This is a genomic window from Acidovorax sp. ACV01, assembly GCF_014851495.1.
Lineage (GTDB): Bacteria > Pseudomonadota > Gammaproteobacteria > Burkholderiales > Burkholderiaceae_C > Acidovorax > Acidovorax radicis.
The window spans coordinates 56,813-112,546 of record NZ_JACUZT010000006.1 but is presented as its reverse complement, the minus strand read 5'-3'; the positions used below and the strand labels follow the sequence as shown (position 1 = coordinate 112,546).

Sequence of the window (55,734 nt, the reverse complement as noted above, 5' to 3'; positions counted from 1 at the left end):
CACACGCTGGCGGCTTTTGCCGGCGTGGGGCGCCTGCTGGGCACCCTGGTCGCGGTGGCCCCTGGCGACCGGTTTCTGGATGCACATGCGCACCCAGCGTTTTTTGTGGTGGAGTGTGGTGGTCCGACACGTGCTGACACAGTGCTGGGCGGTCTGCGGGCCCTGCTGGAGCGGGGTGCGCTGCGTGATGACTGGGTGCTGGTGCACGATGCGGCGCGCTGCCTGGTGACCGCCGACCAGATCGACCACCTCATTGACCAGTGTGCTGGCGACAGCGTGGGGGGGCTGTTGGCCCACAAGCTGGCCGACACGCTCAAGACCTCCATCGATGGCCCGGGCGGCGTGCGTGTGGCTTCCACGGTGGATCGCAGTGACAAATGGCTTGCGCAGACGCCGCAGATGTTCCGCATCGGGCCGCTCATGGATGCCATGGACAAGGTGGGTTCCAACGTGACGGACGAGGCCAGCGCCATGGAGGCGATGGGCCTGCACCCGCGCCTGGTGCAGGGAGGGGCGCAAAACTTCAAGGTCACCTACCCGGACGATTTCGCGCTGGCTGCCGCCGTGCTTGCTGCGCGTGCGCACGGAACGACGCTGGAGCGTTTTGGTGGCGACCGGGGCCAGGTGACCACCGCCCCTGGCAAGAAGAATCTGTTTTAGAACCGTTTCCTCCGGTTCGTCGACCCCGGCCTCACGGCGCAGTCAGGGGCGCAAGGCAACACAACGCCGCAAGGCACCCACAAACAAAGGCAAACGGATGAATTTCAGGATTGGTGAAGGCTGGGATGTGCATGCACTGGTCCCCGGCCGCCGTCTGGTGATTGGTGGCGTGGAGATTGCCCACCCCATGGGTCTGCTCGGCCACTCGGACGCCGACGTGCTGTTGCATGCGATTACCGACGCGCTGCTGGGCGCAGCGGCCCTGGGCGACATTGGCAGCCATTTCCCCGACACCGACGCAGCCTTTCGTGGCGCCGATTCCAGCGTCTTGCTGGCGGAGGCCGCGCGGCGCGTGCGTGCGGCCGGGTACGAAATCGGCAATATCGACAGCACTGTGGTCGCGCAGGCACCGCGTCTGGCCGCGCACATTCCCGGCATGCGGGCTGCCATTGCACGTGCCGTGGGCATCGCCGAGGGGCAGGTCAATGTGAAAGCCAAGACGGCCGAGCGCCTGGGGCCTGTGGGGCAGGGGCTGGCGATGGAGGCACGGGCTGCGGTGCTGATCTACACCGTGTGACCGTGCTCACGCTGCCGTGACTGGCGGCGAAGATCCCACAGAGGGGTTCAGGTGCTCTCGCGCTCAATGATCGAAAAACCGATGTCCACCACAGGCTCTGCCACTGGCTTGCCTTCGGCACGATCGGCAATGAAGCCTGCCGCCGTTTGGCCCATGCGGGTGCCGTCGATGCGCACGGTGGTGAGGCTCGGGATCACGGTCTGGGCGAACTCCAAGTCTCCAAAACCGACGACGGCCAATTGGTCGGGGACTGCCATTGCGCGCGCATGCGCTTCGGTGAGCGCCCCCAGGGCCAGCATGTCGGAGCTGCAGAACACAGCGTCGATATCTGGTTGCACCGCCAGCAATGCGGCCAGGCCTGCACGCCCTTCGGTATGGGATGTGGGAGACTTCTCCAGCTGTAGCGCTGGCTCGCGCAGGCCCAGCCGGTCCGCTTCGGCGTAGAAACCCTTGCGCCGCCGCGCGGCGCGTTCATCGTCTCCGCTGAGCAGCGCCAGCCGGCGCCGTCCCTTGGCATGCAGGTGCTTGCACACGGCGGCGCCCAGTTGTTCGTGCGACAGCCCGACCAGCATGTCGATGGGGGTGGGGGTGAAGTCCCAGGTTTCCACCACGGGGATGCCGGAGGCCTGCAGCAGGCGCCGCCCCTCTGGGGAATGCATGATGCCGGTGAGCACAATGCCATCGGGCCTGCGGCCCACGATGGCGCGCAGCAGTTCGTCTTCACGCGAATGTGCATAGCCCACCTGGCCCAGCATCACCTGGTAGCCACGCAGCTCCAGGGCATCGGTGAGCGATTGGACCATCTCGCCGAACAGCTGCCCCGTGGTGGTGGGCACGAGGGCCGTGACCAGATGGCTGCGTGCTGAACGCAGGCCCCCTGCAATGAGATTGGGCACATATCCCAGGCTGGAGACCGCTGCCTGCACCCGGGTGCGCGTAGGCTCCGACACCTGGTTCGGCGTATTGATCGCGCGGGACACGGTGATCATCGACACCCCCGCCTGTTCTGCCACCTCGCGCAGCGTCACTACGGGCCGGTCGCGGGTGGCTGACGATGCGGACGCGCGGGGGCTGGAGGGGTTAAGCGGCATGCGTCGAGTCTATATAAGGCAAAGGCCTTCAAGACCGCACCCCCAATCGGTGACCGAGGTCGCCGTAAAAAGCCTCCAGACCGCCACCAGGGTGTTTCGGAAAACGCCCCCTTGCGTTGTGGAGCTACCTGGCTTCGTGCAGATAGGCCTCGAACAATTGTTGGTGCAAGGCGGTCGGGGTGGGCGTGACCTGCGGATTGCCAAGGTCATAGGGGTAAGTGGGCAGGGCGGTCAGGCCCAGACGCAGGAACCACTGGCGGGTCTCGTCGAATGTCCCGCCGTAGCAGCACTGGGTCAGGATGGCGCCAGCGATGTTTGAAGTTCCGCACAACGAGAACTGCCCTTCGCTGTCCAGTTGCACCACCACGCTTTCAGCAATGGGCTTCAACGACGGCCCACGCCAGTAGCCAAAATAGTTGCCTTCATCATCGGCCACCACAAAGGCAACGTGGCGGCAGACCTCGGCAATGGCCCGGATGTTTGCCGCAATCTCGGGGTCAGTCCGCTCGGCTTCAGTCAGGTAGCTGGTGTCTAGCCATGGCGCCCACTGGGGTTCTGCGCTCATGCGGACGCCCGTACGGCGCTGCAGTTCCTCCTGATGCAGGACAAGGACCGCAAGGTCCTGCGGCAGAGGTTCGCCTTGCAATCTGAGAAGGGAGAACTGCGTGTGGATGCTCATGGGCTGGGGTGTGCTGATTCAAGCCGAGCGTAACGCAGACCGCAGGCCCGATCACGCGAAAGCTCCATGAACGAGCCACCGGCATGGCTTTAGTTATCGCATGACATAGGGTTATCCACTATGTATGATTGATTTGTTAACGTTAACATTTGACATATCTGCTGTTGCTAACAGGTTTTGAAATGAGGTTCAGAGGCTGTTTACGTGCCCAGGCTCCTGGGATAAGCGGCTTGTATGACCTCTTGATTTTCGCGGAATCGGTTCTATTGCGTTGGTTCCCGTTCGTTTGTGACCCCTGACCTGTTGATCTGACTGAATGACCATGAACCCGCAAGAACTCAAATCCATCATGGGCTCCGGCCTGCTGTCCTTCCCCATCACGGACTTCGACGAGCAGGGTGAATTCCGCCCCAAGACCTACATCGAGCGCCTGGAGTGGCTGGCCCCCTACGGCGCCAGCGCCCTGTTCGCCGCCGGCGGCACGGGCGAGTACTTCTCGCTGTCCGGCCCCGAGTACGGTCAGGTCATCAAGACCGCCGTGGATACCTGCCGCGGCAAGGTGCCCATCATTGCCGGTGCCGGTGGCCCCACGCGCACCGCCATCGCCCATGCCCAGGAGGCCGAGCGCCTGGGCGCCCACGGCATCCTGCTGTTGCCCCACTACCTGACCGAAGCGGGCCAAGAGGGTTTGATCGAGCATGTGGCTGCGGTCTGCAAGAGCGTGAAGTTTGGTGTGATCGTCTACAACCGCGACCGCACCAAGCTGACGGCCGATTCCCTGGCCATCCTGGCCGATCGCTGCCCGAACCTGGTGGGCTTCAAGGATGGCGTGGGCAATATCGAGACCATGTCTTCCATCTTCATGAAGATGGGCGACCGCTTCTCCTACCTGGGCGGCCTGCCCACGGCCGAGGTGTATGCAGCGGCCTACAAGGCGCTGGGCACGCCGGTGTACTCGTCGGCGGTGTTCAATTTCATCCCCAAGACGGCGATGGAGTTCTACAAGGCCGTGGCCAGCGACGACATCGCCACGCAGCACAAGTTGCTCAAGGAGTTCTTCATGCCTTACCTGGCGATTCGCAACCGGGTGGAAGGCTATGGCGTGAGCATCATCAAGGCGGGCGCCAAGATTGTGGGCCACGACGGTGGCCCGGTGCGGGCTCCGCTGACGGACTTGAAGCCCGGCGAGATGGAAGAGCTTGCCGCGTTGATCAAGAAGCTTGGGCCGCAGTAAGGACTACTCCCTCTCTGTCTGCCCCGCGTATCTCTTTGAACAAGGCCCCACAAGAGGGCCATCGAACACCCCCATCACCTCCGGAGACATCCGCCATGTTCCTCAAGAAACAACTGCTGCTGGTTGCCAGCGCCTGCACCCTGGCCTTTGCCGCAACGGCGCAGACCATCCCCTGGCCCGAGAAGCCCGTGACCATCGTCGTGCCGTTCCCGGCCGGTGGCTCCACCGACATGGTGGCCCGGGCCATGGCGCAGCACATGGGGGACAAGCTGGGCCAGAACTTCGTGGTGGACAACCGCCCCGGTGCCACGGGCACGCTGGGTGCCGGTGCGGTGAAGCGCGCCGCGCCCGATGGCTACACGCTGCTGGTGTCTTCGCTGGGTGCCTTTGTCGTTGCGCCGCACCTGCTCAAGAGCGTGCCGTATGACGCGCTCAAGGATTTCGACTACATCACCGTGCCCGTGCAGGCGCCCAACGTGCTGGTGGCCGCACCCAACCAGAAGGCGCGCAGCGTCAAGGAAGTGATCGCCCAGCTCAAGGCCAACCCCGGCAAGGTGAGCTTCGCCAGCTCGGGCAACGGCTCGTCGGACCACCTCTCGGCCGAAGTGTTCTGGCAGCAGAGCGGCACCGAAGGCCTGCACATCCCCTACAAGGGCGGCGCACCGGCCATCAACGACCTGTTGGGCGGGCAGGTGGAGTTCTCGTTCCAGAACGTGAACGCGGTGCTCGCGCACATCCGGGCCGGCAAGCTGCATGCGATTGCCGTCACCGGCGACAAGCGCAGCCCCGTGCTGCCCGATGTTCCCACTCTGGCCGAGGCCGGCGTGGCCGGTGCCGAGGTCTACTCGTGGCAGGGCATGGCCGCGCCCAAGGGCCTGCCGCCAGCGCTCAAGAAGAAGCTGTCGGACGCCGCCGTCGCCGCCATGAACGACCCTGCGGTGAAGAAGCGCATGCTCGACCAGGGCCTGGAGATCGTGGCCAGCACGCCCGAAGCCTTCACCGCCTACCAGGCACGCGAATTCGCGCGCTGGAAGACGGTCATCGAAACCCGCAAGATCACTGCCGACTGATTTCTCCATGAGGCGCCTTCGCCTTCCAACCTGATTCTCGACACCATGAACGCCTCTTCTACCCCGTTGGTCACCAGCACCCCTGTCGTCACCGAGCTGCGCGTGGTGCCCGTTGCGGGCCACGACAGCATGCTCATGAATCTGAGCGGCGCGCACGGCCCGTTCTTCACGCGCAACCTGCTCATCCTGCGCGACAGCGCGGGCAACACCGGGGTGGGCGAGGTGCCCGGCGGCGAGAAGATTCGCCAGACCATCGAGGACGCGCGCCCCCTCATCGTGGGTCGGCCCATCGGCCACCACAACGCCGTGCTCAACGCCATGCGCGCCCAGTTCGCCGACCGCGATGCGGGCGGGCGCGGCCTGCAGACCTTCGACCTGCGCATCACCATTCACGCCGTGACGGCGGTGGAGTCGGCCTTCCTCGATCTGCTAGGTCAGCACCTGAACGTGCCCGTGGCTGCGCTGCTGGGCGACGGCGTGCAGCGCGATGCGGTGCAGATGCTGGGCTACCTGTTCTACGTGGGTGACCGCGCCAAGACCGACCTGACCTACCGCACCGAGCCCGGCGCCGACAACGACTGGTTCCGCCTGCGCAACGAGAAGGCCATGTCGGCCGATGGCATCGTGCGCTTGGCCGAGGCAGCTTATGAGCGCTACGGTTTTGCCGACTTCAAGCTCAAGGGCGGCGTGCTGCGCGGCGAGGAAGAAGTGGAGGCCATCCGCGCGCTGCACGAGCGCTTCCCGGAAGCGCGGGTGACGCTGGACCCCAACGGCGGCTGGCTGCTGAAAGACGCCATCCGCATCACGCGCGACCTGCGTGGCGTGATGGCCTATGCCGAAGACCCCTGCGGCGCCGAAGGCGTGTTCTCAGGCCGCGAGGTGATGGCCGAGTTTCGCCGCGCTACGGGCCTGCCCACCGCCACCAACATGGTCGCTACCGACTGGCGCGAGATGGCCCACAGCCTGGCCCTGCAGTCGGTGGACATCCCGCTGGCCGACCCGCATTTCTGGACCATGGCCGGATCGGTGCGCGTGGCGCAGATGTGCCAGGCCTTCGGCCTGACCTGGGGTTCGCATTCGAACAACCACTTCGACGTCTCGCTGGCCATGTTCACCCACGTCGGCGCCGCCGCCCCCGGCCGCGTGACGGCGATCGACACACACTGGATCTGGCAGGACGGCGAGCGGCTGACGAAGGAGCCGTTTCAGATCAAGGACGGCTTCATCCAGTTGCCCAAGAAGCCCGGCCTGGGCGTGGAGCTCGACATGGACGAGGTCGAGCGGGCGCACCGCCTGTACCTGGAGCACGGCCTGGGCGCGCGCGACGATGCGATCGCCATGCAGTACCTGATCCCGGGCTGGAAGTTCAACAACAAGGCGCCTTGCATGGTGCGTTGAGCGTTGAGCCTGTGCCACGTTGTCATGGCACGGGCCAGACGCTGAGCCAGGCGTGACGAGCCACCCCAGCCCAGGGCTGGTACAAAGCAAAAAGCCCCGAAGTCCGGGGCTTTTTGCTTTGGGGGGAAGAAGGCGGCTCAGGCCGTCCGGTCTTCGGCCCGGCGTCGGGGCAACTGGCGTTTGATGGAGGGCCGTTGCAGTCTCTGCTTGGGGTCCGCGCCATCGGGCAAGTCGGTAGCGCGCTGCAGTTGCAGGTGGGCCACCAGGCCGCCCGTGCTGGAGTTGGCCAGCGCAAAGATGCCGCCCATGCGCTGCACGGTCTTGTCCACGATGGAAAGCCCCAGCCCCGCGCCTGCCGCTGCGGTGCGCGCGGAGTCACCGCGAAAGAAGGGCTTGGTGAGATTCGACAATTGCTCGGGCGGCACGCCGGGGCCATGGTCGCGCAGCTTGATCAGCACCCAGTTCTCGCGGCCTTTGGCGGCAATGTCCACGTTGGTGATACCCGTGTCCTCGGCCTTGCCGTAGCGCCGCGCGTTCTCAAGCAGGTTGGAGATGACGCGGGCCAGTTCCACTTCGTCGGCCAGCACATTGAGGTCTTCGGGCACGGACATCGTGATCTGCAGTTCGCGATGGTCTTGCACGGCATAGACGCAAGACGACACCACGGCATGCAGGTTGACGGGTGTCAGTGTGACGTGGTCGGGCCGTGCGTAGTCGAGGAATTTGTCGATCGTGGCATCAAGCTGAACGATGTCGGCCACCATGTGCTCGCGCGCCACTTCATCGGTCACGCTCATCTCGGTTTCCAGCCGCAGGCGGGCAAGCGGCGTGCGCAGGTCGTGCGAAATGCCAGCCAGCATCACGGCGCGGTCTTGCTCCAGCTTGGCCAGTTTTTGTGCCATGCGGTTGAAGCCGATATTCACTTCTCGGATTTCGCTGGTCACCACTTCTTCGTCGAGGTGACTGGCTGCAAAGTCGCCGTCCTTGACGCGGTTGGCGGCGTAAGAGAGTTGCTTGAGCGGCCGGTTGATCAGCCGCGCAATGGCCGCAGCGCCCGCCAATGACAGCGCCCCCGCCGTGATCAGCCAGATCAGCCAGGTGCGGCCGCCCGCCGGGCTGAAGCGTGAACGGTCCATCAGCAGCCAGTTGGGGTCGCCATTGATGTTGAAGCCGACCCACAGGCCGGTCTCTCCATTCACGTTTTGCGCCACGATGGTGTCGGGCCCCAGGCGCTGCGTGAGTTCGTCGGTCAGGCGGTTGCCCAGGGCCGTGCCCTCCAGCAGCTCGAACTTGTCGCGTGGTTCACGCGGCAGGATGCGCACGCCTTCCTGGTCGGCCATGGTCTTGATGAGCGACACGCGGGCAATGGCGTCGGAATGCACCAGCGCCGCGCGGCTCAGGTTCACCAGCGATGCGATCTGCTGCGCGGTGTGGAGGGTGCGCGGTTCGAACTCCAGCGCCCGCAAAGTTTGCAGCCACGCCAGAATGCTGCCCACCAGCAGCAGTGCCAGCAGAAAGAAAGTGCGCCAGAAGAGATTGAGGCCCACACGCGCCCGCTGCTCCCGAGCCTGTCTCAAGGACTCCAGAGGGGCGGGGCTGGTGGCGTCGGGGGAAGCGGTCACGGACTGCCGGAACGATGATGATCTCGACCTCGGATTGCCGTCGGAATTGTGCATACAGGCAAGGAGAGATCGGTCAGCTGGTTCCGTCCGGCACGAACACGTAGCCCACTCCCCACACGGTCTGGATGTAGCGCGGTGCGGCTGCATCCACTTCCACCAGCTTGCGCAGGCGCGAGACCTGCACGTCCAGGCTGCGGTCAAACGGTTCGAATTCGCGGCCACGGGCCAGCAGGGCCAGCTTTTCGCGCGACAGGGGCTGGCGCGGGTGGCGTACCAGTGCCTTGAGCATGGCAAATTCGCCGGTGGTCAGGGGCAACTCTTCGCCATTGCGCTGCAGTGCGCGGGTGCCCAGGTCGAAGGTAAAGGGACCGAAGGTCACGACCTCGTTGTCGCCCGACGGTGCGCCAGGCGCTTCCTGCGCGGGGCGGCGGCGCAGCACAGCGTGGATGCGTGCGAGCAGTTCGCGGGGGTTGAACGGCTTGCCCAGGTAGTCGTCGGCACCCACTTCCAGGCCCACGATGCGGTCCACGTCCTCGCCCTTGGCGGTGAGCATGATGATGGGCGTCCGGTCATTGGCGGCACGCAGGCGGCGGCAAATGGACAGGCCGTCTTCGCCCGGCATCATCAGGTCGAGCACGATGATGTCCACGGTCTCGCGCAGCAGCAGGCGGTTGAGCGCCTTGCCGTCTTCGGCGACCATGACTTCAAAGCCTTCCTGCGTGAGGTAGCGGCGCAGCAGATCACGGATTCGTGCATCGTCGTCCACCACCAGAACTTTGTCGGTGCGATTGGTTGTTGTGGCCATCTTGATCCCAAGTCCAATTTGTAACAGAGCCGATTCTGACCACTTGGAACGCCGAAGTTCGGGTTTTGGGGGCAGGTTTGACCAACTGTTACAAGTTTTGCCCAGCTTCGCACGCGCGGTGGAGGGGCTTCATCGCAGTGGGCGGGCAGTGCGGTTAAGGTGGTGCCCCGCATGGCCCGGCCCCGGATCGTGCACCGATATCAAGGACACCTTTGTGATGAAAATTACTACTAAATTGATAGCTTTCAGCGCATTGATTGCATGCGCTGGAGCCTCTTTTGCACAAAATTCACCAACCACCGAACTGCGCAACATCGTTCAGTTGTCGGCCACGGGCACGGTGGAAGTGCAGCAGGATCTGCTGGTGCTCAATCTGGCTACCAGCAAGGAAGCCGCCGACGCTGCCACGGTGCAGGCACAACTCAAGCAGGCGCTGGACGCCGCCCTGGCCGAAGCCAAGCGCAACGCTCAGCCGGGCCAGCTGGATGTGCGTACCGGCCCGTTCGGGCTGTACCCGCGCTATGGCAAGGATGGGAAGATCAACGGCTGGCAGGGCCGTGCCGAGCTGGTGCTGGAAGGCCGCGACTTCGCGCGCATCACGGCCACGGCCGGAAAGATCCAGACCCTGGCCATCAGCAATGTCGCTTTCGGCCTGTCGCGCGAGGCCCGGGCCAAGGTGGAGGGCGAGGCCCAGACCCAGGCCATCGAGCAGTTCAAGGCCCGCGCTGCCGAGCTGGCCAAGGGTTTTGGTTTCAGCAACTACAGCCTGCGCGAGGTGGCGGTGAACAGCAACGAGATGGTGCCTGGCCCCCGTCCGCGCATGATGGCCATGGAGGCCAAGGCGGGCTCGTTCTCCGATTCCGCCGTGCCGGTCGAGGCGGGCAAGGCCCAGGTTATCGTGAACGTGTCGGGTTCCGTACAGATGCGCTGATTTTTAGAAAAATTGGCCTCCAGCGCTTATTCGACAAGCGCTGGTAGCTATCAATTTTATAGTTTCCTGCAGCGCCTGAACTGGCACGGCCCCGCCCAGCAGGTGCCGTGCAAGGGCCGCCAAGCCGCGTATGCGGCGCAGCCGCTCAGGGGGTTGTTGCCTTCACTGCGCTGCCCAGCCGCCGTCCATGTTCCATGCCACGCCACGCACATTGTTGGCGGCGGGGGAGCAGAAGAACACGGCCAGTTCGCCCAGTTCTTCGGGCGTGGTGAACTGCATGGAGGGCTCCTTTTCGCCCAGCAGCAGTTTTTTGGCGTCTTCGTTCGACAGGCCGTGTTCGGCCGCCTTGGCATCCACCTGCTTTTGTACCAGGGGTGTCAGCACCCAGCCGGGGCAGATGGCGTTGCAGGTCACGCCGCTGGTGGCGTTCTCCAACGCGGTGACCTTGGTCAGACCCACGATGCCATGTTTGGCCGCCACGTACGCGGCCTTCTGTGCCGAGCCCACCAGGCCGTGCACCGAAGCCAGGTTGATGATGCGGCCCCAGTCGGCGCTTTTCATGGCCGGCAGCGCCAGGCGCGAGGTGTGAAAGGCACTTGTGAGGTTGATCGCGATCACCGAGTCCCAGCGTTCCACGGGGAAGTCCTCCACATTGGCCACGTGCTGGATGCCTGCGTTGTTCACCAGAATGTCCACGCGCCCAAACTGCGTGGCGCTGTACTTCATCATGTCTTCGATGTCGGACACGCGGCTCATGTCCGCACCGTGGTAGGCCACTTTGGCACCAGCAGCTTCGCCAGCCGCCAACACCTCGGCGCGGGGGCCATCCACATCACCAAAGCCATTGAGCACGATGTTGGCACCCTGGCGGGCCAGCGCCTTGGCGATGCCAAGGCCAATGCCGCTGGTGGAGCCGGTGACGAGTGCAGTTTTGCCTTTCAGCATGAGAGTCTCTCCGAATGAATTACGATGCAACGCAAGGAAAAGTCGGCTTGCATGGCCTGGCAATGCGAGCCGACTTTCACTTGCATTATCAAGCGCTGCCCCCCGGATTTCGCACCCATGATTGAACCTACGCTGAACTACGTACTGTGCCCTGGCCCCGGGGCGCCTGTGGTGTCTTCCGGTAACTCTTCCACATCCGAGGCTACACACCACCGCATGGCGTATTGGGAGTGGAATGCCACGGGCAACCCGGCGCATCCCCATGTGGTGGTCTGTGTGCATGGCCTCTCGCGCCAGGGGCGCGACTTCGACAGCCTGGCGCGTGCGTTGAGCCAGCATGCCCGTGTGATCTGCCCCGACGTGGTCGGGCGCGGTCAGAGCGATTGGCTTGCCGACCCGATGGGTTACCAGATTCCCCAGTACGCCGCCGACATGCTGGCCCTGCTGGCCCAACTGCACCAGCAAGCGCCTATCACCACCCTCGACTGGGTGGGTACCAGCATGGGCGGGCTGATCGGCTTGGCCATCGTGGGGCAGCCAGGTTTGCCCTTGCCGGTGCCCGTGCGCAGGCTGGTGCTCAACGACGTGGGTCCCGTCATCCAGTGGGAGGCCCTGCAGCGCATCGGCTTGTACCTGGGGCAACTGGCGCGGTTTGAATCGCTGCAGCAAGCGGCTGATGCCATGTGGGCTATCTCCAGCAGTTTTGGCCCCCACACGCCCGAGCAGTGGCTGGATTTGTCGCGCGCCATGGTGCGCGCGGTGCCGGAAGCTGCCGGTGGCGGCATCACGCTGCACTACGACCCCGCCATCGCTGTACCGTTCAAGACATTGACGCAAGAGTCTGCTGTGGCGGGCGAGGCCATGCTGTGGCAGCTGTATGACCACATCACGGCGCGCACCCTGTTGCTGCGCGGTGCGCAGTCGGACCTGCTGTCGCGTGAAACCGCTTTGGCCATGGCGCAGCGTGGGCCCGGCGCGCAAGTGGTCGAATTTGAAGGTGTAGGGCATGCGCCCACGCTGGTGGCGGTCGATCAGGTGGCTGCGGTCACGGGCTTCCTGCTGACGGCGGAAGGTGCTGTGGCCGGATGAAAACCTACCCTCCCGCACAGGCGTCCCACACCCCTCAGGCCGACGCCGTCCCCCAGCTCATTGCCGCCACCGCGCACACGCTGCCCGAGCAGGTGAACGCGCTGTCGCGTGCGCGAGCCTTTGCTGAACCCCTGATGGCCGGCGAAACGCTGGATTCCGGCGAAAACACGCTGGCCCACGCCGATGCCGTGGCTGCCATCCTCAAGGGCATTGGCGGCTCGGAGGCCATGCAGGCCGCCAGCTATCTGGTGCATGCATGCATCCACCTGAACAAGCCCGAAGAGGTGATTGCCAAGGCCTTCGGCGCAAATTTTGCAGCACTGGCGGTAGAGACCACCAAGCTCATGCGCGTGCAGCAGCAGGCCCGCACCGCCGAGCACTTGGAAGACCCTGCTGTGCAGACCGAGAACGTGCGCAAGATGCTGCTCGCTTTCTCGCGCGACCTGCGTGTGGTGATGCTGCGCCTGGCCTCGCGCCTGCAGACGCTGCGCTTTCATGCGGCGAGCAAACGCCCGGTATCGCCCAGCCTGGCGCGCGAGTCGCTGCAGGTGTTTGCGCCGCTGGCCAACCGCTTAGGCATCTGGCAGGTCAAGTGGGAGCTGGAGGACCTGTCGTTCCGCTTCCTGGAGCCCGACACCTACAAGGAAGTGGCTCGCCTGCTGGATGAAAAGCGCGGCGAGCGCGAGGTGTACATGGAGCAGCTGCGCGCCCGGCTCGAAGCTGACCTGCGCGCGCGCAGCATCAGCGCCAGCGTGCAGGGGCGCCCCAAACACATCTACAGCATTGTCAAGAAGATGCGCGGCAAGTCGCTCAACTTTGACCAGGTGTTCGACATCCGTGCGCTGCGCGTGGTGGTGCCCACAGTGAAGGACTGCTATGCCGCCCTGAGCTGGGTGCACGAGCAGTTCAAGCCCATCGTGGAAGAGTTTGACGACTACATCGCCAAGCCCAAGCCCAACGGCTACCAGTCGCTGCACACCATCGTGCGCGACGACCACGGCAAACCCATCGAGATCCAGATCCGCACCCAGGCCATGCACGACCATGCCGAACATGGCGTTGCGGCGCACTGGGCCTACAAGGAGGCGGGCAGCAAGGGCTATGCAGGGGTTTCGGCCACGGGCGAATACGACGCCAAGATTGCGGTGCTGCGCCAGTTGCTGGCCTGGGAGCGCGATCTCTCGGGCGCCTTGCCCAACCGGGGCCTGTTTGAAGACCGTATCTATGTGCTGACCCCAGACGCCGCCGTGGTGGAGCTGCCCCAGGGCGCTACACCGGTGGACTTTGCCTATGCCGTGCACACCAGTGTGGGGCACCGCTGCCGGGGCGCCCGAGTGGATGGCGCGATGGTGCCGCTCAACACACCGCTGCAAAACGGGCAGACGGTGGAGATTTCCACCGTCAAGGAGGGCCGCCCTTCGCGCGACTGGCTCAATGCCGAGCTGGGCTACCTCACCAGCAACCGCGCCAAGGCCAAGGTGCGCGCCTGGTTCAACGCCCAGGCCACCCATGAAACCGTGGCCCGTGGCCGCGAGGCGGTCGAAAAGCTGTTGCAGCGCGAGGGCAAGACCTCCGTCAAACTGGATGACCTGGCGGTGCAGCTGGGCTTCAAGTCCGCCGATGCTTTGTTTGAGGTGGTGGGCAAGGACGAGTTCTCGCTGCGCAACATCGAAACGGTGCTGCGCCCGCCCGAGCCGGTCCTGCAGCCCGACGACTACCTGCTGCTCAAGAAGACACGCACCAACGATGCCGCCCCCAAGGGCGGTGTGCTGGTGGTGGGCATCGATTCGCTAATGACCCAGCTTGCCAAGTGCTGCAAACCCGCTCCCCCTGATCTGATCCGTGGGTTTGTCACGCGTGGCAAGGGCGTGAGCGTGCACCGGGCCGACTGCAGCAACTTTCGGGAAATGGCGGCACGCAGCGGCGAACGCGTCATCGAGGTGGAGTGGGGCGCCTCCAAGTCGGCGGCGGTTGCGGCCGTGTACCCCGTGGACGTCGCTGTGGAAGCCGCCGACCGCCAGGGCCTGCTGCGCGACATCTCCGAAGTGTTTGCGCGCGAGAAGACCAATGTGATCGGCGTGCAGACCCAGTCGGTGAAAGGCACGGCGTGGATGACCTTCACGGTGGAAGTGGCTGACTCGGGCCGCCTGAACAAGGTGCTGGGCATTGTGGCTGGCGTGTCTGGAGTGCGCTCCGCGCGCAGGCGCTGAATTTCTGCTTCAGGGGGATGGGCAGCGCGCCGCAGGCAGTCTTTGCCATGTAGTGTTCTATTTTGAATGGAGCCTCGATTTTTATGGCTATAATCGAAAGCTAAACAACGACAGGCGCGTAGCTCAGCTGGTTAGAGCACCACCTTGACATGGTGGGGGTCGTTGGTTCGAGTCCAATCGCGCCTACCAAACATCGCAAGCTAAACCAGGGCTTGTAGCAGAAGCGCCCGCTAACAAGCGGGCGTTTTTGTTTGTGCGTACGGAAAAAGTACGGAAACAAAAATAGCCCTTGCCGGGCGTATTGGGGCACCTTTGCGCCCGCATGCTCTGCTTTGCTGCCCATCTCTCCGAGACTCCGGGCTGCGTTGTCGCCGTATCAAGCTTTCTTGTCTCGGGGGTGTTTCAGTGCCACTGAGCTCTCAGCGGAGTTGTGCCAGCGCACGTATCTCTTTGAGGGAGTGCTGCTCATCGGTCTTTGGGTTCCCAAATCGCCGGCGCACTTCGCGTTCTAGCTCGTGCGCCATACCGCGTGCTTCCTTTTCTCCGCGTAGCGCCCGCAGCCGCCACTCACGGGCCTGGGCCATCAGTTCATCGTCATGCAATTCTTGGATTTCCATGGCAGGTGTCATTGTGCCCAAGTGAGCGATGTTCTACTTTCCCCGGGGCTATGGCGTTCTCCTTTGAGGGGGATTCAGGTCTGTGCGTCTCCGGCCCGTGGTCACGGTCGGCCGCGCTGTCGTGCTTGCGCATCAAGCCAGCCCTTGGCGTCTCGCCTCGTCGGGCTTCCATCGTTCCCTCGCTTTGCTCGGCTTACGCCTTTGGCTCGCCTCGTTGAGCCAGGCCTGCGCGCTGCGCTTGCCTCCAGGGGATCGGCTGGTCAGCCCATCCCCGCCGCACTGCGCTTGGCGCCCCTTTAGATACTGCCTAACCAGCCGTGCCGGATCGGCCTTCGCGCCTGCGTCGCTGCGCGCTTTCGCTTGCGTGGAGTCGGCGTGCATGGCGGGCCTGTGCCTGTTCAGCCGTCTTTCCTTCCCTCATCACCTTCTTCGCGACCGTAGCGAGCGCCGGGGTGCCGTCAAGGCGCGCCAGGCCGTGTCCTCGCCTTCGGCTGCGGGCCGCACCACTCCTGGCGCTTCTTCCTTGACGGCACCCCGGCGCGCGCTCCTTTGGCTGCGGGCGATGAACTCAGGAAAGACGGTGGCAACGAGGCCAACCGGGTTCCTCGTGCCGACCCCACCGGAAGCCCGAACAGGGCTCTGAATCTAGGAATCCGGTGAGGCTTTTCTTCAACAGCCAACTTCGTCAGGAGAAATCACCATGCAACTCGCATCCCGCTTATCCCGCTTTGCACCGCAATCCCCGGTGCTGCGTTCCGAACAGCCCTTGTCGGACGACCAGATCAGGGCAGTAGCCCCGTCCATCTTCGCGCAGTCTCCTCACGGCAGCCGTTCCGAGCGCTACAGCTACATCCCCACTGCCACTGTGCTGCAGGAGCTGAGAGGGGAGGGCTTCCAGCCCTTCATGGTCTGCCAGACCCGTGTGCGTCAGCAAGGGCGACGCGACTTCACCAAGCACATGCTGCGGCTGCGCCATGCCAGCCAGATCAATGGCCGCGAGGCCAATGAAATCATCCTGCTCAATTCCCATGACGGCACCAGCAGCTACCAGATGCTGGCGGGCATGTTCCGCTTCGTGTTCCACAACGGGCTGGTGTGCGGAGACACCGTGGCCGATGTGCGCGTGCCCCACAAGGGCGACGTGGCGGGGCAGGTCATCGAGGGAGCCTATTCCGTGCTGCAGGGCTTTGTGCAGGCCCAGGCATCACGTGAATCCATGCAGGCCGTCACGCTCGATTCCGGGGAATCAGATGTGTTCGCCCGCGCAGCCTTGTCCCTCAAGTACGACGACCCAGTCAAGCCCGCGCCCATCACGGAGTCGCAAATCCTGATGCCCCGCCGCACGGACGACGACCGGCGCGACCTGTGGAGCGTGTTTAACCGCACCCAAGAAAACCTCATCAAGGGTGGTCTGCGTGCACGCGCTGCCAATGGCCGCAAACAGCAGACGCGGCCCGTGCAGGGCATCGACCAGAACCTGCGCCTGAACCGCGCCCTGTGGCTGCTGGCGGATGGTATGCGCCAGCTCAAGGCCTGAACGCAGCGGAGGGGCGCAGCCCCTCCCTCAATCCACTTCTTTTCATTTCCTGTTTTACGCCTTTGTGCTTTCCAACTTTCCGATTGGAGCCAGATCATGAACAACACGACCTTTTCTGAAACCACCGCCATCGTTGCAGCCGATGCCATCGCCACAGGCAGCGACACCCCCCAGCGCCTGCTGTTGATCCCGCTGTCCAAGCTGCGGCCCTCCAGCCGCAACGTACGCAAAAGCGGCGGTACTTCGATCCCCGAACTCGCAGCCAGCATCGCCCGCGTGGGACTTCTGCAAAACCTCACCGTGGTGGCCGCGCCTGATGGCGAGCATTTCGAAGTGGTGGCCGGGCGCCGCCGTCTGGCCGCGCTCAAGCTGCTGGTCAAGCGCCGCAAGCTGGCGAAAGACCATGAGGTGCACTGCCTGCTGGTGCAGGACGATGCGGCTCGCACCGTGAGTCTGACCGAGAACGTGCAGCGAGAGGCCATGTCTCCCATCGAGGAACTGTTCGCATGGAAAGACCTTGTGGCCGAGGGGCGTCCAGTGGAGGATATTGCCGCTGACTTCGGTGTGACACCCCTGGTGGTGCAGCGGCGCTTAAAGCTTGCCAACGTCTCGCCGCGCCTGCTGGCGGACTTCGGGAATCAGGCGGTAACGCTGGAGCAGTTGATGGCGCTGGCCATCACCGACGACCATGCGGCGCAGGAAGCCGCGTTCTATGAATCCCCGCAATGGCAGCGTAGCCCCGAGGCGCTGCGCGACCACCTGACGAGCGAGGAAATCGACGCCAGCCGCGATGCGGTGGTGCGCTTTGTAGGGGTTGAGGCGTACGAGCAGGCGGGCGGCGGTGTGCGCCGCGACCTGTTTTCGGACGAGCAGAACGGCGTGTTCCTTGCCGATAGCGCTTTGGTGGATGCGTTGGCGCGTGACAAGCTTGCACCGACCGTCGAGCAGGTGCGGGCCGAGGGATGGGCCTGGGTGGATGCCGCGCCCCGCGCCACGTCTTCCGATCTGTACCAGTTCCAGCGGGCTCGCTGCACGCGCCGCGAACCCAACAAGACCGAGGCCAAGCGCATTGCCAAGCTGGAGGAACAGCAAGCGAAGCTGCAGGAGCAACTGGACGACGAGAACGAAGAAATGACTGACGAGCAGGCCCAGGCCCTGCAGGACGAGATGGACGCCCTCGGCAACGAACTGGACGCCATCGAGCAGAAGCTGGTCGAGTACCCATCCACAGTAATTGCGATGGCTGGGGCCGTGGTGACGGTCGATCACATGGGCGGTGTTGTGGTGCATCGCGGACTGCTGCGCGAGGATCAGGCCAAGGCATTGCGAGAGCAGGCGCGGCAGGAAGGGGGCGGGGCGGGGGGCAACCCGGATGCCGACAGCGACGAACCGGCCAAGCCCGGTATCTCGGAGAAGCTTGCGAAGCGCCTGAGCGCGCACCGCACGGCTGCCCTGCAGGCCGAGGTGGCGCGGCATCCGCAGGTTGCGCTGGTGGCCCTGGTGCACCGCCTTGCGCTACGCGTGATCGTGGACAGCTACGGCACGGGTGGATCACCTGTCGGGGTCAGCGCCACGCCGCAGGATGGCCTGGGGTTGCATGCGCCGGACATGGACGAGGCTCCGGCTGCAGTGGGCATGCTCAAGGTGCGGCAGGCGTGGGCCGACCGCCTGCCCGAGGACCCAGATTCCCTGTTCGCTGAGTTGCTGGCCTTCCCGCAGCAGGAACTGCTGTCGCTGTTGGCGGTGTGCGTGGCCTCCACAGTCAGCGTGCTGGCCTCGCAGGAGGAAGAAGTGCCCGCCGCCGCGCTCGCGCAGGCTGTGAACCTCGACATGCACGACTGGTGGACACCGACCGCTGCGGGCTACTTCGTGCATGTCTCCAAAGCCAAGACGCTGGAGGCGGTGCAGGTGTTCGCGCCCGACCAGGTGAACCGGCTGGGCAAGCTCAAGAAGGCGGAGATTGCGAGCGAGGCAGAGCGGCTGGTGGTGGGAACGGGTTGGTTGCCCTTGATGTTCCGGATGCCGGAAACAGTCGCTGAAACGCAGGCCATTCCGGAGGGCGATGGTTGTGCCGACGCGGAAGTCCAGGAGGATGAGCACGCAACCGCGTAAGCATGAAGCCCCTACCTTCGGGTCGGGGCTTTTTGGGGAATCGGCGCAACGCGCGCGGCAGGTCTGCCGCGCGCGTTTGAACTTCCGGGATTCGCACCACTTCGGTGTCCTGGATGTGGCGATACGCCTCTGTTCGCTGCGGCGGGTTGGGAGTACCCATGGGAGACGAGAGCATCGAGCGGCACCGATCACCCGCCATCCTGCGCGTTGATCTGACTGCGACAACGCACCCGGACACCCATCCCCATGAACCACCAAGGCGTCAGCGAAATATTCTTCGAAGAGTCCTACACCGTGCCCGCCGATCAGACGGCAAAGTCGCTCTTTGCCCGGCTTCCTCACGGAAGCGGGTACGCAGAGCGGCTGATCGAATGTCTGGCCACCGGATACTTGGTGGCTGTCATTGAATCCATCTGCATCCGTGAAATGCAGTTGCATGTCGATGCTGCAGAAGTGGTGGTCGGCCGAACAATCCGCATTGATCATCGGGCGCCCATCCCGCCCGGCTCACCACTGCGATTGCGCGGATGGGTTGAACGACTGGGCGAGCGGAGCGCTACGTTCCGTGTCGAGGCCCACGACGCGCACGAGCTTGTATGTGAGGCAACCGTGACCCTCGTGGCGGCGGAAAGGGCGGCCATGGAGTCGCGCATTGCGGCCAAGGTCGCTGCGCTACGGCAGGAGCCCCCAGCGGCAGATTTGCCGCAGTAGCGTTCAGAGCGTGGGGGCGTGACCATGCGTCCGTACTACCAGGACGACGACGTCACCCTGTATCACGGCCGTGCGGAGGCGTTGCTACCGCTCCTGCCGCAGGCAGATGCCATCGTGACCGATCCGCCCTATGCAGAGACCAGCCTGGTGTGGGATCGATGGCCGCAGGGATGGCCGACCCTGGCGATGGCTGTCGCGAAGCAGATGTGGTGCTTTGGCTCGACGCGCATGTTCATGGATCGCGCGGCGGACTTCCAAGGCTGGCATCTCTCGCAGGACATCGTGTGGGAGAAGCACAACGGCTCGAACGCTTTCGCGGACCGGTTTCGCCGGATTCATGAGTTGGCGCTGCATTTCTACCAGGGCAACTGGCGAGACATCCACAAAGAGCCTCAAGTGACCCTGGACGCCACGGCCCGTGTCCTGCGCCGCAAGAGCCGCCCCACGCAATGGGGCGGCATGGGAGACATGCGTCTATGTCAGCGAAGACGGCGGGCCGAAGCTCATGGAGAGCATCATCTTTGCGCGCAGCTGTCACGGCTACGCCGTCAACGAGACCCAGAAGCCCGAAGCCATCGTCGTCCCGCTGATCCAGTACAGCGTGCCGCCCGGTGGACTGGTCGTGGATTGCTTCGCGGGCAGCGGGACCACACTGGCCGTGGCCAGGAAGACGGGCCGCCGTTCCGTCGGCATTGAACTCCGCGAGGAGCAGTGCCAGCGCATCGTGGAGCGGCTGTCGCAACGCGAGTTGCCTGGTGCCTGACGGTCGATGACGGCTGGCGTGGATCGGTTCGGGAACCGTGCCAGAGATCCTGCAGCGGCGCGGTGACCGGGTGCTGGGGCCATGCATCCTTTCGACACAGGATCACCCCCACAGCGGCCTTGTATGGGTCGTGAATCCTGGCGCGGGCACGGCGGCGCGGCACTGCGTTGGCACCGCCTCGGGCTTGTTCGCCGCAACCGTGCGGAACGAGAAATTTCCCCTCCGCTGCGCGGATTCCTCGCGAGGCAAATTTCTCGTTCCTTCCGGTCCTTCGCTGTGCTGCGGCCCCGCTTCGCTGGGGGTGCGGCGCGCCCGACCCTCTCCGATCGGATCACGCCAAGGCCGCGATGGGCGCGACCTGGACAACCTCGAAAGGACTTCATCATGGCCAACATCGGCACCTTCACCGTACAAAACAACAGCTTCACCGGCACGGTGCGCACCCTGACGCTCAACGTCAAGGTCCGCCTCGTGCCCAGCGACAAGGCAAGCGAGAACGCCCCCGACTACCGCGTCGTCGCCGGCAATGGCCTGGAGATCGGCGCCGCCTGGAAGAAAGTCAGCAAGGCGGAGCGTCCCTACTTGTCCGTAACCCTGGATGACCCGTCATTCCCCGCTACCCTCTATGCCCGAATGGTCGAGGGCGAGGACGGAGCGCACAACCTGATCTGGACGCGCAGCAAGGGCGACTGACGTCGCCCGGCGCCCCGCTGCGGCGGGGCGCTTTGTGGTTCATTGCTTGGGGCATATTGGAAGATCGCAGACGGGCGGGCCTGGCCTGCGGCTGTCTGGGTCTGCGTCAAAGCGGGAATCCGTTTTGGCGGATGGTCGTATGTCCGGATCTGTGGATTTGCTGCTGTGCGTGTTTCTGTAGATCTGTCGTGTGGGGTTTGCAGGACTGTGGCCTTCTGTAGAAGCGTTTCTGTGGTTCTGCTGAGATGTGCGTCTCCGGCTATGCCGGACTGCGCTGGCGTGCTGCGCACCGAGTCGACGGGGCGTCTCGTCCCTGTGGGCTTTCATCGCTGACGCCTTCGCCCCGGTTGGGCTGCGCGCTGCGCTTGCCTCCAGGGGATCGACCTGCGGCCCATCCCCGCCGCGCTGCGCTTGCCTCCAGGGGATCGACCTGCGGCCCATCCCCGCCGCGCTGCGCTTGGCGCCCCTTCAACACCGCCGAACCGGCTGTGCCGGATCGGCATGGGGTTCGCGCCTTCAATGGAGGGCGTGCCTGGTGGTTGTGGTTGGCTTGCTGTTCCCTTCACCGTAGCACGCCGTTCTCGCCGTCAAGGTCTGCGCGTGCGTCGCACGCTGGCGTCCTACCGGCCGTCTTCGAACCCTGACAGCTGCGCTGCGCCGTGCTGCATCCGGTCTCGGGCAATTCCGCCCGGAATCCTTTCAAGGAGAAAGACCATGACGAAGCTCATTACCGACCAACAGCGTGTGCAACTGCTGGCCAATGGCTGCCGATCCACTGAAACCGATGGATTCGATCCGCCCCCTGTTGTCAAGCTGTTCACGCCCGATGCGGGCGGCACCTGGCTGCTTTCAGAAATCGCCCCCGACGACGAGGATCGCGCTTTCGGGCTCTGCGACCTGGGGCTTGGCTGTCCGGAGTTGGGCTATGTGAGCCTGGAGGAACTGGCGGGCTTGCGGGGCCGTTTGGGACTGCCCGTAGAGCAGGACCTGCACTTCCAGGGTGACAAGCGTCTCAGCGCCTATGCGCGCGAAGCGCGATTGGCAGGGCGCATCGTGGCGTAGTCGCCACAGGCATCAACTGCCGGCTTGCCCGGCTGGCGGCTGATGCCATTCGCTGGGAAGCCGGGCTTCCGTTTCCAACATCAACTCGCCCGCGCTGCGGTTGAGCGCCCGGGCGATCTTTAGGATCAGGGCCAGTGTGGGCATGTGCTCGCCGCGCTCAATCTTGCCCATGTGGGACCGCTCGATACCGGCCAGGTGCGCCAGCGATTCTTGGGCAACGCCATCCCCGGTGCGCAGCGCGCGCACGGCCGCGCCAAACGCCAGTGCCGGCGCGACCTCGAAGGTCGTCGCACCGGCAGGCCGTCCGCGCTGAATGGGGCGCTTCTCCATGCTCGGAAGCGTCCGATTTCAGTACAACTAAAACCACGTTATATTTAACTCTTTCGCTGTCCCGTTTGCGACTTTCGGAGGGTTTCGAGGCCTTAGTCTTCACAAAAGCGCATCACTGCGGCTGTAGCATTTCAATTCCCTCTGCAGAGGAACCATGACCTTCCTCACCGAACCCCAACGCTCTCAGATGCTGGCCTATAGCGCTGCCCGCGCAAGCGGCCAGGCCGTCGACCCGTTTCCGGTCGTCAAGCTGTACACGCTGGACGGGCCGGCCTGCTGGCTGCTCACGGAACTGGATGCCGATGGTGATCGCGCATATGGGCTCACGGATGTGGGAACCGGTTTCCCCGAGTTGGGATACGTAAGCCTGTCGGCACTGGAGGCAGTGCGCGGCCCCAGAGGCCTTCGCATCGTGGCCGATCCGCATTTCAAGGCGCGCCAGACCTTGTCTGCTTGCTTGGCCGACGCGCAGCGCGACGGATCGATCACCGACTGAGCCCTGCCGCCACTGCGGCGTGCAGCATCGTCGCTGATCGCGCGACGGCGCATCGCCGCAAAAGCGACCCAACTGGCTTGTGCCTGTGGCAGCTTCCTTCAGAAGAAGGGAGTTTCCGGATGTCCCAATCCCATGCTAAAGACTTGCCAGGCGCAGCCTGGGCTGTCTCGGCTGCTTACCTCTACACCCTGGACCTTGACGGCCCGGCGCTCGCCTGGGAGTACCTGCGGCGCAACCCCGCGTACCAGTCGGATTGGCGTTTGCAACGTTCTCTGGTGCCATGGGGTGTCCACCGTGGTGAAGACCCCGCCCGCGATGCGCGTGAAGCCCAGCTACTCTGGATCACGGCGCCTGATGCGCTGTTGCACGTTCGCGGGTCGACCGTGCGCCGTTCCGCTGCTTCCCCGCGCTTCGACTTGTGGCGTGTGCCGGGCCGCAAGCGCCTGGTGCTGAGTGATGCCGGCCTGACCCTGCTGGCCGAGGTCTCTTCGCATCGCCTGCAAGTATCACTGGCCGGTGACCTTGGAGACGGTGAGCCGTACGCGGTGACCGTTCCGCTCGGCCCCCGCCTGCGCGGTCAACTCGACGCATTCAACATGCAGGCCCTGGCTCTTCGGGGAGAGACGCCTTTTGCAATGTCCGTGCGGGCGTCATCGCGTGCGGCCCTTCTGCATCTGCGCGCCCTGCAGGCGCTCGATGGCCTGCAGGCGGGAGCCTCCCACCGCGATATTGCCCAGGTCCTCTTTGGCGCTGAGACCGTAGCAAAGCGCTGGCAGGCCGACGGCGAGCTGCGGGCCCAGGTCCGGCATCTGTTGCGCCGTGCCGAAGCGTACATGCAGGACGGATATCGGGTTCTGGCGGGTGTAGTGGGCACTGCGGCGCAGCACCCCGGAGACGAGCCGGTGCGCTGAATATCTCCCTGCCCAGAAACCGCCTTACTCCCGAGGCTGCCCCCATCGGCCGCGAATGGTTCGCGGCCCATCCACAGCGATGGAGGTCGTCATGGCAATTGCCAGTTCTCTGCATCCCACCCGCGCACCTGGGCATTCGCCACAGGCGCGCCCAGCACCCGACGCGGCTGAAAGCCCAGCGTTCCTGACCACCGAGGAGGCTGGCGCGTTTCTGCGGCTGTCCCCACGCACGTTGGAAAAACAACGTGTCCTGGGTGGCGGCCCGCGCTTTCGCAAGTTTGGTGCCCGCGTGGTCTACGCTGCCGCAGATCTGCGCGCCTGGGCTGACAGCCGCGCCTATGGCATGACTTCCGATCCCGGCTACGTGCAACGCGACTCCGTCCGTTGATCTGCGCAGGATGGGGGAGAGCTACGTGTCAAAGCGCCCGAGCGAACGCGAACAGCTGTCGCTGTTCCGTGCGTTGCCGGGCGACATGGCCCTGCGCGATGCGCAGGACTTGATGGCCTACCCGTTCTTCTCCCTGGCCAAGTCACCCCGCACCGTGCCGATCCGCTTCGAGGCCGGCGGCGTGTCGCTCACTGTGGAAGGAGTCCCTGAGCATGGCATCGCCACCATCTGGGATGCCGACGTGCTCATTTGGGCTGCGAGCCAGATCGTGCAGGCCAAGAGGGAAGGCATTGCGCCTTCGCGCCTCATGGTGGCTACGCCCTACGAGATCCTGCGCTTTGCGGAACGCGGCACCGGCCGAAGCGACTACCTGGCACTGCGCGCTGCGCTCGACCGCCTGCAGTCCACCACCGTGGCCACGACCTTGCGCCAACGCGAGCGCCCGAACGGGGCCAGGCGTACCCACCGCTTCTCCTGGATCAACGAGTGGAAGGAATACATCCGCCCTGATGGCCGCTCCGACGGCATCGAGCTGATCCTGGCGGACTGGTTCTTTTCGGGCGTGATGGACGAGGCTTTGGTGCTCACCTTGGACGCGACGTACTTCCGGCTTTCCGGTGGGATCGAGCGCTGGCTTTACAGAGTGGTGCGCAAGCACGGTGGCCGACAACCTGGTGGCTGGCGCTTTGACATGCGCCATCTGCACCTGAAGTCAGGGAGCCTGCAGCGCCCCTCCGACTTCGCGATCCAGGTACGCCAGCTGGCACGGCGCCAGGCCCTACCCGGCTACTGGCTCTCAGTGGAGCGCAGTGGCGGCATCGAGTGGCTGGCCTTCCGGCCCAGCCCTGCTGATCCCTGCCAGGGCGACTTATCCACACCTTCTGTTGATGAAGTTGTGGATGGCGTGTGGACGGGCTCGGTGGATCGCCCGCACGACCCTCGGTGGATCACCCGCAGAACTATCGGTGGAACGCCCGCACCGATCGACCGCAAAGCCAAGCCCAGCAACGGTTTGGGGACTCCCTAAACATCTAAAGGGATACATAAATGGAAGTCACGCGCGCGCGAGCAGAAGCTGCTCAAAATTTGGGCAATGGTTCGGCGACTGCAAATCAGGCAGGCCCGACATCCGAAAACCGTCCACAACGAAATCCGGACAACCGCCCTGGCAAAGTAATCGCCCTGCTCAACCAGAAGGGCGGGGCAGGCAAGACCACGCTCGCCACGCACCTGGCGGGCGAACTGGCCCTGCAGGGCAGCCGGGTTACGCTGCTCGATGCCGATCCGCAAGGCTCGGCCCTCGACTGGGCGCAACGGCGGCTCCAGAGCGACCAGGAGCGGCTGTACGGCGTCTTCGGGCTGGCGAGGGACTCGCTGCACCAGGAGGCGCCGCAGATCGCCTTGCAGGCGGATTTTGTGGTGATCGACGGGCCACCCCGTGTGGCAGCCCTTGCGCGCTCCGCGCTGCTGGCCGCTGACCTGGTGCTGATCCCGGTGCAACCGAGCGCCTATGACGTCTGGGCCAGCCATGAGATGGTGCAGCTCATTGCCGAGGCGAGAGTGTTCCGGCCGCAGCTGCGCGCGGCCTTCGTGATCAACCGGCGCGTGGTTGGCACGGTGATCGGGCGCGAGGCACGCGCCGCGCTCGCGGACCAGCCGTTCGCAGCCCTGGCTACCGAGGTCGCACAGCGCATCGTGTTCGCAGATAGCGTGGCCGCCGGGCGGCTGGCGTGCGAAGTGGTGCCAGGGTGCGCAGCCGCGCGCGAGATCACGGCGCTGGCGCAGGCCGCGCGGGAGATGCTGGGATGACCAAGCCAGCGCAGCCGACAACAAAGCAAGGCCGCGCTGCCATTGGGCGCCGGCCCGGTGCCGATCCGGCATCCACCTGGGTGCGGCAGGCGGATGCATCCGAGGCGCCCGCCAGGGCATCGATCTACACCGCAAGGCTCACCATCGATGTGACACCAGCACTGCGCGGGCGCATCAAGGTGATTGCATTCCGGGGTGGCCTCACTGCAGCGGACATGCTGCGTGAACTGCTGGAGCGCGAGTACCCGGAGGACGGGATATGACGGCACCAAACACACCTTTGGCGTCGCTCGCCTCCCATCCTTCGGTGCAGGCCATGGTTCCGCAGCGACCCACCCGCATGCGTGTTTCGCTCGCTTTTGTGAAAGACCGTGTGAACGTCTGGCTGAGGTTTGGGGAGCCCACCACTGAGATCGTGCTGGACCGCTGGCGGCGGGTGGCGATGTTCACGCCGGGCGCCATCTGCTGCCGCGTGAAGTGGATCGGCAATGACTATGGCACGGCGCTGTGGCAACTCATGGTGCTGCAAGCGCCGACGCCGTTCGAGGATGCGCAGCGCATCGCGGGTGTGCTGCCTGGGGCGCGTATCCTGCTGCGCGCCAGTGGCGAATCACAGGTCAAGGAGATGCTTGCGGCGATTGAAGCCATTGAGGCATTGGGGATCAATCCATGCGCCACCGCTGCAACCTATTGGCGCACGGTTGGCAACCGGCTGGCTGCGTGGCAGCCGCTGCCTGCGTACACCGCCGAGCGGCATGCGGCGCACAGGGCGCGCGAGGGACTGCAATGACGCGCCGCATGCTCCTTGTCTGCATGGCAATCAGCCTTGCGGCGCTAGGCGCACCGGCTGTGGTGCAGATGCAGGCACGCTTGGTCTACAACCCGACCGACAGCGTGGCGCGCGGCTGGTACCTCATCGGGCCGCCAGTCGCGCTGCACGTTGGCAGCATCGTGCTAGTACGGCTTTCACCAGTTGTGGCGGCGTTCGCGGCGCAGCGCGGCTACCTGCCCAAAGGGTTGCCGATCCTCAAGCGCATCGGTGCCGTGGCGCCGCAGTCGGTGTGCGTTCGGGAGCAGACAGTGCGCATCGACGGCGTCGCCGTAGCCACTACGCTCGCGCACGACGGAAAGCACCGGACATTGCGGCCGTGGGCGCAATGCCGTGTGCTGACGCAAGGTGAACTGTTCTTGCTCAGCGATGCGCATCCGGCCTCGTTCGACAGCCGCTACTTCGGTCTCATCGATACGTCCGCCGTGCTTGGCACCGCACAGCCGATCTGGACAGGGAGTGCGCAATGAGGGGGCGTGCCTTCTTGCCCCCTGACCTGCCTGACTGTTGCGCAGCGCCGGTGTCCAGGCTGTCGCTGGCCATACGTTCACGCATGCTCCGACCTTGCCTTTTTCGGGTGCCGATGTTGTGTCCAACCGCACGTGATTCATGCTACCAAGCTGCGGCCGATGTCTTGCTTCGGCTGCAGTCCGACGTGCAGACGGCTTGGCGCCAGCGTGCAGCACCTGCTGCACCGTCGCTGCCTCGCGGGCAGCGCTGCGCACCCCGTGCGCTGCTGGCGGTGGGTTGGAGCCGGGAGCGGATGCGGGAGGCGGAGACGGAGGGCAAGATAAAAGGGGCGGCACGCCTCGGCCTGATCAGCCAGTCTGCACGTGGGTTGCGGGCGGCACCGCGCTGGCAGCGCTGGGTGCTGCGAAGGCACGTGATCCCGCATGGCTTCATTGTCTGCCGCGTGCCGCTTTGCATCTGCTGCGCCATGCCACGCTGGAGCTTGTGCCATGGCTTCGCGTAAGGGAGCGCAAGACGGAGAGCGATTTAGGGTACGGCCGGGGGCACCAAAGGCGCGTTCCGGCCTCAGCTCGCAGCGCTTTGTCTCACAGGTGCTGAAGGCGGTTTCGAAGTCCGGTGCGAAGGCATCAGGTGCAAAGGGTGCACGGCCTGCACCGACGTTTGGACGGGGACGGGTTGCTGCAGGTATGGCCGGGAGCAAGCTGGGCGCGAATGCCCGGCGCGTGGTCATCAAGTCGCGCTTCGTGGTGCTCAAGAAGGCCGGTGCCCAGTCGGTGGCCACGCATTTGCGCTACATCGAGCGCGACGGTACGACCCGCGATGGGCAACGCGGGCAGGCCTATGGGGCAGACACAGATACCGCAGACCTGAAGGAGTTCGAGGAGCGTGGGCGAGGTGATCGGCACCAGTTCCGCTTCATCGTCTCGGTGGAGGATGCTGCGGAGCTCGAAGATCTGCGTGGGTACTCCCGTGAATTGATGGCGCGCATGGAAGCCGACCTGGAGACCCGTCTGGATTGGGTGGCTGTCGATCACTGGGACACGGACAACCCGCACACCCATATCGTGTTGAGGGGGCGGGTGGGGCAGGGAAGGAGCGAGAAAGATCTGGTGATTGCCCCGGACTACATGGCCCATGGCATGCGCCAACGGGCGAGTGGACTGGCCACCGAGTGGCTGGGGCCGCGCACCGAACAGGAGATACTTCGGAGCGTGCAGCGTGAGGTGGGGCAAGAGCGACTGACAGGCCTGGACCGCAGTCTCCAACGGCAGGCGGTGGCAGGCGTCGTGGATCTTGGTGAAACAGCCGCGGTGAAATCCGCTGGCGTAGCTTTCCGCTCTTTGATGCGCGCAAGGCTGCAAAAATTGGAGGCGCTTTCGCTGGCGGAGCGGCTCGACTCCAACCGATGGCAGCTGGTGCCAGGTATGCAACAGATGCTGACTGCTCTTGGCGAACGTGGAGACATTCTGCGGACTCTGCACCGGGCAATGAAGGGCGAACCGCGCGAGTTTGTATACGAGGAAATGTCTGCGGGCTGCATTGAAGGCTGTGTCGTGGCGAAAGGGCTGGCGGACGAACTGAAAGATCGGGGCTATCTCATAGTCGACGGTATAGACGGGCGAGCGCACTATGTGACGTTAGGCAATGGGAAGGGGCTTACGGCACTGCACGACCTGCCATTGGGCGGCATTGTTGAAGTTAAGCCAGCGGGACAGGAGCGTGCAGTCGACCAATCGATCAGCAAGCTGTCTCATGACGGCTACTACCGCATTTCAGACCATGCCGTGCACGCTCAATCGAATGCGCTGCCGCACCCCGTTGTCGGGATCGAAGTCCATGTGCGTCGGCTCGAGGCCTTGCGCCGCATGGGTATTGTGGAACGCGTGAGCGATGGCCTCTGGAAGATTCCACCCGACCTGGTACAGCAAGCGCGGCAACACGACTTGCGGCAGGCTGCTGGACCACTCATCAGCCTCCGGTCACATTTGCCGATTGGTCAGCAGGTGCGAGCGGTTGGAGCTACCTGGCTGGATCGAAAAATTGCGGAGGGCAGCAGTGCGCTGGCGGTGCAAGGCTTCGGGAGCAAAGTGCGGGAAATCTTAGACAGTCGTTTGGATTTTCTTGTCGAGAAAGGGCTTGCTGAGCGTCGAGGTCCGCGAACCTTCCTCGCCTCCAATTTGCTTGTCACCCTTCGAGATATGGAGCTGGTGTCAATAGGCCGAGCACTGCAAGATCGTACCCAACTGAACTATCGTCCTCTCCATGAAGGTGAGCAGTTCAGTGGTGTATACCGCCAATCCCTGCAACTCGTCAGTGCTCGCTTCGCTATCCTCGACAACGGGCAAGAGTTCACGTTGTGTCCCTGGCGAGCGGTGATTGAGCGGCATCACGGGTTGCAGGTGACGGCGGTGCTCCGAGGAAACTCAGTCTCCTGGCAATGGGGCCGCAAAAGTGGAATTTCCGTCTGATTCATGTGCAGGGGAAAAGGGCGTTGAGGGTGGCCCTGCGCGCACCGTGCAGTGCCTGCTTGTGCGGTGTTAAATCAGATGCCCTTGCCACTGCCTTGGCCCTCACGGGAGGGCCAGAATGAAGGGCGGAAGCGGTGCTAGCGGCTATTCTCAGGAATACCCGAACGTGAGCCCCAGAATGCACAGTGGTGCTCCGATAGGTAGTCGGTCTTCCGTTGCGAAACCGGCGCGATCAGGCGCATGTAGCCGTCCGTAGCCGTAAATCGCTTCCACTCGGCAATTCCCTCGAAATTGGGGTCACCTGTTCGTGCAAACTGAGTGAAGTGGTGGCGGATTTTTTCCCCCAGCATGGTCGTGGCCCTTTGGGCCCATTCCACTGTGAAAAGGTACTCGACGTCTGCATAGTGGCCTGAGGAGAAGGGGGCGGTGGACGCCTCGTCGAATTCGTAGGCGAAGACTGGAACGTGCGCGGAAAGCGCCCGATTGGTGTTGATACTGGGGCAAACAAAGGCTCCATCCCCAACAATTGCACTCGCCGCCTGAAACGGATCGGCATAGTGGCTAAGTGGATATTCCACGAGCATCTCGCCAGTGGCCTTTGCAATGGTAGTGGCGTAGTTGGCTGCAACGGTTTCGTAGTTGGCCGCAGTCATCTCTGGAAATTGGGATGGGATTGCGCGCCCCTCGTTGCGGGTGACGCCCTGGATGACCGGCACGCGTTCAAACTTCCCTTCTAGAAATGCGGAGCGCTGTGTTTGCGGGATCACGCGACCATCCACAGTGGATTGGTTGAAGGCGCTGGATGCTGTGTTCGTTCGTCCCTGGCGTGCCAGGATTTCTGTCAGCGGCTTGGTTCGCAGGCATGAGGCAGCTGAGGAATCCGAGCACCCTAGCGAGCGAGCGTAGTTGATACCCCGCACTTGGGAGGCAGCGAGCGAAGGCGTGTCCGGCTGGTACGCACCGCTTTGCACAATTGCTTTCTGGAATAGACCTTTTGCTGACGGCGATACCATGTGATTGAGAATATTCAGCCCTCCCGAGGAGGCCCCAAACACCGTTACGTTCGATGGATCACCTCCAAACGCGCGGATGTGGTCCTTGACCCAGTGCAGAGCAAGCTGTTGGTCGAGCAGCCCATAGTTGGCTGCACCGTGACCTTCTCCGTCAATCGCCGGGTGCGCTAGAAAGCCCAAAACGCCAACGCGATAGTTAGTCGTGACGACGACGACGCCTTCCTGCTGGACGAACAGGCTCGGGTCATAGTCGCTGGCGCTGCCACTGGCGTTGGCACCCCCATGAATCCAGAACAGCACAGGCAGGTCTCGCGATCCACTTGCTACCGACTGCGGAGCGTAGATGTTGAGGAATAGGCAGTCCTCATTCTCGCCAGGTTCCAAGGTGTTCCCTGAGGGGCAGGCATCGCTGAATTTCGTGGCAGCCATCGGCTGCGTCCATGCCCCGCTGGGCGTTGGCGGCTTCCAGCGGCCTTCACCTGCGGCGCTGAGTGCAAAGCGGACCCCCTTGAAGGACACAACGGAGTTGGACTGCTCACCGATGGCTTGACCCAACCGGGTTGTCGCAATGGCCTGAGTTCCTGAAAGTGCAATGTTCGGTCGGTCACTCAGCGGGTCATCGCCGCTGCCGCAGGCACTGAGTGCAATGACTAGGCACAGAGCGGTAAAAGATCGAAAGTTCGGATGTCGCATGATGTCTCCTGGTAAGTGTTTGTGCGGGTGAGGGAATTGATGGCGTGCAAGAAGCTGCGCAAGTGCACCTTCGAAAGGCGATGGTGGTATTGACAGGGCTCTGTGCCTAGAATGCGTGGCGCATCCCCAGCGTGACGCTGGAAGAGCGGGCATTGCTCTTACCCGCGAAGCCGACAGGCTGCTGGGCAGTTCCCGAGCCGATCACATACTGCGATCCGTTTTGGTTGTTCACGCCGCTAATCGAGGCGTATGCCAAAGTGCGCTTGGACAGCGCATATTCCGCTCCCATCGCGAGCCAGGTTGCATCGCGACTGCCCTTCGCAACTGTATATGCCGACCGGTCCAGCAGGCGCGTTGCTTGCACGATGGCTGTGAATCCACCTACAGGGATACGGGCGCCTACATTCATGACGCGGAACTCGCTGCTGGAGGCACCCGCTCCGCGTGCCAGTCCAGCTGTGCAGGTAGTGCAGTTGTTTTCTTCCGCCGTGTATCCCGCAAAGAGCCTGGCACCGCCAAAGTCGTAGCTGCCGCCGGCCACCACTGCGTTGATGCGCCCGCTGCCATTGCCCGCTCCATCCTGGCGGGCCCATGCCAGCACCAGATCGGCAGGGCCATCTTGGTACCGGCCCGAAAGGCTGTATGCGCGGCCAACGCTGGCGGAGCCCTCGCCTGCAGCCACTACAGCGCGCAAGGAGATCGGTCCGAGCCGTGGCGCGACATAGCCCATAGCGTTGTCGTAGCGCGCGCCAATACCAAGCGGGAATATCTGCTGTGTCGCCTCTGCGCTGCGAGTGAGGGCCAGCAAGCCACCCCCCATCCAGGCAAAGGCATCTACTGCTCCGGCGGCCAGGTAGTAGGGCGTTGGCAACCTGCCCAACATAACGGTGCCTAAGGTATTGCTTCCCAGGCCTACGGACGCTTCACGGCCAAACGCGCGTCCTCCCTGACCTAACGTGCCATCGTCGATATTGATGCCTTGCTCAAGCCGGAAACTCGCGGAGATTCCGTTGCCGAGATCCTCGTTTCCGCGAAACCCGAGTCGGCTGCCTTGGGCCCCTCCAGAAACCAGGCGCATGCGATTGCCGGTACCGCTGCGCGCCCATTCGACACCGGCGTCGAGGACGCCATAGATCGTTACGCTAGATGGTTGGGAAGTGCTCCCTTGTGCCTGGACGGCAGAGATGCATCCGGCCAAGATACCGAACAGGATGGTGGAACTCGCAAATTTCATGTTTGTCTCCTTGTCGTTGTGCTAATTGATCGTGATGAAGTCGCACCGCATCGGCGTGGTTGGGCCGGCCGCTTCCATGCGGCCGCGATATGCGGCTTGGTTCTTTGCGTGCGAGCCTCAATGGCCGCTACGGTGTTGGTCGCTGGTGTAGAGTCGCGCAAGCCATTCCAGCAGCGTGCTTAGCTGCGATCGCCGCGGCGCATGGCAGTACCGCTCCAGCGGTCAGCATCGTGGTGGCGTACACCCAGACCTGCCATCCGGAGGGGGCCGCTCCGGCTGCGGCCCATGCCAGCCAGCAGGCTACCGGCATGGATGCGGTCATGCTTGCGACCCGTAACGCCGTGTTCCGCAGCCAATTGCTGTGTGTCGCCGCCGGCGCCGCAGCACACAGCACCAGCATGGCGAGAGAGCTCCAGGGGAAAGCCACGACGTGCTCCACCAGGCTGTCCAGCCATACCAAGCCCCGGGTGATTGACTCGGGGCCCATGCAACGCGCGAGGTACAGGCTCGCTTCAATTGACCGGGCGTCCAGTGCAGTAGCGATGCCCGCTACGCACCACCCAAGATTTCGTTGGAACATCGCCGTCGCATCTTGGCTCAGCCACCATGGCAGCAGCCGCCTGTCGCCGCATTGATAGGCGCTGTTGCAGGCAGTGGTTGTTCCGTACCGCAGCAGTTACCTGGAAGCTCAGCGGCCTGTACCCCACTGTGGTCACAGCAGCCACCTTTCCACCAGCGTGCTCCCTCACCGCGGCAGTACTTGTCATCGGCACCCACCATGTCCATGAACATCGGGTGGTAATTGCGGCAGACCTCCAGCTCTGTCTTCACCCAGTGCAGCGGATCCTTCGCATAGTGATCCCAGTAGTCGCCGCGCATGTTGATGCCTGGAACAGCAGGGTTCCAGCTCTCGTCGAGCCAAAGATCGGGGTCTCCGTACTTTGCGGCGAGCTTGCGGATCTTGGGATCATCGAGCGCGAGCAGGCGACCGTTTTCGATTACGTTTTCGTTGTCCCCCGAGCGCTCCACCGTGTAGGTCGGAAAGTACAGATGCAGATGCCAGTGGCCGACCAGCAGCCCCATGCGAGCTGCCTCCCGCTCTGTCATCGACGAGATGATCGTGCCAAAGCCCATGTGGATCACTCCCGAGCGCACACGCTCGTAGAGACAGTTGACGAAGCCGGAGGGAAAGTCCTTGCGTGGGCGATGGATGTGCGGGTTCGTGCCGATCGAAGCCTCCCACCAGTGCATGATTCCCTTGCCAGGAAAGCCAGGGTATTGCGTGTCCTTGGTACGCTCCATCAGGTCGCGCAACTTCTCACCGAAGGCCCCTCCCTCGTTGATCTGCTGGATGCGAGAGTTCTCAACGACCAGTTGCGTCCAATCGCATGCGGCGATGTGGTTAGTGGTGCCGGCGATCACGCCGTAGCCATCTTCCTTCGTCGGATGGAACATCCAGGGTCGACCCGTGATGTGCCCCGGCAGGTAGGTCTTGCCGAAGTGCTCATTGCCGCGCCAGGTTTTGGCTACTAGCTCTGGGTTGTAGAACTCCCGCTTGGCATCCCAGTAGCCGTCGTGGTTGGTGAAGGAGATATCAGTGCCTTCGGGATCGGTGATGCGAACGCGGTGCGCGTTGCGGATCCTTTCCCAGGCCCATTCGTCCATCGCGTTGATCACTTCAATGGGCATGGCGTGTGCTGGCGATGCCAGGATCTCGGGCGTTATGAAGGGCATGCGCTGGATCTTGATGAAGCGCTCAGCTAGAACAGGGCCACCATAGCCCATCAGGATCTTGTCGTACTTCCGCTTCTTCTCTTCCTCTTCCCACATGTCCATCCACTCGGCCAACTCCTTCGTCCGAAACAAGTAGTACTCGACTTCGTCGGCGCCAACCCATTGAGGTATCGGTCCGCGGTCAATCTTCTGGATCTCATACTTGACTTTGTATTTTTCGAGGATTTTTTGGCAGGCCTGGATGGTCAGCTCGCTGTGCCAGTTGTCTACACGCAGCAAGACGCGTTCGCCCTCTTTCAGGTCCCAGCAGGCGTTGAGGCCGTGGTTGTAAGGCCTGCGTGCGACATGCTCCAGATAGGGCAGCAGTTGGTCAGAGTTGGTGATGTCCACAAAAGGCGGGCAGCGCGGCCTGCGGCTCTGGATCAACGGTGGTTCGGTGTAGTGAGGCACTGCAGCAGGTGCATTCGGGCTTTGTCGGTTTGTCATTGGCATGGGCTTTCTTTTTAAGAACGGGATGGAATGCAGCACTCAGCGGATCAGTCCACGGTGGCGCCAGATCTCTTGACTGCAGCCCCCCAGCTTTGGATGGAGGCATGTACTAGGCGTGCGAGCGCTTGTGGGGTACTAGGGGCTGCTTCGGCCCCGCGGTCAGCCAGTGACTTGCGGACTTCGGGGTCAGCCAATGCTTTGTGAATGGCGGCGTTGAGCTTCTCGATGACTGGCGCAGGTGTGCCGGCGGGCACGAATATCCCGTCCCACGCGCTCACGTCAAAGCCCTCCACGCCAGACTCGGCGATGGTTGGTACGTCGGGCATTTGGCTCACTCGGGTGACGGTGGTAACCGCCAATCCACGCACACGCCCCCCGCGGACCTGCGATGCGGTGTTGGGCATCACGTCGATCATCAAATCCACTTGACCACCCATCAGGTCAGTCATGGCAGGTGCGCCGCCGCGGTAGGGCACGTGCACCATGTCGATGCCCGTCCGGGCCTTCAGAATCTCGCCTGCCAAATGAGAAGTTGTTCCATTTCCGGCCGAGGCGAAGGTGTACTTGCCAGGACTGGCCTTGATGAGCCTGAGCAGCTCGGGCAGGGTCTGCGCGGGTAGGCCTGGTCGCACGACCACCATCGCCGCGATGCGTGTGAGCTGTCCCACCGGCGAGAAATCGCGTACGGGATCGAATCCCGGCTTTTTGTACAGCGTGTGGTTGATACCAAAGGTTCCATTGGTGCCGTAGAGCAGCGCATAGCCATCGGCGGTTGCGGATACAGCGGACTGCGAGCCCACATTGCCGCCGGCGCCAGAGAGGTTCTCAAAAACGATCGGCTGGCCAAGCTCTCTGCCGGCTCGGGTGAGCACCAAGCGTGCGAGGGTGTCGCCGCCTCCCCCTGGAGGGAAGGGAACGATCACCTTGATGGGTTTGGATGGAAAGGTGCTCTCGGCCAGCGACGGGGAGGGCGCCCCCAGCAATATGCCGCCCAGCACGGCGGCTCCTAGCGCAAGGAAGCGGTTCATCTGGCGTGTCTCCTGTGGAATGAAATTGCGATTGCCCTGTCTTTGCAGGACTGCGAAGTTCCTCGTGTGGAGATACTATTGCATGCAATTAATTGATGGTCAATAAGTGTTTTGAGGAATATTTGATAAATTGCATGCAATTTTGCGTGCGTTTTGGGGTGTGACTAAGATCGATGTCCGTGATCTACCGATGAAAGCTCCCGCATGGCCTCTCAGATCGAACGTGTCACCGCCGAACTTAGGCGCCGCATCCTGGCGGGCGCGCTTGCGCCCGGCGAGCGGATCGTGGAGTTGCAATTTGCAGATGACCTTCAGGTTTCGCGTACGCCGCTGCGTCTGGCGCTTGGGGAGCTCGAGAAAGAGGGGCTACTTGAGCGTCTGCCTACGCGCGGCTTTCGAGTCCGGCGCGTAACGCTGGACGACATTGCCCAAGCGATCGATGTGCGAGGTGTGCTTGAAGGCATGGCCGCGCGATTGGTGGCGGAGGCGGGTGCTTCGCGTGAGATATTGCGCACGCTGAAGAATTGCGTGGAAGAGGGGAGGTCGCTGTTGCAGGACGCACGGGGTGAAGATCGGAGCCTGGATGCGATGCAGTGGGCAGCAATGAACGCGCGCTACCACCTAGCGCTCGTGGAGGGAGCGGAGAACCCCGCGTTGGCTTCTGCATTGGCGCACGTTGCCAAGACGCCTATGGCCGCCCCGGGTGCGTTGGGCTTTAGTGGACTGCGCCCCGCGCAGGAGTTGGAGTTTCTGCAGCGCGCGCAAGTCGATCATGAGGATGTCGTGCGTGCAATTGAAGCGCATGAAGGCGCGCGCGCGGAATCATTGATGCGTGAACACGCCCGGCGCAGCCGCGACAATAAACGATTGCTGATGGAGAATCGTGAGGCGATGAACCTCCCCGCGATCAGCCTGTGAGCCGAGTGGCGCCGGTCCTGCGCATATGACTGAACTGCCCTCGCGTCTTGGTGTCGCTTCCCGGGTGGGTTGTCGGCCGCCGTGATCTCTGAGTGACGATCACGTTCCTCTCAATGAAGTTGTTGATTTCCACGCAGAAGTGACCCTCACTAACCCCCGGTGGGTTAGGTTTGCGTGGAAATCAACACCAAGTCAATTTGCATGACAGCACCCATTCATGTCGGGCCACATTCACTTGCCTGGCTCGTTGGTCACTCGAGTAAGAAGCGTCACTCCGGCTCCGTGCAACGAGTTGTAGTAGGTGAAGCCGGTGCCATTGGCGCGACGCCCCCTCATTAGCACTGACATGCCTTTGGACTCTGCATCAGCCTCCGCAGCGTTCGCGTCGGGCACTTCAAAACCGATGTGGAACACGCCTTCTCCCTTGCTGTCTAGGTGTAGACGCTGCGGAGAGGGCTCCGGCCCTGGTTGACATAGTTGCATCTGCATGTTGGGCAAGTTGCAAATGCGGTACTTGAGCGTATAGAAGCCTTTCTCATCGGGCACGGAAAGGTCTTCGTACTCTGTCAGGGGTGGGTAATCAATCCATGGACCGATTCCGATGGACTCGTAGTAGGCCTGCGCGTGGTCTATGTCATTGACCACGAGGCAGATGTGGTGCAACTTGCCGAACGGTGTGGTCATGGTAGGCCCCTCACCGGAACAACGTAGTTCAGCACGCGGCGACCGCCATCCACGTAGAGGGTTTCTCCTGTGATGTAAGAAGCGTCGTCGCTGGCCAGGAAGGCAACGACTGCGGCGATTTCGGAGGCCTCTCCGTATCGCCCCAGAGGTGTGCGAGAAAGAATCGCATCGTTGCCTGCACTATTCACGAAAGCACCGGCTACCATCTCCGTCATGATAGTTCCCGGTCCAACACCCACAACTCGAATACCGTGAGGGGCGAATGCAACGGCTGCAGTGGACGTCACCTGGTTCAACCCGCCTTTCGAGATGGCGTATGGAGCGACGTTGGGATTGGCCAAGCCCGAATTGATCGACGACATGTTGATGATGACGCCGGGACAACCTTGGGAAATCATCTGTCGACCGGCCGCCTGCGTACCGTAGAAGGCGCCCTTGAGGTTGATGTCCAGCACACGGCTCAGGAGCTCCTCGGTAACGTCCAGAAAGTCGACCACCGGCGCAATACCTGCGTTGTTCACCATAACGTCCAACGTTCCAAAGTGCTTGACCGCAGCGGCGACAAGATTGTCGACATCTGCCTTCTTCGCGACGTCGGCTTTGACCACTTGCAATGACCCAGCGCTCTCAATTTCTACGGCTGTTTGTTGGAGTCGCTCCACGTTGATATCCGAAATGACAACTTTCGCGCCTTCTTTCAGTAGCCTTTCAGCTGTGGCTCGTCCTATTCCTTGCGCTGCCCCAGTAACGACGGCGACTTTGCCTGCAAGCTTCATGCTTTTCCTTTCAGGTTTAGTACACGATTGATTCGGTCAGAGGTATGCCATTCCGAATGCGCGCCCATCCGAGAGGAGACATGTCGATGGTTCTGAACCCGCCCTGCGTGATGAGCTCTGCGACCCCACGGCCCACTGCTGGCGCGTGCATGACGCCATGTCCGGAGAATCCTGTCGCGAAAATGAGGTTGTTCAACTCATCATGCGCACCGACCACGCCGTTGTGGTCCAGGGTGTTGACTTCGTAGTGCCCTGCCCAGGCTCGGCATAGCCGAAGCTCTTCCATCGCGGGGATCCGCGTAGCGAGCAACGGCCAGAACGGGGCCTCCATCAGACAATGGTGGGGTTCAAAGTCACCATCTGCGTCAGCATCGTTCTCTTCGGCAGGCTGAATACCCCCGATGTATCCCTCGCCCTCAGGACGTACCCAGATGCCGCTCATATCAAAGAGCATCGGAAAGTTCTCTAGCCTGAACGGAGTTTTGAAAGCGAACACGGTGCGCTTCTTCGGGACAATTGGCAGATCGATATCCAATGGAGCCACCAGGCGCCCTGACAATGCTCCCGCCGCGAGTATGCAGACATCGCACTTGATGGTTTCGCCACTGGACAAGTGAACGCCACTCACCAGTGAGTCCGTCGTGTCAAAGCCGCGAACTGAGCACTCCACGTAGTTCACATTCATTGCTTTTGCGGCGCGACGGACCAATGTCGGCAGACTCCACGCATCAAACCAGCCTTCATGCTGAGCGCCGTATGTTCCGATGCCGATGTCATCGATGCAGATGCCGGGAAATTTCCTGGTCAGCTCGCCTGGTTCGAGAACGCGAATATCGGCTCCGTATGCGCGCTGCATTCGCACTGCAGCCAACCGATCCCCAACCCGTTCATGGCCACCAAGAATCAAGTACCCCTTTTCCCGGTACCCAATATCGGCCTCTGCCCCGAAAACATCCTTGATGTTGCGAAAGAGGTCAGCTCCATAGAGACTCATCTGGATATTGACCGGTGTTCCAAATTGCGTGCGGATAGATGCCGCTGACAGCGCCGTGGAGGAGAACTGGTAGGTTGAGTCCCGCTCAACGACCGTAATCTCTCCCCTGTATCCGGCGCGACGCAACGACCAGGCGCAAAAGCTTCCCAGGATGGCACCGCCAACTATCACGGTATGAGCAGGGACTGAGTTCGACATGGGGCTCAATTTTCTGGATAGGCAGGCCAGCCTGCTAGACCTCATTCCGCATCGGATTTGCGTTTTTCTGCACAATATGGGATTGCTCTGTCAATCTCATTCGACAAAAATGCAAATAGAAAAGCAAGCCCTGGAGTGGCTAATCTGTACACAGGGCTTGGTGGAGTCGCTGCTCGATGGCATGCCCGAAGCGCTGTTCTATATAAAGGACAAGCAGGGACGCTACCTGTGGGCGAACAAGACGCTTCTTGAGCGCGCAGGCCTGGATGGCCTGCAAGCAGTCGTGGGTAGGACCGCGGACCAGCTCTTTCCGACTGTGGGAGCAAACACGATGGTGCAGGACATGCAAGTGATTCACTCCGGCTATCCCAGTCTAGAACTTCTGCGCCTCTATCGCGGCCACAAAGGCGAGAGACACTGGTGTCTGAGCTCAAAGTTCCCGCTGCTGGACACGAATAAGCGCATTGTCGGACTAGCGGGGATATCGCGCGACCTTCCCCGTGCTAACGAGCGCCATCGGAGCTATCACAGACTTGCAAAGTTTCTCGCCTATATCGATGAAAGGCTGGATCAGTCGGTTCGCATAGCTGACGCAGCTGGGCATGCATCTGTATCGATGGACACGCTCAATCGTCTTGTGTTCGAAGTGTTTCATGTCACCCCGAAACAGTATCTGATGAAGCGTCGCATCGACAAAGCCTGTCAAATGCTTGAGGAGACATCCGTATCCATAACAGGCATCGCCGCAGCCTGTGGCTACGCCGACCACAGCGCCTTCTCGCGCCAGTTCAAAGCCGCCACTCACATCACGCCGGCGCAATATCGGGCTACACACAAGACTGCTCCCTCCTCTTGACGGCTCCTTCTGGCGTGCAATGACTGTGCAGAAACCCGCATCTTGAGAGTAATCTTCCATCTAGCCCAGAAACGCCGCATTCTGCACAATGGCAGTATGAACTTCTTAATTGTGTACGCACACCCGGAACCTACCTCTTTCAATGGCGCCTTGAAGGACGTCGCCGTGCAGGAGCTTGAGCGACTTGGGCACAAGGTGGTCGTCAGCGATCTGTACCGCATGGGGTGGAAGGCAACGCTTGGCCCGGAAGACTTCGACGGTGACCGGGCAAATCCTTCATTCCTTGACCTGTCTAAAGAGCAGGAGCATGCGTTTGCGAATGCAAGCCATGCGGCCGAAGTGAAGGCTGAGCAGGCGAAGGTGGACGCGGCGGATTTTGTGCTGTTCCAATTCCCCGTCTGGTGGTTTTCGATGCCAGCTGTCCTCAAGGGTTGGGTAGACAGGGTGTTCAGCCGTGGATTCGCTTACTCTGCGGGGCGTAAGTACGAAACTGGACACTTCAAAGGTAAGCGCGCCATGTTGAGCCTCACAACCGGGACAGCGTCTACGCTTTATGAACCCAATGGCATTGACGGTGACCTCCACCATGTGCTGTGGCCGATTCACAATGGAATTCTTGCCTACACCGGGTTCACAGTTCTACCGCCGTTTGCGGCCTGGATGCCAGGGCGCGTGTCTAACGAAGAGCGAGAAGGCTACCTGAACGTGTTCTCGCAGCGGTTGCAAGACATCGAGAAGACAGAGCCTTTGTTTTTCCACCCTTGGAACGACTACGACGACACCCAGCGCCTCAAGCCAGGGGTTGTTGCACGTTCGGGCGTCCAGTGGAACCCCATGAGCGGTCAGAGCTTCGAGGCCTCAGCAGACGCCTTTGCTCATTCGCAAAAAAGAGGCTGACTTTGGAATCTCAACGGGTCTGGAGTCAGCGGGAAGAAGAGCGAGAGGAGCCCAATATCAAGCTGCCCCTTGCGAAAGTATTTCTCAGTTGTGCTCTTGGCATTTGCACTCAATGCACTTGACGATGTCCAAAATTGAGCAGAACCCTTAGTCCTGGCCTGCGCGTCCGAACTGGGGAACCTCAGTTAGCCCCTTCATGTCGTACCGATGAGCTGAAGGTATGGGGCCCCCTCTCTGTGTAGCAAGCATCGAGACTGACTTCAATGCCAACATCCCGACTTCCATGCGTTGCGCGAACAGATGTGACGCACGAAGCGAACGTGCAAATGCATATCCGAGTCAAGCCACCAGATGCTGTTCGACGCCCATACAAGCTCGTTTGTAGCGCTGGGCGGTGTGGCCCGGCGCGACGTCTACAACCCACGCGTACTGTCGTTGACAAGGTCCGCAAGGGTAAGGGCCGTACCGTCAACGCACGCTTCTGGGTGACGTGCATGCACTACCTGCATTCGAATTCAATGCCACGTGCGCATCGCTGACGCCTAGAACATACCGGGAGCGCATCTTCGCCCGAATCAATGCGTGCATTCCCATTTTCCGCGTCAGACGCTGCACGCACTTGTGGTTGATAGGTTCCGTCACCGAATTGCATAGCGGCCGTGATCCGGCTGTAGCCATAGCGTCCTTTGCGCTCGTGGTTGATTTCCACGGAGAGGTGACCCACTAACCCCCTATGCCAATCTATGGTGTTGCCTCAACCCGGCAATCCGACGCGCTTAGCTGGCGCAGGTGATCTCTGCGAGCGGATCAAGGCCGAGCCTCTCAGAAGTTTCCTGCCGGATATATGCAAATTAAGGGTAAACCCTTGGTTTGATTTGCTGAAATTCGATCACGCCTTTTGAGCTGCAAAACCTATCGTCCAGTGATCGTGAAGCGCTCTGAAGCGCCGCCGACTTTGACCTCTGGACTCCATGACACTCTCTTACCCTTCACTTGCCTTGCACGTGGCTGGCCAATGGATTGACCGCACCAGCTGTGGCTATCGACCAGTCATCAACCCGGCCACCGCCATGGAGCTCGGGCTGCTGCCTCTGGCTGGCACGGCTGAACTGGCGGCCGCTGCCGAATCGGCTCAACGCGGCTATCTGGCCTGGCGCCGGGTGCGTCCGCACGACCGCTATGTGATCCTGCGCCGCGCTGCCGGCCTGCTGCGCCAGCGGGTTGATGCGGTAGCCACCGTGCTCACCCTGGAGCAGGGCAAGCCGCTGAGCGAGGCTCGGCGCGAAGTCACGCTGTCGGCGGACATCATCGACTTCCAGGCAGAGGAGGCAAAGCGCCTGTATGGCCGGGCGGTGGCGCCCCGGGTGGAGGGCATTCTGTCGCACACCGTCACGCGGGTGCCCGTTGGCCCGGTGGCGGCCTTCACCGCCTGGAACTTCCCCGTCAACCTGCCCAGCCGGAAGCTGGGCAGCGCCCTCGCCGCAGGCTGCAGTGTGGTCATCAAGCCGGCGGAGGAAACCCCGGGCAGCTGCATGCTGCTGGTGCAGTGCTTTCTGGATGCCGGCGTGCCGGCCGACGCGATCAACCTGGTGTGCGGCGACCCGGCACAGGTCTCGTCTTTCCTCATCGAGCGGCCGGAGATCGCCAAGGTGTCCGTCACCGGCTCGGTGGCCGTGGGCAAGCTGCTCGGAGTCCAGGCTGCGGCCCATGTGAAGCGCTTCACGGGCGAGCTGGGCGGGCATGCACCGGTCATCGTGTGTGAGGACATGTGTGAGAGCGGGGCGATGGACTTCGTGCTCAAGCAGGCAGTGGCCGCCAAGTACCGCAATGCCGGCCAGGTGTGCGCTTCGCCCATCCGCTTTTACGTGCCGCGTGCACACCTGGGTGTTTTCTCCGAGCGCTTCAGCGCGGCGGCCAAGGCCTTGCGCCTGGGGGCGGGCATGGATGCCGCCACTCAGATGGGGCCGCTCTCCCATGCACGCCGTATCGAAGACATGGAGCGGTTTGTGGATGACGCCGTCGGCCAGGGCGCGCGCCTCCTCACCGGTGGCCACAGGGTCGAGCGCCCGGGCTTCTTTTTCGAGCCCACGGTGTTTGCCGATGTGCCTGCCAGCACCCGCCTGATGCAGCAGGAACCGTTCGGTCCGATTGCGGTGATCCAGCCCTACGACACGCTGGAAAACGCCATCGGCGAGGCGAACGTACTGCCCTATGCGCTGGGGGCTTATGCCTTCACGCGCGACCTGCATGCCGCGCACCAGTTGGGGGAGGGCATCGAGGCCGGAATGGTCGGCATCAACCACTTTGGGGTTTCGCAGCCCGAACTGCCCTTCGGCGGCCACAAGGAAAGCGGCCTGGGTCAAGAGATGGGAGCTGAGGGCCTGCTGCACTACACAGAGATCAAGACCATCACGGTGGGCACGCCGTTCTGAAGAAAGAAAGCACCATGACCAGTACCATTGAACAACTCAAAACAGACAGCGGCCGTTTTCTCTGGCACCCCATGGCACACCCCGCCGCCATGAAGAAGAACCCACCAGACATCGTGGCTCGCGGCGAAGGCTGCTGGATCTGGGATGTGGACGGGCACAAGATGCTCGACGGCGTGGGCGGCCTGTGGAGCAGCAACCTGGGGCACAGCGCCAGAGCGGTGCGCGATGCCATCGTCGCCCAACTCGATGAGCTGCCTTTCTACAACGTGTTCCGCGGCACCACGCACCCGCGCGCCATCGAACTTTCGGCCCGTTTGGTCAAGATGATGGAGCCGGAAGATGTCTCGGCCGTGCTGTTCTCCAACGGTGGCTCCGACGCGGTCGAGGGCGCCTTGAAGATTGCGCGGCAGTACCACAAGCTGCGCGGTCAGGCCGACCGCTTCAAGTTCATCAGCCTGCGCCAGGGCTACCACGGCGTGCACTTTGGCGGCATGAGCGTCAACGGCAACACCAACTTCCGCCGTGCCTACGAGCCGTTGCTGCCCGGTTGTTTTCACATCGATACGCCGTGGCTCTACCGCAACCCTTACACCGAAGACCCGGTCGCACTCGGTGAAATCTGCGCCGAGTTGCTGGAGCGCGAGATCGTCTTCCAGGGGCCCGATACCGTGGCAGCCTTCATCGCCGAACCTGTTCAGGGAGCCGGTGGCGTGATCGTTCCACCTGCCAACTACTGGCCCGCAGTGCGCAGGATCTGCGACAAGTACGGCGTGCTGCTGATCGCTGACGAGGTGGTCACCGGCTTCGGGCGCACCGGCCATCTGTTCGGCACACGCCTGTGGGGCGTCAACGCCGACCTGTGGTGCCTTGCCAAGGGCATCAGCTCGGGTTACGTGCCTTTGGGTGCGACTGCAATCTCCAGCAAGGTGGCCAAGGTGTTCGACGAGGACGCGACAGGCCAGGCCGCCGTGAGCCACGGCTACACCTACAGCGCTCACCCCGTGGCTGCAGCCGCTGCATTGGCCACGCTGGACCAGATCGAAGCCCTAGATGTGTCGGGCAATGCCGGCCGCGTGGGTGCCGTGATGCAGGAGCGCTTGCGCAGGCTGGAGCAGACCTGCAGCTTTGTGGGCAATGTGCGCGGCGTGGGGCTGATGCTGGGCATCGAGATGGTGCAGGACAAGGCGCTGCGCACGCCCATGCCGCGCAGCAGCGACATTCCGGCCCGGGTGGCCCGGGAGGCCTACCAGCGCGGCCTGATGGTCCGGATATCCGGGCCCAACCTGATTCTCTCGCCACCCCTGGTGATCTCGCTCGAAGAGGTTGACCATCTGTGCACTGTGCTGGAAGCCGCGTGCGCCGCGGTGGAGGCCGCATCGTGAACCCGGCGCCTGCAGGCCGTGCGCCGGTCATCCTGCTGATTGGCACGGTGGATACCAAGAGCGAGGAGATCGCCTTCCTGCGCGGGTCGGTCGAGCACTGCGGTGGCACGGCTCTGGTGATGGACGTCGGCGTGCTGGGCCGTGGCAGTTTCACGCCCGACATCCTCAATAGTGAAGTGGCTGCGGCTGCCGGAGTGTCACTTCGCCAGGTGATGGACAGCGGGGACGAAAATACTTCCATGAAGCTCATGGCACGCGGAGCTTCACTGCTGGCCACCCAGTGGCAGATCGAAGGGCGTTTCGATGGCGTGCTGATTCTGGGAGGCACCATGGGGACGGATCTCGCACTGGACGTGGCCAATGCGCTGCCTTTGGGCTGCCCCAAGTTTGTGCTATCTACCATCGCCTATTCCCCCCTGATTCCCCCAGAGCGCATCCCTGCGGACCTCATCATGCAGCTATGGGCCGGCGGCCTGTATGGGCTGAACCGCCTGTGCAAGTCGGCACTGGGCCAGGCCGCAGGCGCTGTGGTCGGCGCATGCCGTGCACGCCCCGTCGAAGTGGACCAGCGGCCTGTCGTGGGCATGACATCGCTCGGCTCCAGCGCGCTGACCTACATGAAGCGCCTTAAGCCCGAACTGGAAGCACGGGGTTACGAACTGGCCGTATTCCACACCACCGGCATGGGCGGTCGCGCGTTCGAAGACCTGGCGCGGCGCGGCTACTTTGCCTGTGTCATGGACTTCAGCCTGCAGGAAGTGGTCAACCATCTGGCCGATAGCTGTGTGAGCGCCGGCAGAGACCGCCTGCTGGGAGCTGGCAGCGCGGGCATCCCTCAGATCGTTGCCCCGGGCGCCACAGACATGGTGGATTTCGCGGCCTGGACGTGCTGCCCCGACGGCTATGCGGACCGACCCGTACATGAGCATAACCGTCTGCTGGCCTCGGTGTGCGCGAAGCATGACTTGCGCCGCAGCGTGGCTCGCACCATTGGAGAGCGCCTTGCGCTGGCGTCCGGCCCCGCATGTCTTCTGCTGCCCAACCGGGGCATCGAGGAGTGGGATCGGCCCGGCGAGGCCATGCACGATCCCGAGGGTCTTGCCGCATTCATGGACGAGGTGGGTACGGCCGTGTCGGCATCCACTTCGGTTCGCCATGTGGAAGCGCACATCAATGACGAAGCTTTTGTGCGGGCTGCTCTGGAGGTGTTTGACGCATGGGTGCGCGAGGGGTTGGTGGTGCCCGGCGTACTGGATGCAGTGCCGGTGGAGGCTACGGCATGACCGCATCGGCATTGGTCTTGGACTTCGGGGGCGTGATCACCCGCATGCTTTTCGAGACGCACGATCTCACCGAAGCGGCCTTGGGTCTTTCCCACGGCGTACTCACATGGCGCGGCCCGTTCGATCCGGCCAGCGATACGCTGTGGCAGGACATGCAGGCCGACAAGATCAGCGAACGTGACTATTGGATGGCGCGCACGCGTGAAGTGGGCCATCTGGTTGGCGAGGAGTGGAACCTCATGGAAACCTTCGTCCAGCGCGCGCGCGGTGCGGACGTGGAGGCGGTGATACGCCCTGAGGCCGTGGCCGCCATTGAGGCTGCCAAGGCTGCTGGAAAGCGGCTGGCCATCCTCTCCAATGAACTCGATCTGTTTTACGGCGCGGGCTTTCGCAGCCGACTGCCCTTGCTTCAGGCGTTCGAAGTAATCGTGGATGCGACCCATACCGGCATTCTCAAGCCCGATCCGCGTGCCTACGCCGCAGTGACCGAGGCACTCGGTATCTCCGCTAGCGAATGCATCTTTGTGGACGACCAGCTGCGCAACGCCCATGGTGGTCGGCGCGCTGGCCTTCAGGTGGTGCATTTCGATGTGCTGCAACCCGCGAAGTCGTTTGGACATGCGCTGGATTTGCTGGGTGTCGAGCGCCCCGCGTTGCTGACTGCGTGAACTGGCGGCCCTTCAATCAAACCTCTATGCCTCTTTTGATGACCCCCATGAACGATACCGTTTCCGGCGTTTCCGCCACTCGCATCGCTGAGCTGATGCTGGCAGAGCAAGCGCGATATGCCACCACCCATTCCCGCTCGAGAGAGTTGTATACCCAAGGGAAAAGCAGTTGGCTTTATGGCGCTCCATCGCACTGGATGCGCCGTTGGATTGGGGGATGGCCCGTTTACATTGAAGAGAAGTTGCGCTCCTACGGCGTGCGATTTTCAGACGTTGATGGCAACGAGTATGTGGACTTTTGCCTGGGAGACACGGGGGGAATGTGTGGCCATGGACATCCTGCCGTGGTTGAGGCAATGACTCGCCAGGCATTGGTGGGCACCTCTCTGATGCTTCCAAATGGCGATGCCGAGTGGGTGGGCGAGGAGCTCAAGCGTCGCTTCAATCTGCCCTACTGGAACCTCACCACCTCGGCTACCGACGCCAACCGCGCCTGCATCCGCCTGGCGCGCATGATCACCAACCGTCCCCGCGTGCTCATCTTCTCGGGGGCCTACCACGGCAATGTGGAAGAAGCCCATGTCGAGCTCCGGGAGGGAGCGCTCCACATGCGCAATGGCCTGCACCACAACTTCTTTCCGCACGATGATCTGTCTGTCGTCGTGGAGTTCAATGACGTCGCGGCGCTAGAGGCTGCGCTGCGTAAAGGCGATGTGGCGTGCGTGCTGGCCGAACCGGCCATGACCAACTACGGGATGATCGCGCCCCAGCCAGGCTTCCATGCCGAGCTGCGCCGCCTGACGCGCGAGACCGGTACCGTGCTCGTGATCGATGAAACCCACACCATCTCCAGCGGCCCGGGCGGCGCGTCTCGCACCATGGGGCTGGAGCCGGACATGTTTGTCCTGGGCAAGGCCATCGCGGGCGGGATTCCCGCAGCGGCGTTCGGCTTGTCGCAGGCGATGGCTGAGCGTGTCTGGCAGGTGCTACCGCCCGTGCACCCTACCGTACGGCAGAGCGCGCATGCGGGTATGGGGGGCACGCTTGCGGGCAATGCACTCACGGTGACGGTGATGCGGGCCGTGCTCGGGGAAGTGCTGACCGAGGAGGCGTTCGAGCGCATGCTGGCACTGAGTGATCGTCTGCACCGTGGTGTGAACGACGCCATTGCCCGCCACGGACTGCCTTGGCATGCCACCCGGGTCGGAGCACGGGTGGAAACGCTGTTCTCTCCCGACGAACCACACAACGCGACGGAGGTGAAGCTGCACCGCAACAGCGATCTGGAGGCGTTGCTGCACCTGTACCTCATGAACCGTGGGGTACTCATCACCCCGTTCCACAACATGATGCTGTGCTGCCCGGGCACTACGGTGGAGGACGTGGACCGGCACAACAGCGCTTTCGAAGCGCTGGTTGTGGAACTGCTGGCATGAGCGCGGCAGATATTTTCAGGCTCGACGGCCGCGTGGCTCTGGTGACCGGTGGGGGACGCGGCATCGGCGCGGCCATCGCCCAGGTTTTGGCCCGCGCTGGCGCTTGCGTGATGATCGCCAACCGCACCGGCCCTGCGGGCGAAGCTATTGCCGAGGGTATCCGTGCTGAGGGCTTGCAGGCCCAGGCGATGGCATGCGACATCGGCCAGCGCGCCCAGGCCGAGGCGGCCGTCGCAACCACCGTGGCGCAGTGGGGTGCGCTCGACATCGTGGTGCACAACGCCGCCATCAACCCCTGGTGTGCGCTGGAGTCCGTGGACGATGCCGCGCTGGACCAGACCTTGGCGGTGAATCTCAAGGCCTGCTTCTGGCTCACCCAGGCGGCGCTGCCGCATCTGCGTGCTGCCGGCAAGCGCGGCGGTGGTAGGGTTCTGGTGACCTCGTCCGTCACGGGGCCACGCGTGGCCATGCCAGGCAGTGCCCCCTACGCCGCGAGCAAAGCTGGGGTCAACGGCTTCATTCGCAGTGCCGCACTGGAACTGGCCGGCGACGCAATCACGGTCAACGGCGTGGAGCCTGGCTACATCGCCAAGCAGGGTGGCTCGCTGCTTTCCGATCCCGCGCGTGCCGCGCGCATCGCCAGCTTCATACCGGTGGGCGCACTGGGTGAGCCTGAGGACATTGCACATGCCATGCACTTCCTGGCCAGCCCCGCAGCGCGTTACATCACTGGGCAGACCATCGTGGTCGATGGTGGATCCATCCTGCCGGAGAGCCCGTTCTTTAGCCAGTCACCGGCCCTCGTCTAGCCTTTAGGCTGCCGGCTCATTGGGAGAAAGCCATGGGCTGAACAGGAGATTGTTGTGTTGGATACACCGATATTGGAGCCCCGCTTTGCGGGCAAGGTTGTCATGGTGAGCGGTGCGGCCAGCGGCATTGGCGCCGCTGTGGTGGAGCGCTTGCGCACCGAGGGCGCTCAGGTCGTTGCGGTGGGCTTGCAATGGGATTTGCTGACGCAGGTCGCGCACGATTGGGGTGCCACTGCGTTGTCCTGTGACGTCACTGATGACGTGCAAGTCAAAGCGGTGGTGGCCCAAGTACTGTCGTTGTATGGGCGTCTGGATGCATTGGTTAATGCCGCAGGCATGGTGTTCAACGACGACGCGGCCAGCATTACCGATGAGGCATGGATACGTACGCTGGACGTCAATGCCACGGGAACCATGCGCCTGATGCGGGCCGTGTTGCCCGGGATGCTGGCCCGCAACAGCGGCTCGGTGGTGAACGTTGCGTCCGTGGCGGCTTTCAACGCCGGTGCTGGCATGGCGAGTTACGCCGCCAGCAAGGCGGCAGTGGTCGCGCTCACACGGTCTGCGGCCACGTCGTGCGGGCCCCGTGGCGTTCGTGTGAATGCGCTGTGTCCTGGATGGGTACGCACGCCCATGAGCGAGCGCGAGCTGCAGGACATGGCACAGGCCTGGGGCGTCACAGAGGCGCAGGCCGAGGAGCGCACGGTCGCGCGCATCGCACTGGGCCGGATGGCGAGGCCGACGGAGATGGCTGCAGCTTGTGCCTTCCTTGCCAGCGAGGACGCTTCATTCGTCAACGGTGCTGTGCTCGTGGCGGATGGGGGCGCTCGCACCCCCGCAACGGCCCGCGCAAATTGAACGCCGCAAGTGTTGCCCCAGGGCGCATGCCTGGGTGAGCACCGCGCCATCAAGCGTTAATAGCTGATCCAGTCATGGTGGGCGATGCGCCATTTGCCATCGACTAGGCGCATTGGCAATGCGCTGCGGTTCAGCGCATGCTGGCCATTGGCGCCGACATGGAAGGGTTTGTCCATCATGCCGCCGCGCCATGCTGGCATGCGTTCCAGTGCTTGCGACACAGAGGCCCTGGTGATTGGTCCGTCCATGCCCGTCAGTACGTGCACCAATGCGCGTGCGGCGATGTAGCCTCCCTGCGACAGGGAACTGGGCTCTATCTGGCGCGAGACGAGGAGACGCCTCCAGTCCGCGATCTGCATCGAGCTGCTGGACCAGGGGTCGAACTCCGCCATGGCGTAGATGCCTTCGCCTGACCAGGCACTCAGTGCCTTGGCGGTTTGAGACGTGTAGGACGCGGTGAGAAGGACAATCGGTACCTTGGTCATGGCAGGGTGGCTGGCCTTTATCCACTCCAGAGATGGTCCTTCAGGGCCCGTGTAGACCACGACCTGGCATTGTCGGGCGCTGACACGTTGCACTACGTCGGGCAGTGGGTCTTCGAGGCGGTAGATGTCCAGCGACGGCGCAGGCGCCGACATGCGACGTGACCAATCCCGGACGGTTTGCTCGAAGGCCTCGGTCATGCCTGGCAGCGCCGGGGAGATCACGCAGATCCGCTGGTGCTGCAGTACCCGGTGCGCAAAGGTTAGCGCATTGGCGGTGGACACGTAGGGGCCCGCATTCATGGGGGCGATGTGTGTCGATGCAAAGCAGGCCGGGTCCACGCCGGCACCCGGCAGGTTGAACAGCCTGGCTTGTGCATAACGGGCGTGGTTGACACCGCACTCCAGCACGCTGGAGCCGCCTGCCAGGGCAACCACACGGGGGTCGTCAATGAGCCTCGAGGCGCCCTTGTGGGCGGTCTCGGGGTTCATCTGGTCGTCGATCACGGTGTACTCGATGCGGCGCCCCTGCACGCCCCCGGCCGCATTGATGGTGTCGAAGTAGGCCCGAGCCGCCTGCACGCTGGTCGTGGACGCTCCGGGACCGCTGAGGCTGCTCACGGCGCCCACCACGATAGGGGGTTTGTCGATGGCTTGTGCATAGACGCCGCCCGCGCACAGCGCGAGCCCGGCTGTAAGAGCGGTTCGCCTCATGGTACGGCCCGCCTGGCCGCGCCCACGGGCCACAGACCGACGAGCCCCCGGGGCGCCAGCAGGCTCACCACCATGGCCACGCAACCCATGGCAATCAGGTACCAGCCGCCGGAAATGCCCAGCGACACCGCCAGCAGCTCCCGCAGGCCGAACCACACCAGTACGCCGACCACTGGCCCGCCGATCGTGCCGATGCCGCCGATCATCGTGGCGAAGAGCATCATCACCACCCAGTTGATGTCGAACGCAGAGCCGGGCACGACGAACATGCCACCCATGAAGTACACCGCGCCGGCCAGCGAGCACACGGCGCCGGAGATGACGAAGGTGATCAAGCGCACGCGCTGCACATCGATGCCGATGCTGCGCGCGGCCACCTCGTTGTCGCGCACGGCGGTCACGGCCAGGCCCAGCCGCGACTGCATCAGCAGGTACAGGCCTGCGACGGCGCCGATGCCCAGGGAGCATGCCAGCCAGAAGCTCACCTGGGCAAACTGCTCGATGTCCTCCAGCATGGACATGTCCAGCGTCAGGCCGGCACTGCCGCCGAGCGCCGGTGTCTTGGAGACCAGCAGCGTGACGATCTCGGCCACCACCCAGATCCCGATGGAAAAATACGCATCGCGCAGGCGGAACAGCGCCGGCGCGACCACCATCGCCGCCAGTGCCCCGAGCACACCCGTCACTGGCAGCACCAGGTAGGGCGAGAGGCCCGAGCGTTGCGTGAAATCAAACAGGGCGTAGGCCCCGATGCCGATGAACAGCTGGTGCCCGAGGGACAGCAGACCGCCGTACCCCGCCAGCAGGTTCCACATCTGGGCCATGCAGATGGCCAGCAGCACTTCGCTGACCAGCCGCATCATGCCGGCGTCCAGCCAGCGCGGTGCCAGTGCGGCCACCACGGTGCATGGCAGCAGCCACGCCAATACCAGGAGCAGTGGCTTTTTCATTTGCGTCCCCCCGCCAGGCCGTTGGGCTTGAACACCAGGGTCGCCAGAAACAGCAGGTGGGCGTACAGCGAGCCGGCGTTGGAGTCGATGCGCTGCCCGAAGAGCTGCGCCACGCCCAGCACCAGTCCACCGGCCATGGCGCCCCAGAACGAGCCGAGCCCCCCGATGATCACCACTTCAAAGGCGATGAGCATGCGCTCGACCCCCGAGAAGGGGGTGAACAGCGTGCGCTGCGCCAAGAGGTAGCCCGCGCCCATGGCAAAGGCCGCAGCCAGCCCCATGACCTGGCAGAAGACCCGTTCGGGCTTGACGCCCATGAGCCGCACCATGTCGGGAAAATCGGCCGTGGCGCGCACGATGCGGCCGAACTCGGTGCGCTGCAGCACCCATTGGAGGGTGGCGAACATGGCCAGGGCCAGGGCCAGCATGAGCACCGGATACACCCCCACGGAGATGCCAAGCAGGTCCATGCTGGCGCTGCCCAGGCCGCCAGCGTCCACGGCGCGCGAGTCGGCACCAAACAGCTCGACCATGCCGTTGCGCAGCAGCACCGACAGGCCGAACGTGAGCACCATGGGCGTGAGCACGTTGCCGGTTCGCACGGCGCGGTTCAGCACACAGGCCTGCAGCAGCCACCCGAACAGGTAGCCGATGGCCACCACCGGCACCAGCATGGCCCAGACGGGAACCTGACTGAACCAGCCTACCAGGAAGAAGCCGGCGTAGGCGCCCAGCACGATGAACTCCCCGTGCGCCAGGTTCACCACCCGCATCACGCCGAAGACCAGTGCCAGCCCCAGCCCGAACAGGGCATACAGCCCGCCCAGCAGCAGGCCGTTGATCAGTGTCGAAATCCATTCCATGTTCATTCATTCCCCGAAGTAAGCGGCTGTGACCTGGGCGTTGCTGACCGCAGCGCTGGCCCCCTGCAGCGTGACCTGCCCCTTGAGCAGGCAGGCCATCTGGTCGGAGACGGCGCAGGCGCGGGCCACGTCCTGCTCCACCAGCACGATGGACAGCCCCTCGCTGCGGATGCGCGAGAAGGTGCGGTAGATGTCCTCCACGACCAGGGGCGCAAGCCCCAGCGAGAGTTCGTCGCACAACAGCAGGCGCGGGTTGCTCAGCAGCGCGCGACCAATGGCCACCATCTGCTGCTGCCCGCCCGACAACTGGGTGGCGTTGCGGTGGCGCAGGTCCTTGAGCACAGGAAAGGTGTCGTACACGGCGCCGAGCGTCCAGGGCCCGGTGCGGCGGGTGAGGGTGCCCATCTGCAGGTTCTCCTGCACCGTCAGCGACGGGAACAGCATGCGGCCTTCCGGCACCATGGCGATGCCCAGGCGGGCCAGTGCCTGGGCAGGTATGCCGGCCACATCGGCACCGTCAAAGCGGATGCGGCCCTGGCGCGGTGCCATCAGCCCGGTGATGGAGCGCAGCAATGTGGTCTTGCCCGCGCCGTTGGCGCCGATGAGGGCCAGCACTTCGCCAGCCTTCAGCGAGATGCTGACGCCTGACAGCGCCTGGAAGTCGCCATAGAAGACGTTCACCGCATCGATGTCAAGCAGCGGCATTGGCAGGCACCCCCATGTAGATCTCGCGCACGATGGCGCTGTCCATGACCGTGGCCGGATGGTCCTCCAGCAGCTTGCGCCCGAAGTGCAGCACCATGATGCGGTCGGCCACCGCTCGCAGCGCCTGGGCGATGTGCTCGATCCAGACGACGGCATAGCTTTGCTTGAGTTCATGGACCAGCTCCACCATCTGGTGCACCTCGCGCTCGGTCAGGCCGCCGGCCACCTCGTCGAGCAGCAGGAGCCGCGGTTGCGCGGCCACCGCCTTGGCCATCTCCAGGCGCTTGCGGTCCAGCAGCGGCAGTGCCCCGGCCGTTTTCTGGGCCATCTTGTCCAGGCTGCAGCGTTGCAGGGCCGCCATGGCCGCCTGCGCGGCCGCATCGCCGCGCAGCCCGCCCGCAAAGGTCGCTGCAGCCAGCACGTTGTGGAACACGGTGAGATTGCCGAACGGCTGTGGCACCTGGAAGGCACGCGCCACACCCAGGCGCGCGCGCTGGTGGGCGGGCAGGCCGGAGATCACCTTGCCGTCGAGCGCGATGTGCCCTCCGTCGGCGCCCACGGTGCCCGTGAGCAGATGGAACAGGGAGCTTTTGCCGGCCCCGTTGGGGCCGATCACGCCCAGGCACTGGCCCACCGACAGATCGATATCGATCGCGTCGGCCACCACCACCTGGCCATAGGCCTTGCACAGGCCTCTGACTTGGAGTGTCACTTGGTATTCCCTCAGGAGAGTTGCGACAGCAACTCGAGCCGGCCGCCCAGCGGCAGGCCGGGGGCCAGTGCGTTGTTGACCACCGTCAGTTCGTAGGGCGACTTGGCGCCCGCCGCGGCGCGGCGCCACTGGCCTCCCGCCAGTGCGGTTTTGGCCACGCTCTTGATCGGGCTGCCCTTGAAGTCCACGCGGCCCACCAGCGTTTCCAGCGTGGTGCTCTGGATGGCATCGCGCACGGCCTTGCGGTCAAAGGGGTTGCTCGCGGTCTTGAGCGCATGCAGGCCCACCTCCCACAGCGCGTGGGCATAGCCCAGCGGCTGCGTCCACTGGTTGCCGGTGTCCTTTTCCCACTCGGCCGCGAACTCGGCGGCGGATTGCCCGGTGAGCGAAGACTTGTAGGGAAAGCTGGGCGACCACCACACCTCGGTGGACATGCCGTTGCCAGCCGCGCCGAGTGCCTTGAGTGCACTGGGGAACAGGAAGGCACCGGCAACGGTACAGATCTCCGGCTTGAAGCCCTGTTGCTGGGCTTGCTTCCAGAAGGTGGCGAAATGGCTTTCGTACATGAAGCCTGAGACGATGTGGGCATCGGCCTTCTTGAAGCCCGTGATCTGGTTGCTGAAGTCGTCGGTGGCGACCTTGAAGAACCCGCCGTTGGACTCGCGGTAGCCGGCCTTGCTCAAGGCCGGGGGCATGCCCATCAGCGGGTCGGCGAAGGCCGCACCCGGGGGGTTGTCGATGTAGAGCGTTCCCACCGCACGGTTGGTCTTCACGCTGTCCCACAGCGAGACGAAGGTCTTGACCACGTCGTCCGCACCCCAGAAGAAATGGAAGGAGAACGGAAAGCCCTTGCTGATCTTGCCGTTGCGCGCGAACAGGAAGGCCTGCCAGGGCGACATGGTGCTGACCATGGGAATGCCATGCACGTCGCACAGCTGGCCCGCCGGGGTGGACGCATCGCCGTCCTGCACCAGCATCAGGTCGACCTTTTCGCGCAGCACAAGCTCGCTGGCCACCTGCACCGAGCGGTTCGGGTCGGACTGGTTGTCGCGCAGCAGGATCTCCACGGGTACCTTTTGTCCACCGACGTCGAGCCCGTTCTTGAGCCGCTCGCGCAGCTTGGCCAGGTGCCATTGGTCGGCGATGCCGAAGGGCGCGCGCGGTCCGGAAAGGGCCGTGATGTAGCCGATGCGCAGGGTCTTGGCCTGCGCGATGGCAAAGCCCGGAATGCTGCTGGCAGCGGTCCATGCCAAAGACTTCTTCAGGAACCGGCGTCGCGGTGCGGCAGAGGGGGTGGGGGTGATCAGGTCGTTCATGGTGAGGCTCCAGGGATGGCAATCAGGGATGCGAGGGAATGGGAAAGGCGCCGGTGAATTTCGACAGCGTGCGGGCGATCAGCCCAGGCTCCATGCCTTGGG

Annotated in this window: 53 protein-coding genes, 1 tRNA gene and 3 pseudogenes (2 of these 57 only partly in view); 36 read left to right on the top strand and 21 right to left on the bottom strand. The window is 63.3% G+C overall.

Going from position 1 to position 55,734, the window contains the following annotated elements; genetic code table 11:
- Positions 1–660 carry the 3' portion of a 2-C-methyl-D-erythritol 4-phosphate cytidylyltransferase gene (locus IB243_RS17825; protein WP_140426119.1) on the top strand. It extends 261 nt beyond the left edge of the window, so 660 of the gene's 921 nt are visible here — the last part of the coding sequence; its start codon lies beyond the left edge, outside the window; the stop codon is at positions 658–660.
- A gap of 97 nt (positions 661–757) precedes the next feature.
- On the top strand, positions 758–1,237 hold the full coding sequence (gene ispF, locus IB243_RS17820) for a 2-C-methyl-D-erythritol 2,4-cyclodiphosphate synthase (RefSeq protein WP_192428575.1): 480 nt from the start codon (positions 758–760) through the stop codon (positions 1,235–1,237).
- Between the two features lie 47 nt (positions 1,238–1,284).
- Here the strand turns inward: ispF and IB243_RS17815 are convergent, their stop codons facing one another.
- Together IB243_RS17815 and IB243_RS17810 are read right to left on the bottom strand one after the other, a co-directional pair.
- A complete protein-coding gene (locus IB243_RS17815) occupies positions 1,285–2,328 on the bottom strand; it encodes a LacI family DNA-binding transcriptional regulator (protein ID WP_192428574.1) in 1,044 nt (347 codons plus the stop codon).
- Between the two features lie 124 nt (positions 2,329–2,452).
- Entirely contained in the window at positions 2,453–3,007 is a 555-nt protein-coding gene (locus IB243_RS17810; protein ID WP_192428573.1) for a hypothetical protein, read from the bottom strand.
- 322 nt (positions 3,008–3,329) lie between these two features.
- Between IB243_RS17810 and kdgD the strand changes: the two genes are divergently transcribed.
- The 3 genes from kdgD (at position 3,330) to gudD (ending at position 6,709) form a co-directional block, all read left to right on the top strand.
- The gene (kdgD, locus tag IB243_RS17805) at positions 3,330–4,241 is read left to right on the top strand and encodes a 5-dehydro-4-deoxyglucarate dehydratase (protein WP_192428572.1); all 912 of its coding nucleotides are present in this window, start codon (positions 3,330–3,332) and stop codon (positions 4,239–4,241) included.
- A gap of 95 nt (positions 4,242–4,336) precedes the next feature.
- Positions 4,337–5,311: a tripartite tricarboxylate transporter substrate binding protein gene (locus tag IB243_RS17800; RefSeq protein ID WP_192428571.1), complete on the top strand. Its 975-nt coding sequence runs from the start codon at positions 4,337–4,339 to the stop codon at positions 5,309–5,311.
- Positions 5,312–5,356: 45 nt separating this feature from the next.
- Complete coding sequence (gene gudD, locus IB243_RS17795; RefSeq protein WP_192428570.1) at positions 5,357–6,709, top strand: glucarate dehydratase; 1,353 nt, start codon at positions 5,357–5,359, stop codon at positions 6,707–6,709.
- A gap of 137 nt (positions 6,710–6,846) precedes the next feature.
- Here the strand turns inward: gudD and IB243_RS17790 are convergent, their stop codons facing one another.
- A complete protein-coding gene (locus IB243_RS17790; protein WP_082606731.1) occupies positions 6,847–8,385 on the bottom strand; it encodes an ATP-binding protein in 1,539 nt (512 codons plus the stop codon).
- A gap of 19 nt (positions 8,386–8,404) precedes the next feature.
- On the bottom strand, positions 8,405–9,136 hold the full coding sequence (gene ompR, locus IB243_RS17785) for a two-component system response regulator OmpR (protein ID WP_010460834.1): 732 nt from the start codon (positions 9,134–9,136) through the stop codon (positions 8,405–8,407).
- Positions 9,137–9,353: 217 nt separating this feature from the next.
- On the opposite strand from ompR, the gene IB243_RS17780 reads away from it, so the two are divergent.
- Complete coding sequence (locus IB243_RS17780) at positions 9,354–10,067, top strand: SIMPL domain-containing protein (protein ID WP_192428569.1); 714 nt, start codon at positions 9,354–9,356, stop codon at positions 10,065–10,067.
- A gap of 162 nt (positions 10,068–10,229) precedes the next feature.
- Here the strand turns inward: IB243_RS17780 and IB243_RS17775 are convergent, their stop codons facing one another.
- Positions 10,230–11,012 (bottom strand): 3-hydroxybutyrate dehydrogenase, encoded by a 783-nt coding sequence (locus IB243_RS17775; RefSeq protein WP_192428568.1) that lies wholly within the window; start codon positions 11,010–11,012, stop codon positions 10,230–10,232.
- Positions 11,013–11,129: 117 nt separating this feature from the next.
- Between IB243_RS17775 and IB243_RS17770 the strand changes: the two genes are divergently transcribed.
- From IB243_RS17770 to IB243_RS17760, 3 genes are all read left to right on the top strand, one after another.
- Entirely contained in the window at positions 11,130–12,101 is a 972-nt protein-coding gene (locus IB243_RS17770; RefSeq protein WP_192428567.1) for an alpha/beta fold hydrolase, read from the top strand.
- The gene (locus tag IB243_RS17765) at positions 12,098–14,311 is read left to right on the top strand and encodes a bifunctional (p)ppGpp synthetase/guanosine-3',5'-bis(diphosphate) 3'-pyrophosphohydrolase (RefSeq protein ID WP_057270983.1); all 2,214 of its coding nucleotides are present in this window, start codon (positions 12,098–12,100) and stop codon (positions 14,309–14,311) included. The genes IB243_RS17770 and IB243_RS17765 overlap by 4 nt, the downstream gene beginning before the upstream one ends.
- A gap of 112 nt (positions 14,312–14,423) precedes the next feature.
- Positions 14,424–14,500: transfer RNA gene (locus IB243_RS17760), tRNA-Val, on the top strand.
- A gap of 230 nt (positions 14,501–14,730) precedes the next feature.
- Here IB243_RS17760 and IB243_RS17755 read toward each other — a convergent pair.
- Positions 14,731–14,928 (bottom strand): hypothetical protein, encoded by a 198-nt coding sequence (locus IB243_RS17755; RefSeq protein WP_192428566.1) that lies wholly within the window; start codon positions 14,926–14,928, stop codon positions 14,731–14,733.
- Between the two features lie 700 nt (positions 14,929–15,628).
- Between IB243_RS17755 and IB243_RS17750 the strand changes: the two genes are divergently transcribed.
- The 7 genes and pseudogenes from IB243_RS17750 to IB243_RS17725 all read left to right on the top strand — a co-directional run bounded on the left by IB243_RS17750 (position 15,629) and on the right by IB243_RS17725 (position 21,806).
- Entirely contained in the window at positions 15,629–16,465 is an 837-nt protein-coding gene (locus IB243_RS17750) for a DUF932 domain-containing protein (RefSeq protein ID WP_192428565.1), read from the top strand.
- Positions 16,466–16,561: 96 nt separating this feature from the next.
- Entirely contained in the window at positions 16,562–18,577 is a 2,016-nt protein-coding gene (locus IB243_RS17745; RefSeq protein WP_192428564.1) for a ParB/RepB/Spo0J family partition protein, read from the top strand.
- Positions 18,578–18,823: 246 nt separating this feature from the next.
- Entirely contained in the window at positions 18,824–19,288 is a 465-nt protein-coding gene (locus IB243_RS17740) for a thioesterase family protein (protein ID WP_192428563.1), read from the top strand.
- 24 nt (positions 19,289–19,312) lie between these two features.
- Positions 19,313–19,690 (top strand): annotated as a pseudogene (locus tag IB243_RS27485) (DNA methyltransferase); the annotation flags it as partial.
- Between the two features lie 103 nt (positions 19,691–19,793).
- Entirely contained in the window at positions 19,794–20,051 is a 258-nt protein-coding gene (locus IB243_RS27145) for a site-specific DNA-methyltransferase (protein ID WP_225585031.1), read from the top strand.
- A gap of 384 nt (positions 20,052–20,435) precedes the next feature.
- Entirely contained in the window at positions 20,436–20,744 is a 309-nt protein-coding gene (locus tag IB243_RS17730; RefSeq protein ID WP_192428562.1) for a DUF736 domain-containing protein, read from the top strand.
- A 714-nt stretch (positions 20,745–21,458) separates the two neighbouring features.
- Positions 21,459–21,806, top strand: coding sequence for a DUF2958 domain-containing protein (locus tag IB243_RS17725; RefSeq protein ID WP_192428561.1), 348 nt, complete (start codon positions 21,459–21,461; stop codon positions 21,804–21,806).
- A 12-nt stretch (positions 21,807–21,818) separates the two neighbouring features.
- Here the strand turns inward: IB243_RS17725 and IB243_RS17720 are convergent, their stop codons facing one another.
- Entirely contained in the window at positions 21,819–22,136 is a 318-nt protein-coding gene (locus IB243_RS17720) for a helix-turn-helix domain-containing protein (protein WP_192428560.1), read from the bottom strand.
- 154 nt (positions 22,137–22,290) lie between these two features.
- On the opposite strand from IB243_RS17720, the gene IB243_RS17715 reads away from it, so the two are divergent.
- The 9 genes and pseudogenes from IB243_RS17715 to IB243_RS17675 all read left to right on the top strand — a co-directional run bounded on the left by IB243_RS17715 (position 22,291) and on the right by IB243_RS17675 (position 29,508).
- Positions 22,291–22,632 (top strand): DUF2958 domain-containing protein, encoded by a 342-nt coding sequence (locus IB243_RS17715; RefSeq protein ID WP_192428559.1) that lies wholly within the window; start codon positions 22,291–22,293, stop codon positions 22,630–22,632.
- Positions 22,633–22,751: 119 nt separating this feature from the next.
- Complete coding sequence (locus tag IB243_RS17710) at positions 22,752–23,543, top strand: DUF2285 domain-containing protein (protein WP_192428558.1); 792 nt, start codon at positions 22,752–22,754, stop codon at positions 23,541–23,543.
- 91 nt (positions 23,544–23,634) lie between these two features.
- Positions 23,635–23,931, top strand: a complete 297-nt coding sequence (locus IB243_RS17705; RefSeq protein WP_225585030.1) for an AlpA family transcriptional regulator — start codon at positions 23,635–23,637, stop codon at positions 23,929–23,931.
- A gap of 10 nt (positions 23,932–23,941) precedes the next feature.
- Positions 23,942–24,778, top strand: a pseudogene (locus tag IB243_RS17700) (replication initiator protein A); the annotation flags it as partial.
- Between the two features lie 200 nt (positions 24,779–24,978).
- A complete protein-coding gene (parA, locus tag IB243_RS17695) occupies positions 24,979–25,740 on the top strand; it encodes a ParA family partition ATPase (protein ID WP_225585029.1) in 762 nt (253 codons plus the stop codon).
- Positions 25,737–26,003 (top strand): chromosome partitioning protein ParB, encoded by a 267-nt coding sequence (locus IB243_RS17690; RefSeq protein ID WP_192428556.1) that lies wholly within the window; start codon positions 25,737–25,739, stop codon positions 26,001–26,003. Before parA ends, IB243_RS17690 begins: the two co-directional genes overlap by 4 nt.
- Complete coding sequence (locus IB243_RS17685; protein ID WP_192428555.1) at positions 26,000–26,530, top strand: DUF2840 domain-containing protein; 531 nt, start codon at positions 26,000–26,002, stop codon at positions 26,528–26,530. Before IB243_RS17690 ends, IB243_RS17685 begins: the two co-directional genes overlap by 4 nt.
- A complete protein-coding gene (locus tag IB243_RS17680; RefSeq protein WP_192428554.1) occupies positions 26,527–27,039 on the top strand; it encodes a S26 family signal peptidase in 513 nt (170 codons plus the stop codon). Before IB243_RS17685 ends, IB243_RS17680 begins: the two co-directional genes overlap by 4 nt.
- 687 nt (positions 27,040–27,726) lie before the next feature.
- Positions 27,727–29,508: a DUF3363 domain-containing protein gene (locus IB243_RS17675; RefSeq protein ID WP_370540356.1), complete on the top strand. Its 1,782-nt coding sequence runs from the start codon at positions 27,727–27,729 to the stop codon at positions 29,506–29,508.
- A 137-nt stretch (positions 29,509–29,645) separates the two neighbouring features.
- On the opposite strand, the gene IB243_RS17670 is transcribed toward IB243_RS17675, so the two are convergent.
- The 4 genes from IB243_RS17670 to IB243_RS17655 form a co-directional block, all read right to left on the bottom strand.
- Positions 29,646–31,214, bottom strand: coding sequence for a carboxylesterase/lipase family protein (locus IB243_RS17670; RefSeq protein ID WP_192428552.1), 1,569 nt, complete (start codon positions 31,212–31,214; stop codon positions 29,646–29,648).
- 106 nt (positions 31,215–31,320) lie between these two features.
- Positions 31,321–32,448, bottom strand: coding sequence for a porin (locus IB243_RS17665; RefSeq protein ID WP_192428551.1), 1,128 nt, complete (start codon positions 32,446–32,448; stop codon positions 31,321–31,323).
- Between the two features lie 597 nt (positions 32,449–33,045).
- On the bottom strand, positions 33,046–34,674 hold the full coding sequence (locus IB243_RS17660; RefSeq protein WP_225585028.1) for a hypothetical protein: 1,629 nt from the start codon (positions 34,672–34,674) through the stop codon (positions 33,046–33,048).
- A 44-nt stretch (positions 34,675–34,718) separates the two neighbouring features.
- The gene (locus IB243_RS17655; protein WP_192428550.1) at positions 34,719–35,699 is read right to left on the bottom strand and encodes a tripartite tricarboxylate transporter substrate binding protein; all 981 of its coding nucleotides are present in this window, start codon (positions 35,697–35,699) and stop codon (positions 34,719–34,721) included.
- A gap of 204 nt (positions 35,700–35,903) precedes the next feature.
- On the opposite strand from IB243_RS17655, the gene IB243_RS17650 reads away from it, so the two are divergent.
- Positions 35,904–36,617 carry a GntR family transcriptional regulator gene (locus IB243_RS17650; protein WP_192428549.1) on the top strand — a complete coding sequence of 238 codons (714 nt, stop codon included), beginning with the start codon at positions 35,904–35,906 and terminating at the stop codon, positions 36,615–36,617.
- 231 nt (positions 36,618–36,848) lie between these two features.
- On the opposite strand, the gene IB243_RS17645 is transcribed toward IB243_RS17650, so the two are convergent.
- The 3 genes from IB243_RS17645 to IB243_RS17635 are packed head-to-tail and all read right to left on the bottom strand — an operon-like array spanning position 36,849 to position 39,269.
- Positions 36,849–37,301 carry a VOC family protein gene (locus tag IB243_RS17645; RefSeq protein ID WP_192428548.1) on the bottom strand — a complete coding sequence of 151 codons (453 nt, stop codon included), beginning with the start codon at positions 37,299–37,301 and terminating at the stop codon, positions 36,849–36,851.
- Positions 37,298–38,077 (bottom strand): SDR family NAD(P)-dependent oxidoreductase, encoded by a 780-nt coding sequence (locus IB243_RS17640; RefSeq protein WP_192428547.1) that lies wholly within the window; start codon positions 38,075–38,077, stop codon positions 37,298–37,300. The genes IB243_RS17645 and IB243_RS17640 overlap by 4 nt, the downstream gene beginning before the upstream one ends.
- A 16-nt stretch (positions 38,078–38,093) precedes the next feature.
- On the bottom strand, positions 38,094–39,269 hold the full coding sequence (locus tag IB243_RS17635; RefSeq protein ID WP_192428546.1) for an FAD-binding oxidoreductase: 1,176 nt from the start codon (positions 39,267–39,269) through the stop codon (positions 38,094–38,096).
- On the opposite strand from IB243_RS17635, the gene IB243_RS17630 reads away from it, so the two are divergent.
- The 10 genes and pseudogenes from IB243_RS17630 (at position 39,268) to IB243_RS17585 (ending at position 49,890) form a co-directional block, all read left to right on the top strand.
- Entirely contained in the window at positions 39,268–40,125 is an 858-nt protein-coding gene (locus tag IB243_RS17630; protein ID WP_192428545.1) for an AraC family transcriptional regulator, read from the top strand. The two genes, IB243_RS17635 and IB243_RS17630, sit on opposite strands and share 2 nt — an antisense overlap.
- A gap of 96 nt (positions 40,126–40,221) precedes the next feature.
- Positions 40,222–41,022 carry an NAD(P)H-dependent oxidoreductase gene (locus IB243_RS17625; RefSeq protein WP_192428544.1) on the top strand — a complete coding sequence of 267 codons (801 nt, stop codon included), beginning with the start codon at positions 40,222–40,224 and terminating at the stop codon, positions 41,020–41,022.
- Between the two features lie 325 nt (positions 41,023–41,347).
- Positions 41,348–41,528 (top strand): annotated as a pseudogene (locus IB243_RS17620) (IS21 family transposase); the annotation flags it as partial.
- Positions 41,529–41,993: 465 nt separating this feature from the next.
- Positions 41,994–43,454 carry an NAD-dependent succinate-semialdehyde dehydrogenase gene (locus tag IB243_RS17615; RefSeq protein ID WP_192428543.1) on the top strand — a complete coding sequence of 487 codons (1,461 nt, stop codon included), beginning with the start codon at positions 41,994–41,996 and terminating at the stop codon, positions 43,452–43,454.
- A gap of 14 nt (positions 43,455–43,468) precedes the next feature.
- Positions 43,469–44,836 (top strand): aminotransferase class III-fold pyridoxal phosphate-dependent enzyme, encoded by a 1,368-nt coding sequence (locus tag IB243_RS17610; RefSeq protein WP_192428542.1) that lies wholly within the window; start codon positions 43,469–43,471, stop codon positions 44,834–44,836.
- Positions 44,809–46,119, top strand: coding sequence for a Tm-1-like ATP-binding domain-containing protein (locus IB243_RS17605; protein ID WP_370540355.1), 1,311 nt, complete (start codon positions 44,809–44,811; stop codon positions 46,117–46,119). Before IB243_RS17610 ends, IB243_RS17605 begins: the two co-directional genes overlap by 28 nt.
- Complete coding sequence (locus IB243_RS17600) at positions 46,116–46,787, top strand: HAD family hydrolase (RefSeq protein ID WP_192428541.1); 672 nt, start codon at positions 46,116–46,118, stop codon at positions 46,785–46,787. The genes IB243_RS17605 and IB243_RS17600 overlap by 4 nt, the downstream gene beginning before the upstream one ends.
- A 26-nt stretch (positions 46,788–46,813) precedes the next feature.
- On the top strand, positions 46,814–48,223 hold the full coding sequence (locus IB243_RS17595; RefSeq protein ID WP_370540365.1) for a transaminase: 1,410 nt from the start codon (positions 46,814–46,816) through the stop codon (positions 48,221–48,223).
- Entirely contained in the window at positions 48,220–49,032 is an 813-nt protein-coding gene (locus IB243_RS17590; RefSeq protein WP_192428539.1) for an SDR family oxidoreductase, read from the top strand. The genes IB243_RS17595 and IB243_RS17590 overlap by 4 nt, the downstream gene beginning before the upstream one ends.
- Before the next feature lie 57 nt (positions 49,033–49,089).
- Positions 49,090–49,890, top strand: a complete 801-nt coding sequence (locus IB243_RS17585; RefSeq protein ID WP_192428796.1) for an SDR family NAD(P)-dependent oxidoreductase — start codon at positions 49,090–49,092, stop codon at positions 49,888–49,890.
- 56 nt (positions 49,891–49,946) lie between these two features.
- On the opposite strand, the gene IB243_RS17580 is transcribed toward IB243_RS17585, so the two are convergent.
- The 7 genes in view from IB243_RS17580 to IB243_RS17550 are tightly spaced (at most 22 nt apart) and all read right to left on the bottom strand, a layout consistent with a single transcriptional unit that may run on beyond the window.
- Entirely contained in the window at positions 49,947–51,086 is a 1,140-nt protein-coding gene (locus IB243_RS17580; protein WP_192428538.1) for an ABC transporter substrate-binding protein, read from the bottom strand.
- Positions 51,083–52,036: a branched-chain amino acid ABC transporter permease gene (locus IB243_RS17575; RefSeq protein WP_192428537.1), complete on the bottom strand. Its 954-nt coding sequence runs from the start codon at positions 52,034–52,036 to the stop codon at positions 51,083–51,085. The genes IB243_RS17580 and IB243_RS17575 overlap by 4 nt, the downstream gene beginning before the upstream one ends.
- The gene (locus IB243_RS17570) at positions 52,033–52,899 is read right to left on the bottom strand and encodes a branched-chain amino acid ABC transporter permease (protein WP_192428536.1); all 867 of its coding nucleotides are present in this window, start codon (positions 52,897–52,899) and stop codon (positions 52,033–52,035) included. The genes IB243_RS17575 and IB243_RS17570 overlap by 4 nt, the downstream gene beginning before the upstream one ends.
- 6 nt (positions 52,900–52,905) lie before the next feature.
- Positions 52,906–53,604, bottom strand: coding sequence for an ABC transporter ATP-binding protein (locus IB243_RS17565; protein ID WP_192428535.1), 699 nt, complete (start codon positions 53,602–53,604; stop codon positions 52,906–52,908).
- Positions 53,591–54,316, bottom strand: a complete 726-nt coding sequence (locus IB243_RS17560) for an ATP-binding cassette domain-containing protein (RefSeq protein WP_192428534.1) — start codon at positions 54,314–54,316, stop codon at positions 53,591–53,593. Before IB243_RS17560 ends, IB243_RS17565 begins: the two co-directional genes overlap by 14 nt.
- 11 nt (positions 54,317–54,327) lie before the next feature.
- Positions 54,328–55,632: an ABC transporter substrate-binding protein gene (locus IB243_RS17555; protein WP_192428533.1), complete on the bottom strand. Its 1,305-nt coding sequence runs from the start codon at positions 55,630–55,632 to the stop codon at positions 54,328–54,330.
- 22 nt (positions 55,633–55,654) lie between these two features.
- Positions 55,655–55,734, bottom strand: partial view of a GTP-binding protein gene (locus IB243_RS17550; protein ID WP_192428532.1) — the 3' portion only. It continues 988 nt past the right edge of the window; 80 of the gene's 1,068 nt are visible here — the last part of the coding sequence; its start codon lies off the right edge, out of view; its stop codon occupies positions 55,655–55,657.

Coding starts and splice junctions, on each gene's coding strand:
- ispF (WP_192428575.1), top strand. CDS start 758: ATGAATTTCAGGATTGGTGAAGGCTGGGATGTGCATGCACTGGTCCCC.
- IB243_RS17815 (WP_192428574.1), bottom strand. CDS start 2,328: ATGCCGCTTAACCCCTCCAGCCCCCGCGCGTCCGCATCGTCAGCCACC.
- IB243_RS17810 (WP_192428573.1), bottom strand. CDS start 3,007: ATGAGCATCCACACGCAGTTCTCCCTTCTCAGATTGCAAGGCGAACCT.
- kdgD (WP_192428572.1), top strand. CDS start 3,330: ATGAACCCGCAAGAACTCAAATCCATCATGGGCTCCGGCCTGCTGTCC.
- IB243_RS17800 (WP_192428571.1), top strand. CDS start 4,337: ATGTTCCTCAAGAAACAACTGCTGCTGGTTGCCAGCGCCTGCACCCTG.
- gudD (WP_192428570.1), top strand. CDS start 5,357: ATGAACGCCTCTTCTACCCCGTTGGTCACCAGCACCCCTGTCGTCACC.
- IB243_RS17790 (WP_082606731.1), bottom strand. CDS start 8,385: ATGCACAATTCCGACGGCAATCCGAGGTCGAGATCATCATCGTTCCGG.
- ompR (WP_010460834.1), bottom strand. CDS start 9,136: ATGGCCACAACAACCAATCGCACCGACAAAGTTCTGGTGGTGGACGAC.
- IB243_RS17780 (WP_192428569.1), top strand. CDS start 9,354: ATGAAAATTACTACTAAATTGATAGCTTTCAGCGCATTGATTGCATGC.
- IB243_RS17775 (WP_192428568.1), bottom strand. CDS start 11,012: ATGCTGAAAGGCAAAACTGCACTCGTCACCGGCTCCACCAGCGGCATT.
- IB243_RS17770 (WP_192428567.1), top strand. CDS start 11,130: ATGATTGAACCTACGCTGAACTACGTACTGTGCCCTGGCCCCGGGGCG.
- IB243_RS17765 (WP_057270983.1), top strand. CDS start 12,098: ATGAAAACCTACCCTCCCGCACAGGCGTCCCACACCCCTCAGGCCGAC.
- IB243_RS17755 (WP_192428566.1), bottom strand. CDS start 14,928: ATGGAAATCCAAGAATTGCATGACGATGAACTGATGGCCCAGGCCCGT.
- IB243_RS17750 (WP_192428565.1), top strand. CDS start 15,629: ATGCAACTCGCATCCCGCTTATCCCGCTTTGCACCGCAATCCCCGGTG.
- IB243_RS17745 (WP_192428564.1), top strand. CDS start 16,562: ATGAACAACACGACCTTTTCTGAAACCACCGCCATCGTTGCAGCCGAT.
- IB243_RS17740 (WP_192428563.1), top strand. CDS start 18,824: ATGAACCACCAAGGCGTCAGCGAAATATTCTTCGAAGAGTCCTACACC.
- IB243_RS27145 (WP_225585031.1), top strand. CDS start 19,794: ATGGAGAGCATCATCTTTGCGCGCAGCTGTCACGGCTACGCCGTCAAC.
- IB243_RS17730 (WP_192428562.1), top strand. CDS start 20,436: ATGGCCAACATCGGCACCTTCACCGTACAAAACAACAGCTTCACCGGC.
- IB243_RS17725 (WP_192428561.1), top strand. CDS start 21,459: ATGACGAAGCTCATTACCGACCAACAGCGTGTGCAACTGCTGGCCAAT.
- IB243_RS17720 (WP_192428560.1), bottom strand. CDS start 22,136: ATGGAGAAGCGCCCCATTCAGCGCGGACGGCCTGCCGGTGCGACGACC.
- IB243_RS17715 (WP_192428559.1), top strand. CDS start 22,291: ATGACCTTCCTCACCGAACCCCAACGCTCTCAGATGCTGGCCTATAGC.
- IB243_RS17710 (WP_192428558.1), top strand. CDS start 22,752: ATGTCCCAATCCCATGCTAAAGACTTGCCAGGCGCAGCCTGGGCTGTC.
- IB243_RS17705 (WP_225585030.1), top strand. CDS start 23,635: ATGGCAATTGCCAGTTCTCTGCATCCCACCCGCGCACCTGGGCATTCG.
- parA (WP_225585029.1), top strand. CDS start 24,979: ATGGAAGTCACGCGCGCGCGAGCAGAAGCTGCTCAAAATTTGGGCAAT.
- IB243_RS17690 (WP_192428556.1), top strand. CDS start 25,737: ATGACCAAGCCAGCGCAGCCGACAACAAAGCAAGGCCGCGCTGCCATT.
- IB243_RS17685 (WP_192428555.1), top strand. CDS start 26,000: ATGACGGCACCAAACACACCTTTGGCGTCGCTCGCCTCCCATCCTTCG.
- IB243_RS17680 (WP_192428554.1), top strand. CDS start 26,527: ATGACGCGCCGCATGCTCCTTGTCTGCATGGCAATCAGCCTTGCGGCG.
- IB243_RS17675 (WP_370540356.1), top strand. CDS start 27,727: ATGGCCGGGAGCAAGCTGGGCGCGAATGCCCGGCGCGTGGTCATCAAG.
- IB243_RS17670 (WP_192428552.1), bottom strand. CDS start 31,214: ATGCGACATCCGAACTTTCGATCTTTTACCGCTCTGTGCCTAGTCATT.
- IB243_RS17665 (WP_192428551.1), bottom strand. CDS start 32,448: ATGAAATTTGCGAGTTCCACCATCCTGTTCGGTATCTTGGCCGGATGC.
- IB243_RS17660 (WP_225585028.1), bottom strand. CDS start 34,674: ATGCCAATGACAAACCGACAAAGCCCGAATGCACCTGCTGCAGTGCCT.
- IB243_RS17655 (WP_192428550.1), bottom strand. CDS start 35,699: ATGAACCGCTTCCTTGCGCTAGGAGCCGCCGTGCTGGGCGGCATATTG.
- IB243_RS17650 (WP_192428549.1), top strand. CDS start 35,904: ATGGCCTCTCAGATCGAACGTGTCACCGCCGAACTTAGGCGCCGCATC.
- IB243_RS17645 (WP_192428548.1), bottom strand. CDS start 37,301: ATGACCACACCGTTCGGCAAGTTGCACCACATCTGCCTCGTGGTCAAT.
- IB243_RS17640 (WP_192428547.1), bottom strand. CDS start 38,077: ATGAAGCTTGCAGGCAAAGTCGCCGTCGTTACTGGGGCAGCGCAAGGA.
- IB243_RS17630 (WP_192428545.1), top strand. CDS start 39,268: ATGGGGCTCAATTTTCTGGATAGGCAGGCCAGCCTGCTAGACCTCATT.
- IB243_RS17635 (WP_192428546.1), bottom strand. CDS start 39,269: ATGTCGAACTCAGTCCCTGCTCATACCGTGATAGTTGGCGGTGCCATC.
- IB243_RS17625 (WP_192428544.1), top strand. CDS start 40,222: ATGAACTTCTTAATTGTGTACGCACACCCGGAACCTACCTCTTTCAAT.
- IB243_RS17615 (WP_192428543.1), top strand. CDS start 41,994: ATGACACTCTCTTACCCTTCACTTGCCTTGCACGTGGCTGGCCAATGG.
- IB243_RS17610 (WP_192428542.1), top strand. CDS start 43,469: ATGACCAGTACCATTGAACAACTCAAAACAGACAGCGGCCGTTTTCTC.
- IB243_RS17600 (WP_192428541.1), top strand. CDS start 46,116: ATGACCGCATCGGCATTGGTCTTGGACTTCGGGGGCGTGATCACCCGC.
- IB243_RS17595 (WP_370540365.1), top strand. CDS start 46,814: ATGCCTCTTTTGATGACCCCCATGAACGATACCGTTTCCGGCGTTTCC.
- IB243_RS17590 (WP_192428539.1), top strand. CDS start 48,220: ATGAGCGCGGCAGATATTTTCAGGCTCGACGGCCGCGTGGCTCTGGTG.
- IB243_RS17580 (WP_192428538.1), bottom strand. CDS start 51,086: ATGAGGCGAACCGCTCTTACAGCCGGGCTCGCGCTGTGCGCGGGCGGC.
- IB243_RS17575 (WP_192428537.1), bottom strand. CDS start 52,036: ATGAAAAAGCCACTGCTCCTGGTATTGGCGTGGCTGCTGCCATGCACC.
- IB243_RS17570 (WP_192428536.1), bottom strand. CDS start 52,899: ATGGAATGGATTTCGACACTGATCAACGGCCTGCTGCTGGGCGGGCTG.
- IB243_RS17565 (WP_192428535.1), bottom strand. CDS start 53,604: ATGCCGCTGCTTGACATCGATGCGGTGAACGTCTTCTATGGCGACTTC.
- IB243_RS17555 (WP_192428533.1), bottom strand. CDS start 55,632: ATGAACGACCTGATCACCCCCACCCCCTCTGCCGCACCGCGACGCCGG.